This window comes from Curtobacterium sp. MCSS17_006, from assembly GCF_003234215.1.
Lineage (GTDB): Bacteria > Actinomycetota > Actinomycetes > Actinomycetales > Microbacteriaceae > Curtobacterium > Curtobacterium flaccumfaciens.
The window spans coordinates 229,811-286,689 of the sequence record NZ_QKSO01000003.1 but is presented as its reverse complement, the minus strand read 5'-3'; the positions used below and the strand labels follow the sequence as shown (position 1 = coordinate 286,689).

53 protein-coding genes (2 of these 53 running past the window's edge) are annotated in these 56,879 nt (G+C 71.9%); 35 read left to right on the top strand and 18 right to left on the bottom strand.

All coding sequences use genetic code 11. The annotated features are described in order from the left end of the window. The 4 genes in view from DEJ21_RS05175 to DEJ21_RS05160 are tightly spaced (at most 32 nt apart) and all read right to left on the bottom strand, a layout consistent with a single transcriptional unit that may run on beyond the window. Positions 1 to 467, bottom strand: the 5' portion of a protein-coding gene (locus DEJ21_RS05175) for a ThuA domain-containing protein (protein ID WP_111223907.1). The gene continues 379 nt to the left of window position 1, outside the view; only the first 467 of its 846 coding nucleotides appear in the window; it begins with the start codon at positions 465 to 467; its stop codon lies off the left edge, out of view. Between the two features lie 32 nt (positions 468 to 499). Beyond that, a complete protein-coding gene (locus DEJ21_RS05170) occupies positions 500 to 1,387 on the bottom strand; it encodes a carbohydrate ABC transporter permease (RefSeq protein WP_084740987.1) in 888 nt (295 codons plus the stop codon). After that, positions 1,380 to 2,345 carry a carbohydrate ABC transporter permease gene (locus DEJ21_RS05165; RefSeq protein ID WP_111039975.1) on the bottom strand — a complete coding sequence of 322 codons (966 nt, stop codon included), beginning with the start codon at positions 2,343 to 2,345 and terminating at the stop codon, positions 1,380 to 1,382. The genes DEJ21_RS05170 and DEJ21_RS05165 overlap by 8 nt, the downstream gene beginning before the upstream one ends. Positions 2,346 to 2,347: 2 nt before the next feature. Then, positions 2,348 to 3,583: an ABC transporter substrate-binding protein gene (locus DEJ21_RS05160; RefSeq protein ID WP_111223906.1), complete on the bottom strand. Its 1,236-nt coding sequence runs from the start codon at positions 3,581 to 3,583 to the stop codon at positions 2,348 to 2,350. Between the two features lie 201 nt (positions 3,584 to 3,784). On the opposite strand from DEJ21_RS05160, the gene DEJ21_RS05155 reads away from it, so the two are divergent. From DEJ21_RS05155 to DEJ21_RS05120, 8 genes are all read left to right on the top strand, one after another. Then, positions 3,785 to 4,801: a LacI family DNA-binding transcriptional regulator gene (locus DEJ21_RS05155; RefSeq protein ID WP_258374881.1), complete on the top strand. Its 1,017-nt coding sequence runs from the start codon at positions 3,785 to 3,787 to the stop codon at positions 4,799 to 4,801. A 228-nt stretch (positions 4,802 to 5,029) separates the two neighbouring features. Beyond that, on the top strand, positions 5,030 to 6,349 hold the full coding sequence (locus DEJ21_RS05150; protein WP_111223905.1) for an ABC transporter substrate-binding protein: 1,320 nt from the start codon (positions 5,030 to 5,032) through the stop codon (positions 6,347 to 6,349). Next, on the top strand, positions 6,346 to 7,314 hold the full coding sequence (locus DEJ21_RS05145) for a carbohydrate ABC transporter permease (RefSeq protein ID WP_175330840.1): 969 nt from the start codon (positions 6,346 to 6,348) through the stop codon (positions 7,312 to 7,314). The genes DEJ21_RS05150 and DEJ21_RS05145 overlap by 4 nt, the downstream gene beginning before the upstream one ends. Beyond that, entirely contained in the window at positions 7,314 to 8,162 is an 849-nt protein-coding gene (locus tag DEJ21_RS05140) for a carbohydrate ABC transporter permease (RefSeq protein WP_027464448.1), read from the top strand. Before DEJ21_RS05145 ends, DEJ21_RS05140 begins: the two co-directional genes overlap by 1 nt. A 121-nt stretch (positions 8,163 to 8,283) precedes the next feature. Continuing rightward, positions 8,284 to 8,976, top strand: coding sequence for an acyl-CoA dehydrogenase (locus tag DEJ21_RS05135; RefSeq protein WP_111223904.1), 693 nt, complete (start codon positions 8,284 to 8,286; stop codon positions 8,974 to 8,976). Positions 8,977 to 8,984: 8 nt separating this feature from the next. Further along, a complete protein-coding gene (locus DEJ21_RS05130; RefSeq protein WP_181435784.1) occupies positions 8,985 to 9,542 on the top strand; it encodes a signal peptidase I in 558 nt (185 codons plus the stop codon). Beyond that, complete coding sequence (locus tag DEJ21_RS18125; RefSeq protein ID WP_111223902.1) at positions 9,539 to 10,294, top strand: hypothetical protein; 756 nt, start codon at positions 9,539 to 9,541, stop codon at positions 10,292 to 10,294. Before DEJ21_RS05130 ends, DEJ21_RS18125 begins: the two co-directional genes overlap by 4 nt. Continuing rightward, positions 10,291 to 12,153 (top strand): choice-of-anchor G family protein, encoded by a 1,863-nt coding sequence (locus DEJ21_RS05120; RefSeq protein WP_111223901.1) that lies wholly within the window; start codon positions 10,291 to 10,293, stop codon positions 12,151 to 12,153. Before DEJ21_RS18125 ends, DEJ21_RS05120 begins: the two co-directional genes overlap by 4 nt. Positions 12,154 to 12,220: 67 nt before the next feature. Here DEJ21_RS05120 and DEJ21_RS05115 read toward each other — a convergent pair whose 3' ends face one another. Next, positions 12,221 to 12,667, bottom strand: coding sequence for a MarR family winged helix-turn-helix transcriptional regulator (locus DEJ21_RS05115; RefSeq protein ID WP_111029629.1), 447 nt, complete (start codon positions 12,665 to 12,667; stop codon positions 12,221 to 12,223). Positions 12,668 to 12,788: 121 nt separating this feature from the next. Here DEJ21_RS05115 and DEJ21_RS05110 point away from each other — a divergent pair, with 121 nt between their 5' ends. Then, the gene (locus DEJ21_RS05110; protein ID WP_111223899.1) at positions 12,789 to 13,772 is read left to right on the top strand and encodes a helix-turn-helix domain-containing protein; all 984 of its coding nucleotides are present in this window, start codon (positions 12,789 to 12,791) and stop codon (positions 13,770 to 13,772) included. Between the two features lie 13 nt (positions 13,773 to 13,785). On the opposite strand, the gene DEJ21_RS05105 is transcribed toward DEJ21_RS05110, so the two are convergent. Beyond that, a complete protein-coding gene (locus tag DEJ21_RS05105; protein WP_181435783.1) occupies positions 13,786 to 14,829 on the bottom strand; it encodes a LacI family DNA-binding transcriptional regulator in 1,044 nt (347 codons plus the stop codon). Positions 14,830 to 14,975: 146 nt separating this feature from the next. Between DEJ21_RS05105 and DEJ21_RS05100 the strand changes: the two genes are divergently transcribed. From DEJ21_RS05100 to DEJ21_RS05085, 4 genes are read left to right on the top strand one after another with little or no spacing between them, the layout of a single operon-like run. Next, the gene (locus DEJ21_RS05100; RefSeq protein ID WP_071405208.1) at positions 14,976 to 16,271 is read left to right on the top strand and encodes an ABC transporter substrate-binding protein; all 1,296 of its coding nucleotides are present in this window, start codon (positions 14,976 to 14,978) and stop codon (positions 16,269 to 16,271) included. A 2-nt stretch (positions 16,272 to 16,273) separates the two neighbouring features. Next, positions 16,274 to 17,296, top strand: a complete 1,023-nt coding sequence (locus DEJ21_RS05095; protein WP_027464452.1) for a carbohydrate ABC transporter permease — start codon at positions 16,274 to 16,276, stop codon at positions 17,294 to 17,296. Further along, entirely contained in the window at positions 17,296 to 18,177 is an 882-nt protein-coding gene (locus DEJ21_RS05090) for a carbohydrate ABC transporter permease (RefSeq protein WP_017886791.1), read from the top strand. The genes DEJ21_RS05095 and DEJ21_RS05090 overlap by 1 nt, the downstream gene beginning before the upstream one ends. Then, positions 18,174 to 20,702 carry a glycoside hydrolase family 3 N-terminal domain-containing protein gene (locus DEJ21_RS05085; RefSeq protein ID WP_220036555.1) on the top strand — a complete coding sequence of 843 codons (2,529 nt, stop codon included), beginning with the start codon at positions 18,174 to 18,176 and terminating at the stop codon, positions 20,700 to 20,702. Before DEJ21_RS05090 ends, DEJ21_RS05085 begins: the two co-directional genes overlap by 4 nt. A 40-nt stretch (positions 20,703 to 20,742) precedes the next feature. Here the strand turns inward: DEJ21_RS05085 and DEJ21_RS05080 are convergent, their stop codons facing one another. Next, the gene (locus tag DEJ21_RS05080; protein ID WP_111223898.1) at positions 20,743 to 22,032 is read right to left on the bottom strand and encodes an MFS transporter; all 1,290 of its coding nucleotides are present in this window, start codon (positions 22,030 to 22,032) and stop codon (positions 20,743 to 20,745) included. A 64-nt stretch (positions 22,033 to 22,096) separates the two neighbouring features. Between DEJ21_RS05080 and DEJ21_RS05075 the strand changes: the two genes are divergently transcribed. Beyond that, positions 22,097 to 22,720 carry a CGNR zinc finger domain-containing protein gene (locus tag DEJ21_RS05075; protein ID WP_111223897.1) on the top strand — a complete coding sequence of 208 codons (624 nt, stop codon included), beginning with the start codon at positions 22,097 to 22,099 and terminating at the stop codon, positions 22,718 to 22,720. A 94-nt stretch (positions 22,721 to 22,814) separates the two neighbouring features. Here the strand turns inward: DEJ21_RS05075 and DEJ21_RS05070 are convergent, their stop codons facing one another. The 3 genes from DEJ21_RS05070 to DEJ21_RS05060 all read right to left on the bottom strand — a co-directional run bounded on the left by DEJ21_RS05070 (position 22,815) and on the right by DEJ21_RS05060 (position 25,138). Then, positions 22,815 to 23,840: a glycosyl hydrolase family 18 protein gene (locus DEJ21_RS05070; protein WP_181435782.1), complete on the bottom strand. Its 1,026-nt coding sequence runs from the start codon at positions 23,838 to 23,840 to the stop codon at positions 22,815 to 22,817. A gap of 55 nt (positions 23,841 to 23,895) precedes the next feature. Then, entirely contained in the window at positions 23,896 to 24,273 is a 378-nt protein-coding gene (locus DEJ21_RS05065) for an ATP-dependent DNA ligase (RefSeq protein WP_111223895.1), read from the bottom strand. Between the two features lie 106 nt (positions 24,274 to 24,379). Next, entirely contained in the window at positions 24,380 to 25,138 is a 759-nt protein-coding gene (locus DEJ21_RS05060) for an AraC family transcriptional regulator (protein WP_111223894.1), read from the bottom strand. A 196-nt stretch (positions 25,139 to 25,334) separates the two neighbouring features. Here DEJ21_RS05060 and DEJ21_RS18120 point away from each other — a divergent pair, with 196 nt between their 5' ends. From DEJ21_RS18120 to DEJ21_RS05050, 3 genes are read left to right on the top strand one after another with little or no spacing between them, the layout of a single operon-like run. Continuing rightward, positions 25,335 to 25,502 carry a hypothetical protein gene (locus DEJ21_RS18120; RefSeq protein WP_163343324.1) on the top strand — a complete coding sequence of 56 codons (168 nt, stop codon included), beginning with the start codon at positions 25,335 to 25,337 and terminating at the stop codon, positions 25,500 to 25,502. Further along, positions 25,499 to 26,461: a helix-turn-helix transcriptional regulator gene (locus DEJ21_RS05055; RefSeq protein ID WP_111223893.1), complete on the top strand. Its 963-nt coding sequence runs from the start codon at positions 25,499 to 25,501 to the stop codon at positions 26,459 to 26,461. Before DEJ21_RS18120 ends, DEJ21_RS05055 begins: the two co-directional genes overlap by 4 nt. A gap of 10 nt (positions 26,462 to 26,471) precedes the next feature. Next, on the top strand, positions 26,472 to 26,663 hold the full coding sequence (locus tag DEJ21_RS05050) for a hypothetical protein (RefSeq protein ID WP_111223892.1): 192 nt from the start codon (positions 26,472 to 26,474) through the stop codon (positions 26,661 to 26,663). Here DEJ21_RS05050 and DEJ21_RS05045 read toward each other — a convergent pair. The 3 genes from DEJ21_RS05045 to xylA form a co-directional block, all read right to left on the bottom strand. Then, entirely contained in the window at positions 26,656 to 27,657 is a 1,002-nt protein-coding gene (locus DEJ21_RS05045; protein ID WP_111223891.1) for an acetylxylan esterase, read from the bottom strand. The two genes, DEJ21_RS05050 and DEJ21_RS05045, sit on opposite strands and share 8 nt — an antisense overlap. Positions 27,658 to 27,739: 82 nt before the next feature. Next, complete coding sequence (xylB, locus tag DEJ21_RS05040; protein ID WP_111223890.1) at positions 27,740 to 29,218, bottom strand: xylulokinase; 1,479 nt, start codon at positions 29,216 to 29,218, stop codon at positions 27,740 to 27,742. Continuing rightward, positions 29,211 to 30,404, bottom strand: coding sequence for a xylose isomerase (xylA, locus tag DEJ21_RS05035; protein WP_111223934.1), 1,194 nt, complete (start codon positions 30,402 to 30,404; stop codon positions 29,211 to 29,213). Before xylA ends, xylB begins: the two co-directional genes overlap by 8 nt. A 97-nt stretch (positions 30,405 to 30,501) precedes the next feature. On the opposite strand from xylA, the gene DEJ21_RS05030 reads away from it, so the two are divergent. The 10 genes from DEJ21_RS05030 to DEJ21_RS04985 all read left to right on the top strand — a co-directional run bounded on the left by DEJ21_RS05030 (position 30,502) and on the right by DEJ21_RS04985 (position 42,209). Beyond that, complete coding sequence (locus DEJ21_RS05030; RefSeq protein ID WP_253183721.1) at positions 30,502 to 31,698, top strand: Gfo/Idh/MocA family protein; 1,197 nt, start codon at positions 30,502 to 30,504, stop codon at positions 31,696 to 31,698. Next, on the top strand, positions 31,695 to 32,402 hold the full coding sequence (locus DEJ21_RS05025; protein WP_110865025.1) for a ThuA domain-containing protein: 708 nt from the start codon (positions 31,695 to 31,697) through the stop codon (positions 32,400 to 32,402). Before DEJ21_RS05030 ends, DEJ21_RS05025 begins: the two co-directional genes overlap by 4 nt. Then, positions 32,387 to 33,499: a Gfo/Idh/MocA family protein gene (locus DEJ21_RS05020; protein ID WP_111223889.1), complete on the top strand. Its 1,113-nt coding sequence runs from the start codon at positions 32,387 to 32,389 to the stop codon at positions 33,497 to 33,499. The genes DEJ21_RS05025 and DEJ21_RS05020 overlap by 16 nt, the downstream gene beginning before the upstream one ends. Before the next feature lie 34 nt (positions 33,500 to 33,533). Further along, on the top strand, positions 33,534 to 34,583 hold the full coding sequence (locus DEJ21_RS05015; RefSeq protein ID WP_110865026.1) for a sugar phosphate isomerase/epimerase: 1,050 nt from the start codon (positions 33,534 to 33,536) through the stop codon (positions 34,581 to 34,583). Between the two features lie 118 nt (positions 34,584 to 34,701). Then, the gene (locus tag DEJ21_RS05010) at positions 34,702 to 35,964 is read left to right on the top strand and encodes an ROK family transcriptional regulator (RefSeq protein WP_111223888.1); all 1,263 of its coding nucleotides are present in this window, start codon (positions 34,702 to 34,704) and stop codon (positions 35,962 to 35,964) included. Then, positions 35,961 to 36,992 (top strand): NAD(P)-dependent alcohol dehydrogenase, encoded by a 1,032-nt coding sequence (locus DEJ21_RS05005; protein ID WP_111223887.1) that lies wholly within the window; start codon positions 35,961 to 35,963, stop codon positions 36,990 to 36,992. The genes DEJ21_RS05010 and DEJ21_RS05005 overlap by 4 nt, the downstream gene beginning before the upstream one ends. Positions 36,993 to 37,355: 363 nt before the next feature. Then, positions 37,356 to 38,738 carry an MFS transporter gene (locus DEJ21_RS05000; protein WP_111223886.1) on the top strand — a complete coding sequence of 461 codons (1,383 nt, stop codon included), beginning with the start codon at positions 37,356 to 37,358 and terminating at the stop codon, positions 38,736 to 38,738. Between the two features lie 150 nt (positions 38,739 to 38,888). Further along, entirely contained in the window at positions 38,889 to 40,316 is a 1,428-nt protein-coding gene (gene glmU, locus DEJ21_RS04995; protein ID WP_111223885.1) for a bifunctional UDP-N-acetylglucosamine diphosphorylase/glucosamine-1-phosphate N-acetyltransferase GlmU, read from the top strand. A gap of 61 nt (positions 40,317 to 40,377) precedes the next feature. Continuing rightward, a complete protein-coding gene (locus DEJ21_RS04990; protein ID WP_027464468.1) occupies positions 40,378 to 41,355 on the top strand; it encodes a ribose-phosphate diphosphokinase in 978 nt (325 codons plus the stop codon). A gap of 74 nt (positions 41,356 to 41,429) precedes the next feature. Further along, positions 41,430 to 42,209, top strand: a complete 780-nt coding sequence (locus tag DEJ21_RS04985; RefSeq protein ID WP_309146978.1) for a putative protein N(5)-glutamine methyltransferase — start codon at positions 41,430 to 41,432, stop codon at positions 42,207 to 42,209. A gap of 359 nt (positions 42,210 to 42,568) precedes the next feature. Here the strand turns inward: DEJ21_RS04985 and DEJ21_RS04980 are convergent, their stop codons facing one another. Then, complete coding sequence (locus DEJ21_RS04980) at positions 42,569 to 44,203, bottom strand: molybdopterin-dependent oxidoreductase (protein ID WP_111223883.1); 1,635 nt, start codon at positions 44,201 to 44,203, stop codon at positions 42,569 to 42,571. 172 nt (positions 44,204 to 44,375) lie between these two features. Between DEJ21_RS04980 and DEJ21_RS04975 the strand changes: the two genes are divergently transcribed. Continuing rightward, a complete protein-coding gene (locus DEJ21_RS04975; RefSeq protein WP_146247698.1) occupies positions 44,376 to 45,068 on the top strand; it encodes a hypothetical protein in 693 nt (230 codons plus the stop codon). 98 nt (positions 45,069 to 45,166) lie between these two features. Here the strand turns inward: DEJ21_RS04975 and gndA are convergent, their stop codons facing one another. Next, positions 45,167 to 46,624 carry an NADP-dependent phosphogluconate dehydrogenase gene (gndA, locus tag DEJ21_RS04970; protein ID WP_111223881.1) on the bottom strand — a complete coding sequence of 486 codons (1,458 nt, stop codon included), beginning with the start codon at positions 46,622 to 46,624 and terminating at the stop codon, positions 45,167 to 45,169. Positions 46,625 to 46,736: 112 nt separating this feature from the next. Between gndA and DEJ21_RS04965 the strand changes: the two genes are divergently transcribed. Beyond that, on the top strand, positions 46,737 to 47,276 hold the full coding sequence (locus DEJ21_RS04965) for a gluconokinase (protein WP_111054909.1): 540 nt from the start codon (positions 46,737 to 46,739) through the stop codon (positions 47,274 to 47,276). A 128-nt stretch (positions 47,277 to 47,404) separates the two neighbouring features. Here DEJ21_RS04965 and DEJ21_RS04960 read toward each other — a convergent pair whose 3' ends face one another. The 3 genes from DEJ21_RS04960 to DEJ21_RS04950 form a co-directional block, all read right to left on the bottom strand. Further along, positions 47,405 to 48,013, bottom strand: coding sequence for a class I SAM-dependent methyltransferase (locus DEJ21_RS04960; protein ID WP_111223880.1), 609 nt, complete (start codon positions 48,011 to 48,013; stop codon positions 47,405 to 47,407). 145 nt (positions 48,014 to 48,158) lie between these two features. Beyond that, complete coding sequence (gene uxaC, locus DEJ21_RS04955; RefSeq protein WP_111223879.1) at positions 48,159 to 49,655, bottom strand: glucuronate isomerase; 1,497 nt, start codon at positions 49,653 to 49,655, stop codon at positions 48,159 to 48,161. A gap of 46 nt (positions 49,656 to 49,701) precedes the next feature. Beyond that, positions 49,702 to 50,787 carry a LacI family DNA-binding transcriptional regulator gene (locus DEJ21_RS04950; protein WP_181433143.1) on the bottom strand — a complete coding sequence of 362 codons (1,086 nt, stop codon included), beginning with the start codon at positions 50,785 to 50,787 and terminating at the stop codon, positions 49,702 to 49,704. Between the two features lie 120 nt (positions 50,788 to 50,907). Between DEJ21_RS04950 and DEJ21_RS04945 the strand changes: the two genes are divergently transcribed. The 6 genes from DEJ21_RS04945 to DEJ21_RS04920 form a co-directional block, all read left to right on the top strand. After that, positions 50,908 to 52,263 (top strand): ABC transporter substrate-binding protein, encoded by a 1,356-nt coding sequence (locus DEJ21_RS04945; RefSeq protein ID WP_181435781.1) that lies wholly within the window; start codon positions 50,908 to 50,910, stop codon positions 52,261 to 52,263. Then, a complete protein-coding gene (locus DEJ21_RS04940; RefSeq protein ID WP_027464479.1) occupies positions 52,263 to 53,285 on the top strand; it encodes a carbohydrate ABC transporter permease in 1,023 nt (340 codons plus the stop codon). The genes DEJ21_RS04945 and DEJ21_RS04940 overlap by 1 nt, the downstream gene beginning before the upstream one ends. Then, entirely contained in the window at positions 53,282 to 54,241 is a 960-nt protein-coding gene (locus DEJ21_RS04935) for a carbohydrate ABC transporter permease (protein ID WP_220035326.1), read from the top strand. Before DEJ21_RS04940 ends, DEJ21_RS04935 begins: the two co-directional genes overlap by 4 nt. 93 nt (positions 54,242 to 54,334) lie before the next feature. Continuing rightward, the gene (locus tag DEJ21_RS04930) at positions 54,335 to 55,171 is read left to right on the top strand and encodes a sugar phosphate isomerase/epimerase (RefSeq protein WP_111223878.1); all 837 of its coding nucleotides are present in this window, start codon (positions 54,335 to 54,337) and stop codon (positions 55,169 to 55,171) included. Next, the gene (locus DEJ21_RS04925) at positions 55,168 to 56,373 is read left to right on the top strand and encodes a Gfo/Idh/MocA family protein (RefSeq protein ID WP_111223877.1); all 1,206 of its coding nucleotides are present in this window, start codon (positions 55,168 to 55,170) and stop codon (positions 56,371 to 56,373) included. The genes DEJ21_RS04930 and DEJ21_RS04925 overlap by 4 nt, the downstream gene beginning before the upstream one ends. Next, on the top strand, positions 56,370 to 56,879 hold the 5' portion of the coding sequence (locus tag DEJ21_RS04920; RefSeq protein ID WP_111223876.1) for a sugar phosphate isomerase/epimerase. The gene runs 378 nt beyond the window's last position; the window shows 510 of its 888 coding nt (coding positions 1-510); the start codon lies at positions 56,370 to 56,372; the stop codon falls past the right edge of the window. Before DEJ21_RS04925 ends, DEJ21_RS04920 begins: the two co-directional genes overlap by 4 nt.

The following is a 56,879-nucleotide window of genomic DNA, read 5'->3' as shown; positions in this document are numbered from 1 at the left end:
TCCTGCTCGGGGATGACGATCGGGTTCGGCACCCCGCGGGTGATCGGGTGCTGCGGGTTGACGGTCCAGACGAGTTCCTGGTCGTGCTCGCTGCGCCAGCGGAGGGTGCAGGTGGTGCCCATCAGCTTGCCGAAGATCTTCGACCAGTGACCGGAGTGCAGGACGAGCAGCCCCATGCCGGAGAGCACGTGCTTGTGCACCCGGTCGACCACGGCGTCGTCGACGTCCTGGTGTGCGGCGTGCCCCCACCAGGTGAGGACGTCGGTGTTCGCGAGGACCTCGTCGGTGAGGCCGTGCTCGGGCTCCTGCATGGTGGCGGTCCGGACGACGGCCTCGGGCAGGTGCTCGCGGATGCCGTCCGCGATCGCGCCGTGCATGCCGTCGGGGTACCGCTCGGCGACGTGCTGCTCGACCTGTTCGTGGACGTTCTCGCCCCAGACGGTGATGCGGAGCGGGGTGGTGGTCATGGTGTGTGCCTTTCGGGGGTGGTGGGACCCGGTCACTTGACTGCGCCGCCGGTGGCCCCGGCGGCGATGAACTTCTGCGCCACGAGCAGCAGCACGATGGCGGGGATCGAGGCCATCACCGCGGCGGCCATGACGGTCGACCAGTCGGCGGTGAAGGTGCCGATGTAGTTGTAGATGCCGAGGGTGATCGGCCGGACGTCCTCGGTGGTGGTGAGGGTCAGGGCGAACAGGAAGTCGCTCCAGGTGAACAGGAACGTGAACAGCCCGGCGGTGATCAGGGCGTTGGCACTGATCGGCACGACGACCGAGCGGAAGGCCCGGAAATTGCCGGCACCGTCGACCTTGGCGGCCTCGATGATCGACGGCGGGATGTTCTGCATGAACGCCCGCATGATCAGGATCGCGAAGGGCACGCCCGCGGTGCTGTCGGCCAGGATCAGCCCCGGCACGGTGTTGAGCAGCCCGAGGTCGTTGTACGCGGCGTACAGGGCGTTCGCGACGACGATGCCCGGGATCATCTGCGAGATGAGGATGCCGAACAGCACCGCGTTGATGCCCTTGACCTTGAACTGGGCGAGCGCGTACGACGCCGGCGTCGCGATGAGCAGGCTGACGACGACGCTGCCCAGGGCGATCACCAGGCTCGTGACCAGGGCGCCGCCCTGGTCGGCGATGGCCTGCGCGTAGCCGCCGAGCTGGGCGTTGATCGGGAACCAGGCGGCCTCGATCGCGGAGCCGGCCGGCTGCAGCGAGATGTTGATCATCCAGTAGACGGGGAACAGCATCACGGCGAGGATCAGGATCCCGACGCCGGACAGCACCCACTGCTTCGCGCTCGTGGGACGGACGGGCCGCCGGGCACCGCGGGTGACCACCGCGCGGGTCCGGAGGGCGTCGGTGGTGGACGCTGCGTCAGTCATCGACGGCCTTCCTGTTGAGGCGGAGGTACACGATCGCGAACAGGGCGGAGATCACGATGAGGATGTTGCTCAGCGCGGCGCCCTGCCCGAAGTCGAACTGCTTGAACGACAGGTCGTAGGACTGGGTCGCGATGGTCTGGGTGGCGTTCGCCGGCCCGCCGTTCGTCAACCCGAGGATGATGTCGAGCACCTTGATCGTGTAGACGACGCCGAGCACGAGCGTGACGCTCACGACGGGTCGCAGCATCGGCCAGGTGATCGCCCAGAAGGCCTTCCACCCGGTCGCGCCGTCGAGTGCCGCTGCCTCGTACAGCTCGGTGGGGATGTCCTGCAGACCGCCGTACAGGATCGTGGTGTTGAACGGGATCCCGATCCAGATGTTCACCGCGATGACGGTGATGAGCGCCACGGCGGGACTCGTCAGCCACGGGACCGACGGGACGCCGAAGGTGCCGAGGAACTGGTTGACGACGCCCGAGTCCTGGTCGAGCATCCACTTCCAGACCGCGCTCGAGACGATGAGCGGCAGCAGCCAGGGCAGCAGGAGCAGCGAGCGCAGGAGGCCGGACAGCGGGAAGTTCCGTCGGAAGAACAGGGCGAGCAGCAGGCCGAGGACGAACTGGCCGACGATCGACCCGATCGTGAACAGCGCCGTGTTGAGCATCGCCGTGCCGAACAGCTGGGACGACACGACCGAGGCGTAGTTCGCCAGGCCGACCCACGGTGCCTCGCCCGTGTAGAACGTCGACGTCGTGTACGCCTGGAAGCTCATGACGATGTTCTTGACCACCGGGTAGCCGAAGAACAGCAGCAGGAACAGGACGGCCGGCAGCAGGAACAGCAGCTGCGCGATCCGTTCGAAGCGCAGCGAGCGGCCCGGGCGGGGCCGCCGGGACGGAGCGGGCGCTCCGTCTCCGGCGGCCCGCCGTGGGGCGACGGGGGTCGCGGTGCTCGTCATGCTCAGTTGCTCGACTGCGCGTTCTGCAGGGCGTCGGCCGGGGAGTCCTGCCCGGTCAGCGCCGACTGCACAGCCGTGTAGATCTTCGTCGCGGCCTTGGGCCAGTCGGCACCGAGCTCGCCGGTGCGGGCACGGGCGTCGGCGACGAGGTCGACGAACACCTGCTCCTCGGGGACGTCCTTGCCGAACTGCTGCGCGACGTCGGTCTTCGAGGGGATCGTGTACCGCAGCTTCGCCATCGCGAGCTGGTTCGCGTCGCTGTTCATGCAGTCGACGATCTTCGCCGCGACGGCCTGCTTCGCCTTGTCACCGGTGTTCGGGACGGTCCAGACCTCGCCACCGAGCGGGGCCACGGCCTTGTCGCTGGCGGACTGCACGGGGATCTGAGCGATCCCGTAGTCGACCTTCGACTCCTTCAGCCCGGGGATCTGCCACGGGCCGTTGATCATCATCGCGGCCTTGCCGGCCATGAACTGGTCGTTCACGTCGGCCTGGGTCCAGTTCACGACGCTCTTCGACATCGAGCCGTCGTCGACCAGGCCCTTCCAGAGCGACAGGGCCTCTTCGGTCTCCGGGGTCGCGATGTCCTTCTCGTCGCCGCCGTTCGACCACATGAACGGCAGGAACTGCCAGGTGCCCTCGTAGGTGGCGTTGGCGTCGACGGCGAACCCGTACTGGTCGCCCTTGGTCAGCTTCGCCGCGGCGGACTGCAGCTCGTCCCACGTCTTCGGCGGGGTGACACCGGCCTCGGACAGCACCTTCTTGTTGTAGAAGAGCGCGATGGTGTTGACGGTGGGGGCGAGGCCGTAGACCTTGTCCTCGTAGGTCCCGGCCTGCAGCACGCCCTTGGCGTAGCCGTCGGTCGAGATGTCGTAGTCGGACAGCGGCGACAGCGCACCGGTCTCGGCGATCTGCTGCAGATCCGGGTTGTCGAGCATCAGGACGTCCGGCAGGGTCTTCGACGACGCCTGCTGCAGGACCTTCTGGATGAGCGACGAGCCGGGCACCAGGCTGCGCTTGATGGTGACGTCGTTCTCGGCCCCGCACTTGTCGAGGTACTCGCCGATGACCTTCTTGTCGTTGCCCTGGTTGTAGTAGTCGAGCACGGTGATGGAGTCCACCCTGCCGCCGGAGCTCGCGGACGAGCCGCCGGAACAGCCGGCGAGGACGAGGGGGACGGTCGCCAGCATGGCGACCGCGCTGAGGACCGGGGCGATCCTGCGGTGTCGAGGCTTCATTGCTTCGCTCTTCTCTGGATGGTTGCCGGACACGAGTCGAACGTGTCGCTCGTGGATCGGGGACGACCGGACCAGAACCGCTCCGTCGCGTCCCGAGTGGGGTCGAAGCTAGCATCGAAGCGGTTAGATGGTAAAGCGCTTAGACGAACTTTTTCGGGCACCGCCCCCGCTACAGTGAGCGCAACAGGGTGAGGGAGCGGCATGGCGACGATGCAGCAGGTCGCCGACCGGGCGGGCGTCTCGATCGCGACGGTGTCCTTCGTCGTGAACGGCAACAAGCGCGTGTCCGCGGACACCCGGGCCCGGGTCACGGCGGCGATGCGCGAGCTCGGCTACCGGAACAACGTGGTCGCCCGAGCGCTGGCGTCGCGCCGCACCCGGATCCTCGCGCTCGTGTTCCCGGTGCTCGAGCACCGGCTCGGTCAGACCGCGCTGCAGTTCTTCACGAGTGCCGCGAGCCGCGCCTCCGAGCTCGGGTACCACCTGGTGCTCTGGCCGGCGGTGACGACGGCGGACGACGTGCAGGAGCTCATCTCGGGCGGTCTCGCCGACGGGGTCGTGGTGATGGAGGTCACGATGCACGACCCCCGGATCGCCCGTCTGACCGAGCTCGAGGTCCCGTTCGTCGCGATCGGTCGCACCGCCGACCCCTCGGGCATCTCGTACGTCGACATCGACTTCGAGCGCACCGTCGAGGACGCCCTGGACCACCTCACCGGGCTCGGGCACCGGCGGATCGGCCTCGTGGTCGAGGACCTCGACGGCACCACAATGGCCGACTACGGCCCGAAGGTCCGCTCCGAGGCGGCGTTCCACGCCGGCATCGAGCGCCGGGGCCTCACGGGCACCGTGGTCGCCGCCGGCGCCTCGGCCGAGGGCGGTCGTCGTGCGGCGGCGGAACTGCTGGCGCGGGACCCCGACGTCACGGCCGCGATCATCATGAAGGACGACTCGAACTTCGGGCTCGTCAGCGGGTTGCAGGCCGGCGGGCGCCGGGTCCCCGAGGACGTCTCGGTCATCGCGATCGTGTCCTCCGACGGCGCCGGTGCCGCGACCGAACCGGTGCTCACGACGCTGAACGCCCCCGGCCCGGCGCTCGGCCGTCTGGCGGTCGAGTCGCTGGTCGACCGCCTCGAGGGCGGCAGCACCGGGCGCACGCACACGCTCATCCCGTGCGCCCTGCACCTGGCCGAGTCGACGGCCCCCGCCCCGGCCTGACCCCTGCCGGCCTGGAGGCGCGGGGCGGCCCCGCCACGCGCCTCCAGGCCGCCGTCGGCCCCGTTTTCGGGCTGCGCGACAGTCCACGGATCCCCGAGCGCGTGAGGTGTCGTCCACCCCGAAAGGTGCGCGGCGCGACCGCGCCGCCGGCACCCCTGGCGGACAGCCCAGGCTCCGCCTGGTTGTGTGGATGCACAGGTTCGCAGCACCACACGTCGAGGAGGACGGATGGCAATCGACCGGAGGACGTTCATGCTCGGGGGAGCGGGGGTGCTGCTGCTCGCCGGCTGCTCCACCCGACCCGAGCGCACGCGGGTCGAGGACTGGCCCACCGAACCGCCCGAGGGCGAGGCGACGATCAGCTGGTGGGCCGGCCAGGTCGCCTCGAAGGACGGCGGTGACCTGCGGCGAAGGCTCATCGCGGAGTTCCAGAAGGAGCACCCGAACATCCGCGTCCGGATCGTCAGTGCCCCGAGCGACACCGACACGAACCGCACCAGCCTGACGACCCAGATCGCGGCCGGCAGCAGCACGCCGGACGTCTACCTCGGTGACGTCGCCTGGCCCGGGCAGTTCGCGAAGAACAAGCTCGCGACCCCCGTGAACCAGCTCGTCGGCGAGGACTTCTTCGACCAGTTCCCCGAGGGGCTCCGGCTCGCGGCGAGTGTCGACGGCACGTACTACATGTTCCCGCTCTACATCGACGAGTCGTTCTTCCTGTACCGGAAGGACCTGCTCGCGAAGCACTCCCTGCAGGTGCCGGGGTCGTGGGAGGAAGTGCGCGAGACCGCCGCGAAGCTCGTGGACACCGGCGACGTGTCGTACGGGTTCGCGTTCCAGGGCGACGTGTACGAGGGGCTGACCTGCAACGTCACCGAGTTCGTCGCGGACGCGGGCGGGTCGTTGCTCAACGACGACCTGACCAAGCCCGAGACGACGAGCTCCGAGACGAAGCGCGCCTTCGAGTTCATGCGCTCGCTGATCACCGAGGGAGCGTCGCCACGGGCCACCCTGACGTACCAGGAGCAGGACACCAACGACGCCTTCTCCGGCGGCCGCGCGGCGTTCCTCCGCAACTGGTCGTACGCGTGGGGGATCGCGAACGGCCCGGACAGCCAGGTCGCCGGCAAGGTGGGGCTCGCCGCCCGGCCGACGTTCGACGGCATGGACGAGCACCACTCGACGATCGGCGGGTGGGGGAACTACATCAACCCGCACACCCAGGAACCCGCGGCGGCACTGACCTTCGCGCGCTGGATGTCGAGCGAGACCGCGCAGCAGTTCCTGACCCGCGAGGGCGGGGTCCTGCCGGCGCGGAGCGCCTCGCTCGTCAGCGAGGACGCGAAGCGCCAGGAGCGTCCCACCTACGACACGGCGGCGGGCATCACGCTCGTGCCCCGTCCGACCTCGACGGCCTACTACCCGAAGGTCTCGCAGGGCGTCTACCAGAACGGCAACAGCATCCTCGGCGGGCAGGCTTCCGTCGACGGCGGCACCAGCGCGATGGCCTCCGCCATCTCGCTCGCACTGCAGGGAGCAGCGCTGTGAGCGCCGGCACCGCGACACGTCCGGCACGGCCTGGAGGCACGGGTCGCGTCGATCCGCCGCCCCGGCCTTCGGGGCGGTCACGTCTCGACCGCATCCGCTCGCGGGGCGCGTGGGGCTTCGCGGCACCGGCGCTCCTGGTGGTCGCGGCGGTGACGATCTTCCCGGTCGTGTACTCGGTGGTCCTGAGCTTCGCGGACGTCGAGGTCGGCTACGAGGGCTTCACGATCCAGTCGTTCGGGTTCGACAACTACGCGGCCCTGCTGCAGAGCGCCGACTGGTACCGGGCGCTGGGCTTCACCGTGCTCTACACGGTGGTGACGGTGTCGGTCGAGCTCGTGCTCGGCATGCTCGTCGCACTGGTGCTCGAGCGGCTCGGGGCCACCCGCGGCTGGATGCTCGCGCTCATGCTCATCCCGTGGTCGCTCGTGACCATCGTCAACGCGCAGCTGTGGAAGTACATCTACGACAGCACCTACGGCGTCGCGACGTGGTTCTTCGGGTTGTTCGGGGACGCTCCGGTGATCCTCGGTGAACCGGTGCCCGCGATCACGGGGCTGATGGTCGCGGACATCTGGAAGACGACGCCGTTCGTCGCGATCATCCTGCTCGCCGGGCTCGTGCAGATCTCGGAGGACCACTACGAGGCCGCCGAGCTCGACGGTGCGAGCACCTGGCAGACGTTCTGGCGCGTGGTGCTGCCGCAGCTCACCCCGACCCTGACGATCGCGGTGCTGTTCCGCATCCTGCAGGCGTTCGGCGTCTTCGACCTGCCGTTCGTGCTGACGAACGGCGGACCGGGCACCGCCACCCAGTCGCTCGCGATCATGGGCTACAAGGTGCTCTTCCAGGACATCAACATCGGACCGGGCGCGGCGATCGCGACCTCCACCGCGGTCATCGTCGCGGCCGGGTGTCTGCTGTTCCTCCGGGCGTTCCGGAACCAGGCGAAGGGAGGGGACGACTGATGCCCCGTCAACGTGTGCGCAAGGGCTGGCGCAAGTGGGTCAACACCGTCAACGTCAGCGGTGTCGTCATCGCGGTGCTCACCGCGCTGCCGCTCTACTGGCTCGTCACGACGTCGCTCAAGCCGGCGTCCGAGATCGGGCAGTCGCCGCCCACCGTCTGGCCGCAGTCGTTCACCTTCGACAACTTCGTGGTGGCCTTCCGCGACAACGCGCTCGGCCAGTACATGGTGAACAGCGTCATCGTGTCGGTGTCGACCACGGTGATCGTGCTCGCGCTGGCGTTCCTCGCCGGGTACGCCCTGGCCGGCCGGTTCATCCGGGGACGGACGGCGATCATGACCTCGCTGCTCATGCTGTCGGTGTTCCCGGCGATCGCGGTGCTGACGCCGCTGTACCTGCTCGAGCGCAACCTGGGGCTGCTCAACTCGTACCCGGGCCTGATCGTGCCGTACGTGGCGTTCAACCTGCCGTTCGCCATCTGGATCATGCGGAACTACCTGCAGGGGATCCCGTCGACGATCGAGGAGGCGTCCGAGATCGACGGCGCCGGGGCCTGGCGGACCGTGCTGTCGGTGATCCTGCCGATGGCGAAGCCGGGCCTGTTCACGGTCGGCGTCTTCACCTTCACGGCGTCGTGGAGCGAGTTCCTGATGGCACTGACCTTCAACAGCGAGAACTCGTTCCGGACGATCCCGGTCGGCATCGCGCTCTTCGGGACGCAGTTCACGGTGCCGTTCGCGCAGATCTTCGCCGCGAGTGTGGCGGCGACGGTGCCGATCGTCATCCTGGTGCTGGTGTTCCGCCGCTCGATCGTGTCCGGACTGACCTCCGGCGCAGTCAAGGGGTGACCACGTGTTGATTCCGCACGGGTAGTCCACGAAGATCGAGCTGACGCCGACGACGACGGCCGGGCCCAACCGCCCCGGCCGTCGTCACAACCGACCGGCGTCCGGATCAGGAGACACGTCAATGGCCGACACAACAGCACATCCGCGCGCCCGCCGACGGAACCGCGCACTCGCCCTCGCCGCCGGAGGGGTCCTCGTCGTCGGAGGCGCCGGCTACACCCTCGCATCGTGGACGGACACCGAGTGGGTGTTCGGTGGCAACGGTTCGGGAGGACCGGGTGTCGGGACCTCGGGGTTCGAGGTCGAGCAGAACGTGACGGCGCCGTTCACCGCCGCGGGCTTCACGTCGAACGAGACGGCCCCTGGCCAGGCGCTCCGGTTCACCGTCGAGGCGCTCGCGCTCTCGCCGGGCACCGCGACCTACGCCGGCGTCGCGCTCCGCACCGCCACGGACTCGATCGGGGGTGACGTCGCCCTCCGCGCTGCGGTGCCGGCGTCGACCGTCGCGGTGTCGGACGCCGACGACACCCTGTGGAACGCCCTGCACGTCCGGGTCGCCACGACGACGAGCACCAGCGATGCGTGCGACGCGGACGCCTTCCGTGACCCGTCCACCGTGATCGCGGACGGGCCGCTCGCCACGACGGCCGCCTCTGCCGCGCAGCCGCTCGGGGCCGCTGCCGCGACGACGCAGGTCTACTGCTTCGAGGTGTCGTTGCCGGAGGCGCCGACGCTGCCAGCGGGGACGCCGATCGACGCGCTCCAGGGCCGGACTGCGGCCCCCGCGTGGCAGTTCGCCGCCGAGTCCGACTGACGCGGCCCGTGCTCGCCGCAACCGTGCCGCAGCCGTCCTCCGAGGACGCCGCGGCGCCCGGCCGTGCCGTCGGTCGCGCCCGTTCCGTCGTCCTGGTGATCGCGGGGACGGTCGGCGCCGCCTGCCTGCTCGCCTGGGTGGCGTTCGTCCTGACGGGACTCTCGCTCGTCGTCGTCACCACCGGGTCGATGGCTCCGACGATCCCCGCGGGCGGACTCGCCGTCACGCACGACGTCGCCGCCGCCGACCTGCACGTCGGCGACGTCGTCACCGTGCCACGACCGGGTTCGAGCCTGCCCGTCACGCACCGCGTGGTGGACGTCGCCCCGGTGCCCGGGGACACGACCGCCCGGTCGCTGACCCTGCGCGGCGACGACAACGCCACCGAGGACCGCGACCCGTACGTGGTGCGTGATGCCGGGCTCGTCGTCGCGCACGCGGCTCGGCTCGGCTCGGTCCTGGTAGCGGTGTCGAGTCCGCCCGCCCGCGGCCTCGCGGTCGCCGTGGTCGGAGTGCTCGTCGTCTGGGCGTTCTGGCCGGAGCGACCACGACGGGAGGCCTCGTGACCCGGGCGCTCGCGGTGCTCGCCGCCGCCGGCGCCGTGCTCGTCGGAGCGGCCGGCGTCGGCGCGACGGCGGTCGCGGTCGCGGCGACGGACTGGAGGCCCGTGGCAGAGACCGGCACACCGGGTCGCCTGGTGCTCGGCACCGGTCCGGCCCCGCTCACCCTGCCGCACCCGACGCGCGGCGACGACGTCACCTGGCAGGTCCGGACCCGGGTCACGGAGCCCGCCCCGGTCACGCTCGATCTGCACCTGAACGGTGCGCGAGCGGCGGCGCCGGGTGCGCCGTCCGCGCTGGTCGACCCCGCCGAGGGCGTCGTCGTCACGGTGTCGACGTGCGATCGTGCCTGGGCCGATCCGACGGGGCACCCCGACTGCACCGGGCAGGGCGCTCCGGTCGTCGGACCGGTGCGGGTGTCGGACTGGGTCGGCGTGCGTTCGGTCCGGATCCCGGATCCGGGTCGCGACGGCACCGTGTACCTACTCGTCCGGTTGTCCCTCGCCGACCCGTCCGCCGCGCCGCCGCCAGCCGCCGCCGTCGGCCTCGGGATCACCGCGCGGGGTGGCACGTCCGGTGGACCGGTGGGCTCGGACCCGCACGGCGCCCCCGACGCTGGCGGCGCCCCGACCGTCCTCGCGCTGACGGGTGGCGGCTTCGCCGGGCCGGTGCTGGTCGCGCTCGCCGCGGTCCTCTCCGGGGTGGCGCTCCGACTGCGCACGCGGACACCGCCGGCTCGACGCCGAGGCCGACCGTGAGGGGGCGTCGTGCGGCACACCTCCGTCGTCGGGCAGCGGTCGTCACCACGGGCATCGTCGTCGTCGCCGCGCTGGTGGTCCCCGTCGCCGTCCCGAGCACCGCGTCGTGGATCGACCGTGAGTGGGCGCACGGGGCGCTCGGGACGTCGTCGTTCGACTGTGGCACCGACCGGGACTACACCGCGGCGGCGTCGAGCAGGTTCCTCAGCGGGACCCTCGCCGGCACCGACCTCGACGAGGTGGCCGAGGTCAGCGGGGTCACGGTCGCGAAGCGCGGAACCGACTCCGCGACGGTGGACCCGGTGACCGCCCCGGAGCTCGACACCGACGGCCCGTACACCCAGGGCTTCGGCAACCCACTCGACGTGGGGCTGCTCGGTGACGTCGCCGGCATCGATCTGACCGGTCTCGGGGTCGGTCTGCCCGGAGGCTCTGCGGGAGCCGTCAACCAGGTTGCGACCGTTGCCGGTACCGGCGAGGCGGTCGCGGCCTCCGGGCTCGTCGCGGACTCGGGAGGCGTCCTCGTCACCGACAGCACGGCGTCGGGCGACCTGCCCGACCCGGCGTCACTGACGATCAGCCAGGCACTCCCGGGTGTCGAGGACGTCACCGACGTGGGACTCGATGTCGGGGCGGTCGGCGCGAGCGCGCAGCTGGCCGGGTGCGACACGATCGAGCAGGACCTGTGGGGCGGCGTGGTGCAGCGGACGCTCGCAGGCAACCTGCGCGCCGCCGTGCAGGACCTCGCCGACGACACGGAGGGCATCGGCCTCGAGCGCGACTACGGCATCGCGAGCCTCGACCTGACGGTGGACAGCCCGCTCGTCGGTGCCCTCGTCACCGCGGTCGACGACACCGTCACCGAACTCGACTCGGCCGTCGACACGCTCAGCGGGCGGGACGGTGCGCTCGCGCAGACGATCAACCGGGGTGTGCTCGGCGTGCTCGGCGGACTGACCGGCAGCCTGGGACTCGGCACGATGGGCGGGACGGTCGAGATCACCGGACCCGACCTCGCCGGGGCCGTCGCGCCGCTGCTCGCCGAACCCGTGCAGGACCCCGGTGGCACGCTGGCGCTCGACCTGTCCGCCGGGACGGTGCGGGTCGACCTCGCGCACCTGCTCGGCGACGACGTGAACGGACTGAACGACCTGCCGCCGAACCACGAGATCGTGCTCGACGCGGAAACGCTCGGTGCGCTCGCCGACCGCCTCGGCGGGGTGGTCGACGCCTGGGCGGCGAAGGTCACCGCTGCGCTCACGACCGCGCTGGGGTCGCTCCACGTGCGCATCGCGCTGACTGCCGACCTCAGTGCGCCGCTCGTCCTCGGCGCCCGTGTCAAGATCGCCACGCTGTCGGTGGGCTTCGACAGCGGCGTCGCCGCGCTCACGTCCGGTCAGACGAAGCTGACCGTCGGGGTGGCGCTCCTCGGGCTCGATCTCGGCGGGTTGCTGGGCGTCGTGACCGGGCTCGCGACCTCGCTCGTGAACCCGTTGACGCAGGCGGTGGTCGGCACGCTCGCGACGCAGCTCTTCGGCCTGGTGGGTGCCCTGGGGACGACCCTCACCACCACGATCGGTGGTCCGGTCGTCCGTGCTCTGGGGGCGGTCCTCGCTCGTCTGCCCGGGGTGCTCTCGCTGCGCGTGAACGTGCAGGAGGACCGCCCGCAGGCCGATGCGCCACCGGGTCGCGCGAGCACCGGAACGTACACGCAGACGGCGCTCCGCCTGACCCTCGCCGAGGCCCTGGCGCCGGGCGGGCTCGCACGCGTGGACCTGGCGAGCGCGACGGTCGGCCCGGTCTCCGTGCCGCTCGGCGACCGTCGGGGCACGGTCGTGGCAGGAACCGCAGATAGGTAGAGAACTTACCTAGCTGCGCATGCTGGACATTCGTCCGAGCGCCGTCCTGACCGCCCGTACCCTGCCGTCAGGGGCTCGGTGCGCCGAGATCGACGGCTGCGACGATGCGGTCGATGATCCGCACGAACCTGGCCCGCTCCCGTTCCGAGAAGGAGGCCATCAGGTCGTGCAGGTGCTTGTTCGTGCCGTCCATCGCGCGCGCGTAGTCGCGGCGGGCAGCATCGGTCAGCTCGATGTACCGGCTGCGGCCGTCGTCGGGGTTCGGGACACGGCTGAGGTGTCCGCTGTGCTCGAGGCGGTCCACCATGCCGGTGACCGCCGGGCCGGTGAGCCCCAGGTGCTTCGACAGGTCCTTCACACGCACCGTCCGACCCGCCTCCTCGGCGCGCGAGACGAACTGCAGCAGCGTCAGGTCGCCGCCGGAGACGCCGAGCTCGTCGCGCAGTCGACCGCGCAGTTCGGAGACCGCGGCCTCGAGCCGGGTCAGCGCCGCGTTCAGGTCGACATCGCTCACGACAATGCCCCCTTCGCACGGGTCTCGTCCGGGTCACGATACGCCGCAGTCACCGCACCAGCGTATCCACATAACGCGGAGCGTGGAACGGTGCGGGTGACGGCATCGGGAGCGAGGCGTCGTGGCTGACCCCGTCCCGACTCCACAGTCCGCTGCACCCGCCGGGGAACCGGTGCGTTTCGAGGTCTCCGGCGGGGACCCCGACGCGGCCGAGCGCGACCTCGCCGCCGTCCACGGCGCCGATCGGTGGTCCGTCCGGCGCATCGACGAGGACTTCTCGTACCGGTACACGGCCGTCGGCGACTCCGACGTGAGCATCCGGCGCTCGCAGCTCCGCGGTGCCGTGCGCGGCTCGGTCCCCGTGGGCGCCGACTACGTGGTGACGTGGATCACCAGCGGGACCGCGCACCTGGACTCCGGGCGCGTCCGGATGGAGCTGCGCCGGGACGTCCCCGTGCTCCTGCCGCCCGAGGACGACTTCGTGTTCACGGCCGAGGACCACGACCAGCGGCTGGTGCACTTCGGACGCGAGTACGTGCACCGCGTCGCGTTCGAACACCTGGAGGTCGAAGCGGCACCACTGCGGTTCGACCCGACCCGCATGCCGGAACCGGAGACCGCCGAGCGCTGGCAGGGGGCGCTCGTGGCGCTGTCCCGGGCCCTCCGCGCCGAGGGGCCCGACTCCGACGCGTGGCACGCGGCCAAGCGGTCGGCGGCCACCGCGTTCCTGGACACCTTCCCGCCGCAGGCCGACGACCTGCCCGCGGTGCTCGGCCTGCCCCGGAACGCCCGGCTGCGGGCAGCGGTGGAGTACATCCACGCCCACGCTGCCGAGCCGGTCACGGTCCAGGAGCTGTCCGAGGTCGCCGGTCTGAGCGTGCGGTCGGTGCAGGAGTCGTTCCGCCGGGTCTTCGACGTGTCGCCGCTGACGTACCTGCGCGAGGTCCGGCTCGACCGGGTGCGCGGCGAACTGCTCGAGCTCGACCCGCAGGCCGGGGTCGTCGGCGACGTCGCCCGACGATGGGGGTTCGCCCACCTCGGCCGGTTCTCGGCGGCCTACGCGGCCCGGTTCGGCGAGTACCCGAAGCAGACCCTGCGCCGCTGACGGCGGCGGGTGCTCAGCGGCCGGGCTTCGGCCTCGGCGCGGGGCCCGTGCTCGCCCGGACCCGCAGGGTCGTGGGGAGCCGGACGTGGTCCGTGGTCGGTTCGCCACGGAGCATCGTCAGGAGCATCTGCACGGCGTGCGACCCGAGCTCGGCGAGCGGCTGCGACACCGTGGTGAGCGGCGGGGTCGTGGTGGACGCCTGCGGCACGTCGTCGAAGCCCACGACGGACAGGTCCTGGGGGACGCGGAGCCCGACCTCGGCCGCGGCGCGGAGCACACCGATCGCCGACGAGTCGTTCGCGGCGAACACCGCGGTGGGGCGGTCGGCGAGGGTCAGGAGCTCGTGGGCGACGGCTGCGGACTGGTCCTCCTGGTAGCCGCCGTCACGCAGCAGACACTCGTCGACCGTGATGCCCGCGGCGGTCAGGGCCGAGCGGTACCCGGCGGCGCGCAGCTGGGCGGAGGCCAGGTCGGCGCGTCCCTGCAGGTGCGCGATGCGGGTGTGTCCGAGTGCGAGCAGGTGTTCGACGGCCTGTACCGCGCCGGCCTCGTTGTCGGCGTCGACCGTGGCGTGCCCCTCCGGCCCGGTGTGCGGGTCGATCGCCACGACGGGGATCGACGAGCTCGACAGTGCCGTGGTCGGGGTGACGACGATCGCGCCGTCGATCAGGGTGCCGGACAGGCGGGACAGCGACCGGCGCTCCCACCCGGGTCGGTCGGCGCCGGTCATCAGGCCGGCGTAGGCGAGGAGCTCGTAGCCGGTGCCGGTGGCCGCCCGCGAGATGCCGCGGAGCAGCTCGGTGGAGAACGGCTCGAACTCGGGCACCAGGATGCCGACGACCCCGGTCCGCGAACTCCGCAGGCTCCGGGCGACCAGCGAGGTCTCGTACCCCAGGTCGTCGACCACCTGCTGCACGCGGAGCATCGTGGCGGGTGCGACCCCGTCCCGCTGGTTGATCACCTTGGACACCGTCGGGATCGAGACCCCGGCCACCCGCGCCACGTCGCCGATCGTCACCCGGCCGGCACCGGGACGCGCGCCGAGTGCCGAGTCCATGTGCACACCGTACCGCTGCGGCACCATGCGAACGATAAAGAAAACGTTATCGATATCGATTGACATGGGCCAGGAGCAGCAGGCATGCTCTCCGCAGCGGCAGTCGATGTCGCGCATGTCAACGACGACACTTCAGGAGTTCCACGATGACGAGGAAGATCCGTGCCGCGGCAGCCATCGCGCTGATCGGGGCCACAGCACTGGTGGCCAGTGGGTGCTCGGCGGGCAGCGATGCCTCCGAGGACGGCGGGAAGGTCACGATGACCTTCTGGCACAACTCGACCACCGGACCGGGCAAGGCCTACTGGGCCTCGACGGTCAAGGCGTTCGAGGAGAAGTACCCGAACGTCACCATCAAGACCCAGGCGATCCAGAACGAGGACCTGGACGGCAAGCTCCAGACCGCCCTCAACTCCGGCGACGCCCCCGACGTGTTCCTGCAGCGCGGCGGCGGCAAGATGGACGCGATGATCGCTGCCGGGCAGCTCATGGACATCTCCGACTCCATCAGCGCCGACGCGAAGAAGTCCATCAGCGCGGGCACGTTCGCCGGGTACGAGAAGGACGGCAAGACCTACGCCATGCCGGGCGCGGTGCTCCCCGAGGGCATCTGGTACTCGAAGGACCTGTTCAAGGAAGCCGGCATCGAGGGCACGCCCACGACCATGGACGAGCTGAACGACGCGATCACGAAGCTCAAGGCCAAGGACATCGACCCGGTCGCCGTCGGCGCGAAGGACGCCTGGCCGGCCGCCCACTGGTACTACAACTTCGCGCTCCGCGAGTGCAGCCAGAAGACCCTCGAGGACACGGCGAAGTCGCTGAAGTTCGACAACGCCTGCTGGACGAAGGCCGGCGAGCAGCTCGAGGACTTCAACGCCACCAAGCCCTTCAACAACGGCTTCCTGACCACCGCAGCACAGCAGGGCGCCGGCAGCTCCGCCGGTCTCCTCGCCAACCACAAGGCGGCCATGGAGCTCATGGGCGCGTGGGACCCGGGCGTGATCGCGTCGCTGACGCCGGACGCCAAGCCGCTGCCCGACCTCGGCTGGTTCCCGTTCCCCGCGATCGACGGTGGCAAGGGTGACCCGAAGTCGATGATGGGTGGTGTCGACGGCAACTCCTGCTCGGCACAGGCCCCGAAGAAGGCGTGCACCGACTTCCTGAACTTCATCGTGCAGAAGGACAACCAGGAGGCCTACTACAAGGCCTTCAACGCCATCCCGGTCAACAAGGAGGCCCAGTCGGTCGTCGACTCGGACTACCTGAAGTCGGCCCTGGCCGCCTACCAGGAGGCGCCGTTCGTCTCGCAGTACCTCGACACCCTGTACGGCCAGAACGTCGGCAACGCGCTGAACACCAGCGTCGTCGACCTGCTCGCCGACAAGGGCAGCGCGAAGGACATCGTCGAGACCACCAACCAGGCTGCGGCCAAGGGCTGAGCATGACCCTCGACACCTCGCTCGGTACGACTCCGACCACCGGGTCGGACACGGCCGCGGGGACGTCCCCGGCGGGGAGCGGTTCGCCGCTCCCCGCCGGTCGGCGGACCAAGCGCCGCATCGCGGACTGGCGGAAGCGCGTCGAGATCGCGGTCCTCGCCGGACCCGCGGTCATCGTCTTCGTCACGTTCGTGATCCTGCCCGTGGCGCTCGCCGCCTACTACGGGTTCTTCAAGTGGCAGGGCTACGGCCCGCCCACCGACTTCGTCGGACTGCAGAACTACCTGATCATCTTCCAGGACAAGGCGTTCCACGCGGTCCTGATGCACAACGGCTTCATCGTAGTGCTCTCCCTGGTGCTGCAGGGGCCGATCGCGATCGTGCTCGCGCTGCTGCTCAACCAGAAGATGCACGGCCGCGGGCTCGTCCGCGTGCTCGTCTTCGTGCCGTACGTCATCTCCGAGGTGATCGTCGGCACCGGGTGGAGCCTGATGCTCCAGTCGAACGGCGCCGTGAACGACCTGTTCCAGAGCATCGGCCTGGGCGGACTCCGTGCGGACTGGCTGTCGAACCCCGACATCGCCATCTGGACGCTGCTCGTGATCATCTCGTGGAAGTACATCGGCTTCGCGGTGATCCTGTTCCTCGCCGGCCTGCAGAGCATCCCCGAGGAACTGTTCGAGGCCGCCGCCATCGACGGCGCCGGCTACTGGCAGATCCAGCGGCGCATCACGCTGCCGCTGCTCGGTCCGACCATCCGCATCTGGGCGTTCCTGTCGATCATCGGCTCGCTGCAGCTGTTCGACCTCGTCTACATCATCTGGGGGCAGTACATCGCGTCGACCGCGGGCACCTCGACGATGGCGACGTACATGGTCGCCAACGGCCGGACCTCGGGCAACTTCGGCTTCGGCAGCGCCGTCGCGGTCGTGATGTTCGTGATCTCGCTCGTGGTCGCCCTGATCTACCAGCGCTTCGTGCTCCGCCGCGACACCGCGGGTGCACTCACCGAGAGGAAGAACTGATGGCCACCACGAGCATCGTCGCCCCCGGGCGCCGGGCCGTGCGGGAGCGCCGGTCCAGTGCCGCGATCGGACGCGCGAACCCGCTGACCTACGTCGTCGCGATCCTGTTCGTCGCCGCCAACCTGGCACCCGTGCTCTACATCGTGCTGGGCGGCTTCCGGACCAACTCGCAGATCACCACGAGCCCCGCCGGGCTGCCGGCACCGTTCGAGTTCGGCAACTACGGGTCCGTGCTGTCCAGCGGTATCTTCTGGCAGCAGCTCGGCAACTCCACGATCAGCGCCGTCACGACCACCCTCGGGGTCGTCGTGCTCGGGCTGATGGTGAGCTTCGTGCTCGCCCGCTACCGGTTCGCCGGCCGCGGGGCGCTCTACGCCCTGTTCGCCGCGGGTCTGATGTTCCCGATCACCGTCGCGATCACCCCGCTGTACCTGCTCGTCAAGGACCTCGGTCTGACGAACAGCCTGGCCGGCGTGATCCTGCCGCAGATCGCGTTCGCGCTGCCGACCACCGTCATCATCCTGGTGCCGTTCCTGCGGGCGATCCCCGACGAGCTCGAGGAGGCCGCGTCGATCGACGGAGCGAGCCGTCTCGGGTTCTTCTTCCGGATGGTCGTGCCGCTGTCGCTGCCCGGCGTCGTCACGGTCGGCATCCTGGCGTTCATCGCCAGCTGGAACAGCTACATCCTGCCGCTGTTCATCCTGAACAACGAGGCCGCGTACACGCTGCCGCTCGGGGTCCAGTCCTTCTCGTCGCAGTACTCCGTCGACACCGCCAAGGTGCTCGCGTTCACCTCGATGTCGATGATCCCGGCGCTCGTGTTCTTCACGATCTTCCAGCGTCGCATCGTCGGCGGCCTGACCGGGGCGGTGAAGGGGTGACCGCGACCGACGCGACGCGGACCGCCGGACGCGACCCGCGCCTCCAGGCCGACAGCACGACGGACGCGACGACCGCGACGGACGCGCCCGCGACGACCGCGACCGCGACCGCCGCCGGACCCCGCGCCGACGCCCTGCTCGCCGTGATGACCCTCGACGAGAAGGTCGCGCAGCTCGTCGGGTACTGGCTCGACCAGAACGGCGTCGTCGCCCCCATGCAGGGCGAGATGGCGGCCGTGCAGCAGGGCAGCACCCTGGCGGACATCACCCGCGACGGCATCGGGCAGTTCACCCGCGTCTACGGCACCCGCCCCGTCGAACCCGACGAGCGTGCTGCCTGGCTCTGGGCCGAACAGCGCCGCCTGCAGCGCGAGACCCGGCTCGGGATCCCGGCGCTCGTCCACGAGGAGTGCCTGACCGGGCTCGCCGCGTGGAAGGCCGCGACGTTCCCGACCCCGCTGGCGTGGGGCGCGTCGTTCGACCCGGAGCTCGTCGAGCAGGTCGGCGCCGCGATCGGTGCGTCCATGCGCCAGCTCGGCGTCCACCAGGGGCTCGCACCGGTGCTCGACGTGATCCGCGACCCGCGTTGGGGGCGGGTCGACGAGTGCATCGCCGAGGACCCGTACCTGGTCGGCACGGTCGGCACCGCGTACGTGCGCGGGCTGCAGTCGGCCGGGGTCGACGCGACCCTGAAGCACTTCCTCGGGTACTCGGCGTCGCAGGCGGGGCGGAACCACGCCCCCGTGCACGCCGGGGCCCGCGAGGTCGCCGACGTCTACCTGCCGCCGTTCGAGATGGCGCTGCGCGACGGCCGCGCCCGGAGCGTGATGAACTCGTACGCCGAGATCGACGGCGTGCCCGTCGCGGCGAACGGCGAGCTGCTCACCGACCTGCTCCGCGACCGGCTCGGCTTCGACGGCACCGTCGTCGCGGACTACTTCTCGGTGGCGTTCCTCGAGGTCATGCACGGCATCGCCGCCGACCGTGGCGAGGCCGCGGCGCTGGCGCTCGAGGCCGGCATCGACGTCGAGCTCCCGACCGGTGACGCGTACCTCGCGCCGCTCGTCGAGCGGGTCCGCAGCGGGCAGGTGGACGAGGCGCTCGTCGACCGCGCCGTGCTCCGGGTGCTGCGGCAGAAGGAGCGGCTCGGACTGCTCGAGCCGGACGCCTTCGCCGAGGACGCCCCCACCGGGATCGACCTGGACACCCCGCTGCACCAGGCGCTCGCACGCCAGCTGGCGGCGAAGTCGCTCGTGCTGCTGTCGAACGACAGCGGCAGCGCCACCGTCGTCAGCGGGACCGCCGACAGTGGGACCGCCGACGGCACCACCCCCGTCCTCCCGCTCGCACAGGGGGCTTCCGTCGCGGTCATCGGCCCGAACGCCGACCGAGCCGAGGCCCTGCAGGGCTGCTACTCGTTCGCCAACCACGTGCTCGCCTCGCACCCCGACCTGCCGCTCGGCTTCGCGATCCCGACCGTCCGCGAAGCCGTCGCCCGGGCCCTCGGCCCGGCGGCGGTCCGCTTCGCCGCGGGCTGCGCCGTCACGGGCGACGACCGGGCCGGCTTCGCCCACGCGGTCGCCGTGGCCTCCGCCTCGGACGTCGCGGTGGTCGTCGTCGGCGACCAGGCCGGACTCTTCGGCCGCGGCACGGTCGGCGAGGGCAACGACACCGAGTCGCTCGACCTGCCCGGCGTGCAGCGCGAGCTGGTCGAGGCCGTCGTCGCGACCGGCACCCCCACCGTGATGGTGCTGCTCACCGGCCGGCCGTACGCGATCGGCTGGGCGCTCGACGGCGACCAGCCGCGTCCGGCCGCGGTCGTGCAGGCGTTCTTCCCGGGCGAGGGCGGCGGGCTGGCGATCGCCGACCTGCTCACCGGCGCGGCCTCGCCCTCGGGCCGGCTGCCACTGTCCCTGCCCCGGTCCGCGGGTGCGCAGCCGTTCACGTACCTGCACCCCCGGCTCGGCGGTCCGTCCGACGTCACGGCCGCCGACTCGACGCCGGTGCGGCCGTTCGGCTTCGGCCTCGGCTACACCGACTTCGCGTACGAGGAGCTCGTCGTCGCCCCGGACGTCCGATCCGACGGCGTCTTCACCGCGTCGGTGACGGTCCGCAACACCGGGTCCCGTGACGGCGAGGACGTCGTGCAGCTCTACGGGCACGACGTGCACGGCAGCGTCACCAGGCCCGAGGTGCAGCTCCTCGGGTACGCGCGGGTCGCGCTCGCCGCGGGGGAGTCCGCGCGGGTCCGCTTCCGCGTCCCGGTGCAGCGCTTCGCGTTCACCGCCCGTCGGATGCGCAAGGTCGTCGAACCCGGCGACGTGCAGGTCTGGGTCGCGTCGCACGCGGCGGCGTCCCGGCCGGGAGGCCCGGTGGCAGCGGGTGGGATCGTCGCCTCGGGCGACGGGCCGGTCCGACACCCCGTCCCCGGCACCGCCACGGAGCGCGCCACCGTCGCGGTCACGGGCGCGGTGCACGAGGTCACCCCGGGCGACCCCCGCCTGGTGGAGTGGTCGCTCGTCTGACGGCAGTGCGGGGAGGCGTCGGCACCACCGATGCCTCCCCTCATCCCGTCCGTCGACCAGCCTCGGGGTCGGTGGCGAGTGCGGCCGGGTCGCGCAGACCACGGAGCGGTGAGGCGACGACCCAGACGACGGTGAGCAAGATCCCCGCGCACCCCAGGGCGAGGCCGATCCGCGTGCCGAGCAGCTCTCCGACCAGGCCGCCGAGCCCGGCCCCGATCGCGATGACGCCGTAGGACAGCCAGCGCATGGTGGCGTTGACGCGACCGAGCACCTGGTCCGGCGAACGCAGCTGCCGGAGCGTGAGTGCGACGATGCTCGACAGTGCGGTCCCCGCGCCGTTCACGGCGAACACCCCGATCAGGACGGTGACCGTGACCGGCGTCGACCACGATGGATCGATCACGGGGAGCACTGCGAGCGCGACGCACTCGGCCGTGGCGCAGGCGACCAGGACTGGCCCGGCACCGAACCGGCGGACACTCGACGGTGCCGCGGAGGCGCCGACCACGGCGCCGATCGCCCCGAGGCTGAAGACGAGGCCGAGCAGCCCCGCGTCCAGTCCGAGCTGCCGCACGGCGTGCACGGTGAAGAGCACCATCACCCACTGCGCGAAGAGGTTGTAGATCCCGGCGAAGCCGACCAGCGAGACCAGGTACCGGTCGCGACCGACGAACCGCAGGCCCTCGGCGAGGTCGCGCAGAGCACTCCGTCCGGTCGGGGTCGGGCGGGCCTCGGGCGCGCGGATGCCGAGCAGTGCCACGGCCGACACGACGTACGTCACGGCGTGGACCGCGAGGGCCCACGGCGCCGAGAGCACCTGGACGAGCAGGCCTCCGAGTCCTGGGCCACCGACCTCGGCCGCCGCCGCCGTCGCCTCCAGCCGCCCGTTCGCGCGTTCGAGCTGCCGGCGTCCGGCGACCGTCGGCAGGAACGACTGGTAGCTCACCTCGAACGCGACGGTGAAGGCGCCGAGCAGCCCGACCAGGACGACGAGCACCGGCAGGGTCAGCGCCCCGCTGAACGCCACCACCACGACGACCACGGTGAGGGCAGCCCGAGCGAGGTCGGACACGACGAGGACCGGTCGACGGCGACGACGGTCGACCAGGACCCCGAGGGGCAGCGCGAGCAGGAGGAACGGGAGCCACCGCGCCGCGTTCAGCACCCCGACCTCGCCGGCGGACGCGTGCAGGACGACGACGGCGAGCAACGGCACCGCCAGTTCGCTCACCTGCCCGCCGACGGCCGAGGCGCCCTGCGCCACCCAGAACCGCGTGAAGTCCGGGCCGAGGCCGGTCCGTGCTGCGCTAACGCGTGGAACGCTCGTCATGCATTAGACCCTGGCACAGGCGATGCACATGGCACAACGGTTGATCACGCATTAGTCTCGGAGCATGGTGGTCCCCGACGCGCAGCCGACGTTCCCGGACGTGGGGGGACACGCGGCGCTCGACCTCGTCGACACCGTGCACTGGCGCCTCGATCCCCGTCGTTCGATCGACACCCTGAGCAGCTTCAGCGCCGTCGTGGCGTGGTGCGAGCAGATGGGCGTCCTGCCCGGCGGTGCGGACGAGATCAGCCGGCTCGCCGCAGCCGCGCCCGACGTCGCAGCGCAGGAGCACACGGCGGTGCTGGCGCTCCGCGAGGCGGTGTACGAAGCGGTGTTCGCGTCGTCACCGCGCGCCGCCGCCCACGTCGCGTCCGAGTACGTCGCTGCGCTCGGGCGCGCGACGCTCGAGCAGGGCACGGACGGGGCGTCGTGGTCGTGGCGGATGCGCGCCGACCTGTCCGGGCCGCGGGGTGCGATCGCACTGCTCGCGCAGGAACTGCTGACGTCCGACCTCAGTGCGGCGCGGCAGTGCGGCGACGACGCGTGCGGCTGGGTCTACCTGGACACGTCGCCCCGGCACAACCGCGTCTGGTGCACGGCCGCGGGGTGCGGCAACCGCAACCGGGTCGCGCGGCACCAGGCGAAGCGTCGCGGAGCCGCGACGCCACAGGGCGGCCGTCAGGACTGACAGCGCGCACCACGCGCCCGGGGCGTGACCGGGTGACGGACGGGAGGCGCGGTGCGGGCTCGCACCGCGCCTCCTGTCCGTCAGCGGGTCGCGGTCACCCGACCGGTTCGATCCGGTCGGACAGGTCCAGCGACCAGACGGCGACGCCCGTCAGGCCGAGCCGCTCCGCCAGGGCGACCCGTTCGCGCAGCGAGCGTGCGTCGGACCACCAGAGCACCTCACCGCTCGGCAGGGTCGCGGTCCACTCGCCGACCGTCGCGTCCCAGTGGGCGGTCGCGCCCGCCTTCCGGACCCGGAGCCGGGCCTGGGCGTCGGAGAGCTGACCGGCCGGACGCTTCCCCTTCCAGTGGTAGCCGTACCCGGCGACACCGAGCACGATCTGGTCGGCGGGAGCGAGGGTCGCGAGTGCACGGGCGGCCTTCGACGACCACGCGAGCGACCCGACGGGGCCGGGTGCGTCCGGTTCCCAGGGGCCGTGCTGGTCGTAGGCCATGAGCGTCAGGTGGTCGAGCGGGGCGCGGAGGCCGCGCACGTCGTAGCCGAGGCGGGCGTACCCGGCGGCGGTGGTCGACGCGGACAGGGCGATGTCGAGCCGGACGTCGTCGCCGACGGCGGCCCGGAGCTCCCGCGCGAAGGCGGTGAGGCCGGGCTTCTCCGCCGCCGTCAACGCCTCGAGGTCGATCATGACCGAGTCCCAGCCGCCCGTGGCCACGTCGGCGGCGAGGGATCGGACGACCCGGGCGCGGTTCGCGGGCGAGGTCAGGAGCTTCCGCGCGAACGGCTCGCTGAAGTCCCCGTCGGCCTCGGAGTAGTTGCTGACGAGCAGCTGCGCGGTGCGGCCGTTGGCGTGTGCCCGGTTGCGCTGGGCCTTGGCGGCGCGTGACGGTGCGGTGGCCTTCGTGCCCGTGTGGTTCACCAGCAGGCCGTCGACGCCGACCACGTCCATCGCGGCGGCGTTCGCGTCCACCAGGGCGGTGTCGGCGTTCTCGGGCTGGAAGCCGGTCACGTCGAACTCATCAGCGTGGGCGGCGGTCGGGGCCGTGCAGCCGGCGAGTGCGAGTCCGGTGGTGAGCGCGGCGGCGAGCAGCGCGGAGCGGCGTCGACGCGGGGTGGTGGTCACGGGGAGGGGCATCCTGTCGTTCGTGCCCGGTCGGGGCGCGTCGTCAGCGCTCCGGTCAGGAGGCGCTGATGGTCGTGGTGGGTCGTGCCGGTGGGGCGCCGGGGACGTCGTCGGCGGAGACCGGGCCCTCGGCGTCCGTCGGTTCCGGGCTCAGGACGAGGCCGGAGCCGCTCGCCGCGCTGGCGTAGAGCTCGTCGAGCCACGAGCGGTTCACGCTCGGGGACTTGCCGCCGGCGAACTTGAAGTGCAGTCCACAGTACGGGTGGATCCAGATGCTGCTGCGGCCCCCGCCGACGGCGGGGTCGTCCTTCCACGAGAACACGAAGCTCTCCCCGCGGCGGATGAGGTTCACGATGACGATCTGCAGGTGCGTGAGCGCACGGTCGTCGAGGCGGAGCTCGAGGGGTTGCGAGTCGTAGATGAGCTGGCCCATGGCGCTGCCTTCCGTTTGCTGGGGCCCGCCGCACGTGCCGGGCCCGCGGGGTCCATCCTGCCGCGGATCCACGAAGCGTGGCGCATTCCGTCCATCGACGGCGTGATCAGTCCCGATCCGGGCCGATACCCGGCGGCGGGACGGCGGGTGCCGACCACGGCGGGAGCTCGGCCGACGGGTACGCGCCGTGCTCGTCCGGCGCCCGCAGCATCGGGTTGACCGCACGCAGCCGGATGCCGGAGGTGTCCCCGGCGGCCCCGCGGACGGCGTTCGCCAGCAGGAACGCGACGACGTCCGCCGTGCTGCCGTCGGGGTCGTAGCCGTGCCAGGGGCGGTCGTCGCCCTGGGCACGGCGCAGGGCATGGGCGAAGGTCGCGTCGGCGTCGTCGACCTCCACCTCGCAGTCGAGCACGATCCGGAAGCGTGATCCCTCGCCCGGGGACCCGGCGAGGTCCGACGTGGCGCGGGGGTCCGGGTCCTCCGGGTCGAACGACCGGAGCGCCACCGACGGTGCGGTGCCGAACGCGGCGCGGTACTCGGCCGCCATCCGACCGGCGTTGCTGAAGTGCCAGTGCTTGGCGACGTCCGCGATGGTGCGACGGTCGGCCGGTGTCATCGACAGCAGGTCGCGGCGGACGCCCTCGAGCCGCACCCCGCGCGGGTACGACGCGGGTGAGGTCTGCAGCTCCCGCCGGAACGCGCTCTGCAGGCCGCGGGTCGACAGGTGTGCGGCGGCGGCGATGTCCGGTACGGAGATCGCTTCGCGGGCGTGGGCGTGCACGAACCGCAGCGCCTCGTGCACGGTGCGCGACAGCCGTGCTCCGCCGTGCTCGGGACCACTCGCCGTGGTCGGTGCCTGGTCCATACGTGGAGGGTACGAGTCGGTCGGGCCGATCGGCCTCCGACGCCACGACGCCGCCGTTATCCGGCGTGCGCGGATGTGGATCGCACCCGTTCGGGGGCCATTGTGGACCCCGGTGAGGGCGCTTATCGTCCAAGAGGTACTCAAACTGTCCCCCTCCGAACAGGGTCGGAGGCACGGGGACAGATCGGAGGATCTGATGAGTGGTTACGAGCGTGCACCGGGGGTCGCCCCGGTCCACATCACCTCCTACCGGGCTCGGGCACGCGCTGCCCGACGCGGGTGGATCGTGCAGTCCGAGGACGACGTCGACCGCGAGCGGTTCACCTTCGCGGACCTCCGCGCCCGGCGAGGGTCGGGCCAGTGAGCAGCGACACCGTCCCGCGGGTCGCCGTCGGCAACGCGCCCCGGACCGCCGAGCGGTGCGGCCGGACCACCGCGGACGCCGTCCGGACGTTGCGTGCCGTGTACGACGGTCGCGACGTCCGGTTCGCGCCCACCGACCGGTTCGCGTTCCGCCACCGGACGGTGCGCCACCACAACGTCGCGCTGCTGTCGTCGGCGGTGTCGACCGCCGCCGCCGCCTCGTTCACGCCGGACGGCACGCCGGTGCTGGCGTGGTCGACCGCGGGGTGCCTGCGGGTCGACGACGACGCGCCCGCCCGGCCCGGTGTGCCGGTGCTCCTGCCGACGGACCGGCCGTTCACGCTGCTCGTGCCGGCGGGGACCGTCCAGGTGCTGCGGGTCGACCGCGGCTTCCTCGACGCCGTGAACGGGGTCGTGTTCGACCACCGCTTCCCCGGCCGACTGCGATCCCGCCCGGCCGAGGCCGAGGTGTCCCACCTGCTCGCCCGCATCGACGCGGTCGCGGTCAACGCGTTGCACCCCGACCGCAACCCGCGCGGGCACCTGTCGGCACAGGTGCTGCTCGCCGAGTCCGTCCTGCGAGCCTTCGGCGGGACGGACGCCGAACCCGACGCGCGGCCGGTGCGCCGGACGGAGAACACCGTGCAGTTCGCGCAGGCCTGGCTCGCGGAGCACTGCGACCGGCCGCTCCAGCTCGCGGACGTCTGCGGGGCCGTCGGGGTCAGCTCCCGCACGCTGCAGGAGAACTTCGTGCAGCACGTCGGCGTGAGCCCCATGACGTACCTGCTGCAGGTCCGCCTCGACCGGGTCCGGATCGCGCTCCAGCTCGCCGACTGCGCGCAGACGACGGTGGCCGAGGTCGCGCACCGGTGGGGCTTCCGCCACATGGGGCGGTTCTCGAGCACGTACTTCCAGCGCTTCGACGAGTACCCGAAGAAGACGCTCCAGACGAGCACCTGAGCGCCGATCCGTGCGTACCCGACAACAGCGGCTGATCGGGCTGGCGGAGCGGGTCCTGCTCCACCAGCCGGACGTCGTGCCGGACAGCATCCTGTTCGAGTGGGGCGATCACCGCGGCGACTGGGAGCAGACCCTCACCGTGCACTACGACGTCGGTGATGGGAGCACCGGGCCCCACCACCGGCACCACTACTTCATCTGACGGAGCGCTGCAGCCGGTCCGCCAGGAACGCCGCCTGACGCTCCCAGTGCCGGAAGCCGCCGCCCTCGTGCCCGTTGTACGGGTACACGACGATCTCGCGGTCGGAGGAGCCGAGGGCGTTGAACGCGGCGAAGGTCGTGCGGGGCGGCACGACGTCGTCCATCAGCGCGACCGAGAACAGGGCCGGGGCGGTGATGCCGGCGGCGTGGTTCACCCCGTCCAGGTACGCGGCGGTCTCCCACACGGTCTCGGCCGCGTCGCGGTGGACGGCGAGGTACTGCGCGAGCTCCAGGTACGGACCGCCGACCGCGACGTCGGTGCCGTTCCGCCAGTCGGCCAGGAACGCCACGTCGGGCAGCACCGCGGCGACCGGTCCGACGTGTGCCTCGACCAGGGCCGCCGCGGCGATCGTGATGCCGCCGCCCTGGCTGCCACCGGTCAGAGCGATGCGCTCGGGGTCGACCCCGGGCAGCGTCCGCACCGCCTCGACGAGCCGCACGGCGTCGGTGTAGACGCGGCGGTAGTAGTGGTCGGCGGGCGAACCGATGCCGCTCGTCATCCAGCCGCTGGCGTGCGGCGCGGAGCCGTGCGGGTCCGGGGTGTCGCCGCCGGCCCACCCGGAGCCCTGGCCGCGGGTGTCCATCACGACGTGCACGTAGCCGGCGAGGGCCCAGTGCACGCGCTCGCCCGGGCGACCCCGGCCACCGCCGTACCCGAGGAACTCGACGACGACCGGCAGCGCGCCGCGGTCGTCGGACACCGGACGGTTGACCCACGCGCGCACCGGGTCTCCGGCGAACCCGGGGAACGTCAGGTCCTCGACGACGAGACCGGTCACCGGCGTCTCGGCGGGCACGAGGGTCACCTCGACCCCCTCGCCAGCGGTCCGGGCGGCGGCGATCGTGTCCGCCCAGAATGCGTCGAAGTCGGCGGGACGACGGACGTCCGAGCGGTGGGCGCGGAGCGCGTCGAGGGGCAGGTCGGTCAGTGGCATGGGGGTCCTCCGGGGACGATGATGCCCCCGGCGCCCTGGTGGAGGGCGCCGGGGGCGGGGAGTGTCGGATCCGGTGCGTCGGTCAGCGCGCCGCGGCGCGGTACTGCTCGAGCACCTCCGGGTGCGGGTCGGACGGCACGGTGGTCGTCGCGGTGTCCCACGTCGGCAGTGCGCCGGTGAGCGCCCACGCGGCCTGCTTCGCAGCACCCGCGGCGACGTACTCGCCGGGCTCCGGCACCAGGACGTCCCGGCCGAACACCTGTGCCGCGACGGTGCGGACCGCCGGGTTCCGCGCAGCGCCGCCGATGAGCAGCAGCCGCTCGACGGTCACCCCGGTGTCCTGCACCGCGGCCAGTCCGTCGGCGAGGGCGCAGAGCATCCCCTCCACGGCCGCCCGGGCCAGGTGCGCCCGGTCGGTGGTCGCCGGCGTCATGCCGAGCAGCGATGCGGTCGCGTCCGGCCGGTTGGGCGTGCGCTCGCCGACGAAGTACGGCACCAGGACGAGGCCGTCGGCCCCGGCCCGCGCCTGCAGCGCCAGCTCGCCGAGTGCGTCGTGGTCGACGCCGAGCAGGCCGCCGATCACCTCGAGCACGCGGGCCGCGTTGAGCGTCGTGACGATCGGGAGGCGCGACCCGGTCCCGTCGGCGAAGCCCGCCACGGTCCCGCTCGGGTCACGCACCTCGGCGTCGCTGACCCCGAAGACCGTGCCGCTCGTGCCCAGGGACACCGCGACGTCACCCGGGCCGAGACCCAGGCCGAGCGCTGCCCCGGCGTTGTCGCCGAGTCCGGCGCCGATGACGAGGCCGGACCGGGCGACCGCGCCGCCGGGCAGCTCGACGTCGGTGGACAGGGTGCCCATCGCCTCGTCGGGAGCGACCACGCGGGGCACGACCACGGCGTCGTCGTCACCCATCGACGCCGGCCGCATCGGCCGCCCGAGCGCGAGCTCGAACAGCTCCGGGTCGTACTCGCGGCGCACCGGGTCCCAGTACCCCGTGCCGCTGGCGTCGGACGCATCCGTCGCCAGGGCGTCGAGGTCGGGGCCGAGCGGGCTCTCGTCCGCCGGTCCGTACCCGCGGAGCCGCCACGACAGCCAATCGTGGGGGAGCGCCACGGCCGCGACGCGGGCGGCGTTCTCGGGCTCCGCGTCGCGGAGCCACCGCAGCTTGGTGCCGGTGAACGACGCGACCGGCACCAGTCCCGTCCGGGCGACCCACGCCTCCTGGCCGAGCTCGTCGACCATCTGCGCGGCCGCGTCCGCACTGCGGACGTCGTTCCAGAGCAGGGCGTCGCGGACCACGCGGCCGTCGGCGTCGAGCGCGACCATGCCGTGCTGCTGCCCGGCGATGGCGACGGCACCGACGTCGTCGAGGCCACCGGCGTCCGCGACGGCGGCACCGAGGGCGTCCCACCAGTGACGGGGGTCGACGGCCGTGCCGTCCGGGTGGGACGCGCGTCCCTCGCGGACGACCGCACCGGTCGCGGCGTCACGGATGGTGACCTTGCAGGACTGGGTCGACGAGTCGACCCCCGCCACGAGTGCGGTCGGACGCTCAACCACGAGCGCCCATGAGGTGCTCCATCGCGAGCTGCTGCAGGCGGACGAAGCCGAAGCCCTTGCCGCCGAAGTACGCGTCGGCGTCGAAGTCCTCGTAGGCGGACCGGTCGGCGAGGAACGTGTCGTACGACTCGCCGTCGTTCAGCGTCGGCGTCGACAGCTCGCCGACCTTGGAGGCCTCGAGCGCCGCCTGCACCTCGGGGTCGGCGCGGAACGCCTGCGCACGCTCCTTGAGGAGCAGGTACATGCGCATGTTGGCCGACGCGGAGTCCCAGACGCCGGTGATGTCCTCGGTGCGGCTCGGCTTGTAGTCGAAGTGGCGCGGGCCGTCGTACGCCGGGCCGCCCTGCGGGGCGCCGTGCTCGAGCAGGTCGACGAGCGAGAACGCGTTCTGCAGGTCGCCGTGTCCGAACACCAGGTCCTGGTCGTACTTGATGCCGCGCTGACCGTTGAGGTCGATGTGGAAGAGCTTGCCCTGGTAGAGCGCCTGGGCGATGCCGGCCGTGAAGTTCAGGCCCGCCATCTGCTCGTGGCCGACCTCGGGGTTGATGCCGAACAGCTCCGGACGCTCGAGCGTCTCGGTGAAGGCGATCGCGTGGCCGAGGGTCGGCAGGAGGATGTCGCCGCGGGGCTCGTTCGGCTTCGGCTCGATGGCGAACCGGATGCCGTAGCCCTTGTCGGTGACGTACTGGGCGAGCAGGTTGACGGCCTCGCGGTACCGCTCGAGCGCGGCCTGCACGTCCTTGGCGCTGTCGTACTCGGAGCCTTCGCGGCCACCCCACATCACGAACGTCGACGCGCCGAGCTCGGCGGCGAGGTCGATGTTGCGGAGCACCTTGCGGAGCGCGAAGCGGCGGACCTGCCGGTCGTTCGAGGTGAAGCCGCCGTCCTTGAAGACCGGGGCCGAGAACAGGTTCGTCGTGACCATCGGCACGACGAGCCCGGTCGACTCGAGCGCACCCTTGAGGCGGTCGATCTGGGTCTGGCGTTCGGCGTCGGTCGAACCGAACGCGAACAGGTCGTCGTCGTGGAAGGTCAGGCCGTAGGCCCCGAGCTCGTCGAGCTTCTCGACCGCCTCGACCACGTCGAGCGCGGGTCGGGTCGGGCCGCCGAAGGGGTCGGAGCCGTTGTAGCCGATGGTCCAGAGACCGAAGGAGAACTTGTCTGCACGGGTGGGCGTCGTTGCCATGGTGGTCACCGTTCGTCGTCGAAACAAAATGTTGCCGCGCCCAACATAAGCGGTAGTGTTGGCTGTGGCAAGCACGTGATCGCAAAGGAGCGAGCGGATGGCAAGTGAGTCGACGGTGCAGCAACGACTGCGGGTCGCGATGGTGGGGCACGGCTTCATGGGAGCCGCACACTCACAGGCGTGGCGGACCGCCCCCAGGTTCTTCGACCTCGGCACCGAGCCGGAGATGGCGGTGATCGTCGGGCGTGATCCCGAACGCACCGAGGCCGCTCGGCAGCAGTACGGCTGGCAGGCGGCGTCCACCGATTGGCGTGCCGTCGTCGCCGATCCGGACATCGACGTCGTCGACGTCGTGTCCCCGGGGTCCTCGCACGTCGAGATCGCGATCGCCGCGCTCCAGGCCGGCAAGCACGTCCTGTGCGAGAAGCCGCTCGCGAACACCGTCGCCGAGGCCGAGGCGATGACCGCCGCCGCCGACGCCGCCCGTGCACAGGGTGTCCGGGCGATGGTCGGGTTCAGCTACCGCCGGGTGCCGGCCATCGCGTTCGCGCGGCAGCTGGTGCAGGACGGACGGATCGGCACCGTGCGCCAGGTCCGCGCGCTCTACCTGCAGGACTGGTTGGCGGACGAGGACGGCCCGATGACCTGGCGCCTCGACAAGTCGCTCGCCGGCTCCGGTGCGCTCGGTGACATCGGCGCGCACGCCATCGACCTGGTCGAGCACGTCACCGGTGCGTCGCTCGCCACCGTCTCCGGCACGCTCGAGACCTTCGTGACCGAGCGTCCGCTGATGGCCGAGGGGGTCGGGCTCTCCGGCACCGCGTCGAGCGAGCGCGGGCAGGTCACCGTCGACGACGCCGCGTTCTTCACCGCGCGGCTCGACGGCGGCGCGGCCGACGGCGCCATCGGCACGTTCGAGGCGACGCGCTACGCGACCGGGCGGAAGAACGGTCTGACGCTCGAGATCAGCGGGTCCGAGGGCGCGATCCAGTTCGACCTCGAGGCGATGAACGAGCTCCGGCTGTACGAGTCGAACGCCCCGGCGGGGGAGCAGGGGTTCCGCCGCATCCTCGTCACCGAGCCCGAGCACCCCTACATGGCCGCGTGGTGGCCGACCGGGCACCTCATCGGGTACGAGCACACCTTCAGCCACCAGGTGAAGGACTTCGTCGACGCGATCGTCGCCGGCACCGACCCGTCGCCCTCGTTCGCCGACGGCCTGCACGTACAGCGGGTCCTCGACGCGGTCGAACGCAGCGCCGCCGCCGGCAGCACCTGGACGGCGACGTCGTGAGCGCCGCCGAGCAGACCCGCCAGGCGCTCGTCGTCCGCGGCGGGTGGGACGGCCACCAGCCCGTCGAGACCACCGACCTGTTCGTCCCGTTCCTGCGCGAGAACGGGTTCGAGGTCCGGGTGTCGGACTCGACGGCCGTCTACGCCGACGCCGCCGTCATGGACGAGGTCGACCTGATCGTGCAGGTCGTCACGATGTCGACCATCGCCGACGACGAGTTCGCCGGGCTGCAGCGCGCGGTCCTGGGCGGCGCCGGACTGGCCGGCTGGCACGGCGGCATCGCGGACGCGTTCCGGAACACCGCCGACTACCTGCACATGGTCGGCGGCCAGTTCGCCCACCACGCCGGCAAGCACCCCGACGAGCGCGTCGGGGAACAGTCGGACAACTACATCCCCTACACGGTGCACCTCACCGACCTCGGGCACGAACACCCGATCACGCAGGGCATCGAGGACTTCGACCTCGTCACCGAGCAGTACTGGGTGCTGTCCGACGAGTACAACGACGTCCTCGCGACCACCACCCAGGACGCGCGCGACTTCGACGCCTGGAACCGACCGGTCACCGCACCGGCGATCTGGACACGGCAGTGGGGCGAGGGCCGCGTGTTCGTCTCAGCACCAGGGCACCGCCTCGAGGTCGTCGAGTCGCAGCCACTCCGCACCATCATCGAACGGGGACTCCTGTGGGCAGCACGGTGAACGAGGGGGTGCTCCGCGTCGGCGTGGTCGGCGTCGGGGTCATCAGCCAGCAGTACTTCGAGCACTTCCCGGCCCTGCCCGGCCTCGAGCTCGCCGCGGTCGCCGACCTCGACGTCGCCCGCGCCCAGCAGGTCGGTGCGGCACAGGGCGTTCGCGGCACCACCGTGGACGACCTGCTCGCCGCCGACGACGTCGACGTGGTGCTCAACCTGACGATCCCGGCCGCGCACGCCGACATCGCCACCCGGGCCCTCGCCGCGGGCAAGCACGTCTACGGCGAGAAGCCGCTCGCGATGTCCACCGCCGAGGCCGCACCGGTGCTCGAGGCCGCCCGCGCCGCTGGCCTGCGCGTCGGCAGCGCCCCGGACACCGTCCTCGGCACGGGCATCCAGACCGCCCGCGCCGCCCTCGACGACGGCGCGATCGGCACCCCGGTCGGTGCCGCCGTCGCCTGGAGCGCACCCGGGCACGAGCTCTGGCACCCCGCGCCGGCGTTCTACTACCAGCCGGGCGGCGGACCGCTCCTCGACATGGGTCCGTACTACCTGACCAGCCTCGTCACGTTCTTCGGGCCCGTCGTCCGGGTCAGCGGCAGCGCGACCCGGTCCACCCGCGAACGGACGATCGCCACCGGGCCGAACGCCGGCACGTCGATCCCGGTCGACATCGACACGCACGTCGTCGCGATCCTCGAACACGAGGGCGGCGTGGTCTCCACCGTGACCGTCTCGTTCGAGGTGTGGGCCACCCGCGCCCCGCTGTTCGAGGTGTACGGCACCGCGGGCACCCTGGGCATCCCGGACCCGAACCGGTTCTCGGACACCGTGTCGATCGCCACCGCCGACGACCGCTCGTGGCGCGACCTGCCGGTCGCCGCAGGGTACGCCGACGCCGGCCGGGGCTACGGCCTCGCTGACATGGCGCACGCGATCGCGACGGACCGGCCGCACCGGGCCTCCGGCGACCTCGCGTTCCACGTGCTCGAGGTCATGGAGGCGGTCTCCGCCGCCGCCCGAGACCACTCGGTCGTCGACGTGCACTCGCGCGTCGAGCGACCCGCCACCGTCCCCGCCGGGTCCGCACCCGGATCCTGGTGACGGAACCCGACCAACGCGAAGAAGGACGACGACGATGACGACCACGGACGCGAGCGACACGACGGAGACGACCCGGGCCTCCCGGCCGGTCACCCTGTTCACCGGACAGTGGGCCGACCTGCCCTTCGAGGAGGTCGCCCGGCTCGCCGGCGAGTGGGGGTACGACGGGCTGGAGATCGCCTGCTGGGGTGACCACCTGGACGTCCGGCGCGCCGCGACGGACCCCTCGTACGTCGCCGAGCGCAAGGCGATCCTGGAACGCAACGGGCTGCAGGTCTGGACGATCGCCAACCACCTGGTCGGCCAGGCCGTGTGCGACGACCCCATCGACCAGCGGCACGAGGACATCGTCCCGCCGCACGTGTGGGGCGACGGCGACCCCGAGGGCGTGCGGCAGCGTGCGGCCGAGGAACTGCAGTGGACCGCCCGTGCCGCCGCGGCGCTCGGTGTCGACACCGTCACGGGTTTCTCCGGCTCGTCGATCTGGAAGACCGTCGCCGGGTTCCCGCCCGTGCCCCCGGGGATGATCGATGCCGGGTACCAGGACTTCCACGACCGCTGGTCACCGATCCTCGACGTCTTCGAGGAGGTCGGGGTGCGGTTCGCGCTCGAGGTCCACCCGTCCGAGATCGCCTACGACTACTGGACCGCTGCACGGACCCTCGAGGTGTTCCGCGACCGGCCGGCGTTCGGGTTCAACTTCGACCCGTCGCACTTCGTCTGGCAGGACCTCGACCCCGCGGCGTTCCTGCTCGACTTCGCCGACCGGGTGTACCACGTGCACTGCAAGGAGTCGGTGAAGCAGCTCGACGGTCGCAACGGGCGGCTGTCCTCGCACCTGCCGTGGGGCGACCCCCGGCGCGGGTGGGACTTCGTCACCGCCGGCCACGGGGACGTGCCGTGGGAGCGGGTGTTCCGCGTGCTGAACCACATCGGGTACGCCGGACCGACCAGCGTCGAGTGGGAGGACGCCGGCATGGACCGGCTCGTCGGCGGGCCCGAGGCGCTGGCGTTCGTCCGGCAGCTCGGTACCATCGCGCCGCCGGACGCTTCGTTCGACGCCGCGTTCTCGCAGTCGCGCTGACCGGGGCCGTCGCGGTCGCCGAGGTTTCGGGCTGCGCGACAGTTCACGGGCCCGCCGGTGCGAAACTCGTCGCTCAGCCCGAAACCCCGCCCACGACCGCACCCACCGAGGAGGACCCATGGCACGGCAGCCCACGACGACGCCGGGCAACGCCGCGCGCGTCCTCCGGCTCGTCCACGAGGACGGCCCCGTCACCCGCGCCGAGCTCACCCGGCGCACCGGCCTGAACCGCTCGACGATCCTCGCGCTCGTCGGGGAACTCGTCGACGTCGGTCTCGTACACGAGGAGACCCCCGCCGCGGGGACCCCCGGTGCCGGTGTCGGACGGCCGAGCGGGGTCGTCCGGGCGTCCGCCGACGTCCTCGCCGCCGCGGTCACGGTCGAGATCGACGCCGTCGGGGTCGCCCTCGTCGGCCTCGACGGCACCGTCCGCGACCGACTGGTCGAGCCGCAGACCACCGTGCCGACCGCGGCGCAGGCGATCGACGCCGTCGCCCGGGTCCTCGCAGCACTCCTCGCCCGCACCGGACCGGCGGCCCGGATCGTCGGGGTCGGCGTCGCCGTGCCCGGCATCGTCCGGGTCGAGGACGGCACCGTGCGCGACGCCCCGCACCTCGGCTGGCGTGACGAACCCCTCGCCGCGCCGCTCGCGGAACGCCTGGGACTGCCGGTCCGGGCCGCGAACGACGCCAACCTCGGCGCCTGGGCGGAACGGCTGTACGGCAGCGCCCGCGGCGTCGACGACCTCGTCTACCTGAACGGCGGCGCGAGCGGCATCGGCGGCGGGATCGTCAGCGCCGGCCGGCCCTTCAGCGGCGCCGACGGGTACGCGGGCGAGCTCGGGCACACCTTCGTCGCGGCGAACGGGATCCGCTGCCACTGCGGTGCGGTCGGCTGCCTGGAGACCGAGGCCTCACGCTCCGCCCTCACCGCGGTGACCGGGACCCCGCCGGACGACCTCGACGCGCTCGCCGCGGCGCTCGCCGAGGGCCGGCCCGAGGTCGAGCGGGTCGTCGACCGACAGGTCACCGCACTCGCGACCGCGCTGCGGAACGCCATCCACACCGTCGACCCCGAGGTCGTCGTGCTCGGCGGGTTCCTCGGTGCGCTGCTCGGACACGTCGGCGACCGGGTCGAGACCGACGTCCGCGCGCAGACGATGGCCGCGATGACCGATCGGCTCCGGATCGTCCCGGCGGCACTCGGTCGCGACGTCCTGGTCCGTGGCGCCGCCGAGATCGGCTTCGCGGAGCTGCTGCGCGACGCCACGATGCCAGCGGCGACGGCGACGGCGACGGCGACCACGCCGACCGCCGCCGCCCCCTCCACCACCCACACGTCCGGCCGCGACGACGCGGCCGAGGAAGCGAGAACCGCATGACCTCCACCCAGCGCACCAGCGTCCTGCTCGGCACCCAGGACCTCACCGTCGAGGACCGCCCCGTGCCCGCCGTCGACCCCGGCGACGTGCTCGTCCGGGTCGCCGCCGTGGGCGTCTGCGGCTCCGACGTGCACTACTACCGCCACGGCCGCATCGGCGACTTCGTCGTCGAGGAGCCCCTCGTCCTCGGGCACGAGCTCTCCGGCACGATCGAGGCCGTCGGCGCCGGCGTCGACCCGTCCCGCCTGGGGGAGCGCGTGGCCATCGAGCCGCAGCGCCCCTGCCACCGCTGCGCGCAGTGCCTGGCCGGCCGCTACAACCTCTGCCCGCACATGCGCTTCTACGCGACGCCGCCGGTCGACGGGGCCTTCACCGAGTTCGTCACCATCGAGGCCGAGTTCGCGCACGTCCTGCCCGATGCCGTCTCGTTCGAGGCCGGCGCGCTCCTCGAGCCCCTGTCCGTGGGCATCGCCGCTGTCCGCAAGGCGGGCATCGTGCCCGGTTCGTCGGTGCTCATCGCCGGCGCCGGTCCCATCGGCATCATCTGTGCCCAGGTCGCGAAGGCCTTCGGTGCGTCGCGCATCGTCGTCAGCGACCTCGTGCCGGAGCGCCGTGCGCGGGCCCTGGAGTACGGCGCCACCGAGGTCGTCGACCCCACCGCCGTGTCCGTCGCGTCCGACATCGTCCCCGTCGACGCGTTCATCGACGCCAGCGGTGCACCCCGAGCGGTGTCGGACGGCATCAAGGCGGTCGGTCCGGCGGGTGCCGCGGTGCTGGTCGGGCTCGGCAACTCCGAGATGACGCTGCCGGTCGAGCACATCCAGAACCTCGAGGTCACGGTCACCGGGATCTTCCGGTACACGAACACGTGGCCGGTCGCCATCCAGCTGGTCGCGTCCGGGCAGGTCGACCTCGACTCGCTCGTCACCGGTCGCTTCGGGCTCGACGACGTCCGCGAGGCCCTCGAGAGCGACACCGACCCGGAGTCGCTCAAGTCCGTCGTCTACCCCGGCGGCGTCCCCGCCTGAGCGGGCACGGTGCGGGTTTCGCCGGCCCGGGCCGCGTTGCGCGCCTTGTGCGGCGTTGCAGCCGGGCACGGTGCGTGGAAGCTCGCACCGGGTGGCGACGCACGCACGGTGCGGACGGGAGGCGCGGGGCCAGGCCGCCTCGCGCCTCCCGTCCGGCACGGTGCGCGGCCCGTCGGACGGTGCGGTGTCGGCCGTCTGGTGCGGCGTTGCAGCCGGGCACGGTGCGTGGAAGCTCGCACCGGGTGGCGACGCGCGCACGGTGCGGACGGGAGGCGCGGGGCCAGGCCGCCGCGCGCCTCCCGTCCGGCACGTGACCCGGAACGGGGCCACCGCCGCGTCACCGGGACGCGCTACGGTTCGCGCATGACCGCTTCACCGGCCGCCGTCGTGCCGCAGCGCACCGACCGGCGCGCGCTCGTCTCCTGGGCGCTCTGGGACTGGGGTTCCGCCGCGTTCAACGCGGTCGTCACCACCTTCGTGTTCAGCACGTACCTGGCCAGCCGGGCGTTCGTGGACCCGGCGCTCGTCGGCGACACATCCGCGGCCGGCAAGGCGATCGTCGAACGCGAGCTCGCGCACAACGCGGCCGTCGTGTCCACCGCACTGACCATCGCGGGCATCGTCGTGGCCCTGGTGGCGCCGGCCATGGGGCGGCTCGCGGACTCGTCCGGACACCGTCGTCGCTCCGTCCTCATCGCCACGATCGGCGTCGCGCTGTCGATCGGCGGCATGGTCTTCGTCGCGCCGAGCCAGCCGTACCTGCTGCTCGGTGCAGCCCTGCTCGGCATCGGGACCGTCGCCTACGAGATCGCGAGCGTCGGCTACAACGCCATGATCGGGCAGGTCGCCCCCGGGGAACGCACCGGCCGGGTCTCCGCCATCGGGTGGGCCGCCGGGTACTTCGGCGGGATCGTGCTGCTCGTCCTGCTGCTCGTGCTCTGCATCCAGGACTTCCGGGGCGACGGGGTCGTCGGCGGGCTCCTGCAGCTGCCGGCCACCGTCGCCACCGGGCAGTGGGACGTCCGCGTCGCGATCGGCATCGCCGCCGTCTGGCTGGCCGTCAGCTCGATCCCGCTGTTCCTCACCGTGCCCGAGGCGGTGCCCGACCGCACCCGCGGCGGCGGCGTGTTCAGTGCCTACGCGGACCTCGGCCGGGACATCGCACGGCTGTGGCGCGAGCGCCGCAACGTCCTCGCCTTCCTGCTCGCCAGCGCGGTGTTCCGCGACGGCGTCGGGGCCGTCTTCACGTTCGGCGGGATCGTCGCCGCGCAGGTGTTCGGGTTCACGCCGTCGCAGGTCATCCTGTTCGCCATCGCCGCGAACGTCGTGGCCGGCATCGCGACGTTCGTCTCCGGACGCCTCGACGACCGGTTCGGGTCGCGTGCGCTCATCATGGTCTCGCTCGTCGGCCTCGCCGTGTGCGGGGTCGGGGTCTTCGCCGCCGGCAACGAGGCGCAGTGGTTCTGGGTGCTCGGGCTGACCCTCGCCGTGTTCGTCGGCCCGGTGCAGTCCTCGTCCCGCGCGTACCTGGCGCGGCTGACGACCCCCGGCCGCGAGGGCGAGCTCTTCGGCCTCTACGCGACCACCGGCCGGGCCGCGTCGTTCCTCGCGCCGGCGCTGTTCGGCGTCGCGGTGACCGTCGGTGGGTCGACCCGGTTCGGGATCCTCGGCGTGGTCGTCGTGCTCATCGCCGGGCTGGTGCTGATGGCGTTCGTCAAGCGGGAACCGCAGGGCGCGCGGGCCTGATCCTCGGCGTGCGGGGCCTGCCAGAGCTCCCCGTCAGGCGGCCTGGAGGCGCGGTTCCCGTCCGTCCACAGGCTGCGGTTGTGCGCACGGTTCCGCACAGGGCCGTGGTCGCGTCGGGCGGCCCGGGTCGCGGTGCGCCAGGATGGGTGCATGACCGACCAGCGCATCGCCGTCGTCGTCCTCGCCGCCGGGCAGGGCACGCGCATGAAGTCGTCCACGCCCAAGGTGCTGCACCGGCTCGCCGGACTGCCGCTCATCGGGCACGTCCTGCGCACGGCGTCGTCGCTCAGCCCCGAGCACGTCGCCGTCGTCGTGCGGCACGAGCGTGACCTCGTCGCGGCCGAGGTCGTCGAGCGCGCCCCCGACGCGATCGTCGTCGACCAGGACGACGTCCCCGGCACCGGCCGTGCGGTCGAGGTGGCGGTCGAAGCACTGCCCGCCGACTTCGACGGCGCCGTCGTGGTGCTGTCCGGCGACGTCCCGTTGCTCGACGCCGCATCGCTCCGCCTCCTCGTCGACGCCCACGTCGGCGGCGGCAACGGCGCGACCTTCGTGAGCGCCATCGCCCCGGACCCGACCGGCCTCGGACGGATCGTGCGCGACGCTTCCGGCGCCTTCGTCAGCGTCGTCGAGCACAAGGACGCGACAGCCGAGCAGCTGACCATCACCGAGGCGAACGCGGGCATCTACGCGTTCGACGTGGCACGCCTCCGGGCGGCCCTGCCGTCGCTCACCACGGCGAACGCCCAGGGCGAGAAGTACATCACCGACGCTCCCGCGCTGATCAGCGAGCGCGGCGGGCGCATCGACGTGGTCACCCTGACCGACCCGTGGCTCGTCGCCGGCATCAACGACCGTGCCCAGCTCGCCGACGCCGCGCGGGAACTCAACGCCCGCACCGTCCGCCGCCACCAGCTCGCCGGCGTCACCGTGCAGGACCCGGCGTCCACCTGGATCGACCTCGACGTCACCATCGAGCCCGACGCCGAGGTCCTGCCCGGCACCCAGCTCATCGGTGCCACCGCGATCGCCGCCGGTGCCGTCGTCGGACCCGACACCACGCTCCGCGACACCGAGGTCGGGGCCCGCGCCACCGTGAACCGCGTCGACGCCACCCTCGCCGTGATCGGGGACGGCGCCTCGGTCGGCCCGTTCGCCTACCTGCGGCCGGGCACGATCCTCGGTGACGACGGCAAGATCGGCACCTTCGTCGAGACGAAGAACGCCCGGATCGGCCGCGGCAGCAAGGTCCCGCACCTGTCCTACATCGGCGACGCCGAGGTGGGCGAGGACTCGAACATCGGCGCGAACACCATCACCGCGAACTACGACGGCGTGCACAAGCACCGCACCGAGGTCGGCTCGAACGTCCGTACAGGCTCGCACAACGTGTTCGTCGCCCCCGTTAGGATTGGTGACGGTGCGTACACCGGTGCCGGGACCACCGTCCGCAAGGACGTTCCGGCAGGATCGCTCGCGATCAGCTACGCCCCACAGCGCAACACCGACGGATGGGTCGAGGAACACCGACCCGGCACACCGGCGGCCGAGGCTGCTCGGCTCGCGAACGGCGAATAGATCCCGGCGACCACCCGTCGCCGACATCGACCCCTCGTGGGTCAGGGAGTGAGCACCGCACTTGTCCGGAATCAAGACAACCGGCCAGAAACGACTCGTCCTCGTCTCGGGGCGAGCACACCCGGCGCTCTCTGCCGAGATCGCGGAGGAGCTCGGGGTCGACCTCGTGCCGACCGATGCCCGGACCTTCGCGAACGGTGAGCTCTACGCCCGCTTCGACGAGTCGGTCCGTGGCTGCGACGCCTTCGTCATCCAGTCGCACACCGCGCCGATCAACGAGTGGCTCATGGAGCAGCTCATCATGGTCGACGCGCTGAAGCGTGCGTCGGCGAAGCGCATCACGGTCGTGGCGCCGTTCTACCCCTACGCGCGCCAGGACAAGAAGGGCCGCGGCCGCGAGCCGATCTCGGCCCGCCTCGTCGCCGACCTGTTCAAGGCCGCCGGCGCGCACCGCATCATGAGCGTCGACCTGCACGCCGCGCAGATCCAGGGCTTCTTCGACGGCCCCGTCGACCACCTGTTCGCCATGCCGGTGCTGCTCGAGCGCTTCCGCCAGATCCTCGACCCGAAGACGCTCACCGTCGTGTCGCCCGACATGGGCCGCGTCCGTGTCGCCGACATCTGGTCCGAGAAGCTCGGGGCCCCGCTCGCCATCATCCACAAGCGCCGCGACCCGCTCGTGCCGAACCAGGTCTCGGTGCACGAGATCGTCGGTGACGTCAGCGGCCGCGTGTGCCTGCTCGTCGACGACCTCATCGACACCGGCCGCACGATCGCCAAGGCTGCCGAGGCGCTCAAGAACGCCGGCGCCACGGGAGTCGTCGTCGCCGCGACCCACGCCGTCTTCTCCGACCCCGCCACCGAGCTGCTGCAGAGCGAGTTCATCGACCGCGTGGTCGTGACGGACACCCTGCCGCTGCCGATGGACAAGCGCTGGGACCGCCTCGAGGTCCTGCCGATCGCCCCGCTCATCGCCCGTGCCATCCACGAGGTCTTCGACGACGGTTCCGTGACGTCGATGTTCGACGGCGCAGCGTAGCGGAGCCGTCGAACCATGGGCACAGCCGACGGCGCAGGACCATCTCCGCGACGTGACGTGTCCCGTTGCCCGTGGTGACCCACCCCGCGCGTGACGCCCTCGCGGCCCGGCTCCGGGCCGCGGGGAGCGTCTTCGCCGAGGACGAAGCCGACCTGTTGCTCGAGGCCGGTGACGGTGAGCCGGTGCGACTCCGCACCCTCGTGCAGCGTCGGCTGGCCGGTGAGCCGCTCGAGTACGTGCTCGGCTGGGCCGCCTTCGACGGGCACCGCATCCGGGTGACCCCCGGGGTCTTCGTGCCGCGAGCCCGCACCACCGTCGTCGTTGAGCAGGCTGCACGTCGGCTGCAGCGCTACGACCGCGTGGTCGACCTGTGCTGCGGCGCCGGTGCGATCTCGGTGGCCCTGTTCGGTCGGGTCGGCGCGCTCGACCTCGTCGCCACTGACATCGACCCGGATGCCGTCGACGTCGCAGCCGAGAACATCGGCGACCGCGGCATCGTCGTCGCCGGTGACCTGTTCGCGCCGCTGCCCGACCGGTTCCGCGGGGCCGTGACGGTCATCGCGGTGAACGCCCCCTACGTGCCGACGGCCTCGATCGAACTCATGCCGAGCGAAGCCCGCGAGCACGAACACCGCGTTGCCCTCGACGGTGGTGCGGACGGCCTCGACCTGCACCGCCGCATCGCAGCGGGTGCGGGGGAGTGGCTCCGTCCCGGTGGCGCCGTCGTCATCGAGGTGTCCGAGGCCCAGGCCGAGGCGTCCGCCGCTGCGTTCACGGCCGCCGGCTTCTCCACCGTGGTCGAGCGGGACGCCGAGGTCGACGGCACCTGCGTCGTCGCGACCCTGCCCGCCTGACCACGGTCTGCCTGCCTGGCCCTGGTCTGCCTGCCTGGCCGTGGTGCCGAGTGGTCACGACATGCCGCTCAGGTTCGCCGAGGAGGCACGAAGTGTCGCCTGCGCGTCCGCGAACCGACGCTTTCTGCACCCTCGGCGAGACGCACGTGGCGTGTCGCGCGGCCGGGGCGAGGGGCGGGGCGGGCCGGCACCGGGCCTCCAGGCCGTCGGGTGACCGGAGCGCGCCGGCGCCGAGCGGTCACGACATGCCGCTCAGGTTCGCCGAGGTGGCACGAAGTGTCGCCTGCGCGCCCGCGAACCGACGCTTCCTGCGACCTCGACGACAGTCAGCGGGCGTGTCGCAGACCGCTCCCGGAGCGTCAGCGCGCGTCGACCGTCACCGTGTGCCAGCCCGTCGCACCGTTGGGAGCCGGCGGCCGGTCCACGCTCGTCTGCACCTCGCCGTCCGCACTGGTCGCGCGCACCTCGATGCGGTGCGAGCCGGCGGTCGGCGTCCACCGCACCACCCACTGTCGCCAGGTGTCCGCGGAGACCGAGTCGGCGAGTTCGGCGCGCTGCCAGTCGCCGCCTCCGACGCGGACCTCGACGGCCTTCACACCCTTGTGCGGCTGCCACGCGACCCCGGCGATCGCGACCGGCTTGCCCGCGGTCACGGTCGACCCGTTCCGCGGGGTGTCGATGCGGGACTCGAGCTTGACCGGGCCACGCTCCGACCAGCCGCGCGGTGTCCAGTAGCCCTGCGCGTCGGCGAACCGGGTGACCTCGAGCTCGGTGACCCACTTCGTCGCCGAGACGTACCCGAACAGGCCCGGCACGACCATCCGCACCGGGAACCCGTGCTCGGTCGGCAGGGGTTCGCCGTTCATCCCGACCGCGAGCAGCGCCGCGGTGCCGTCGTCCTGCAGCACGTCGAGCGGGGTGCCGGCGGAGAACCCGTCGATGCTCCGTGAGAGCACCATGTCGGCGTCGCCCGTCGGACGTGCCCGGGCGAGGAGCTCCCGGATGGGGTAGCCCAGCCAGCGGGCCGTGCCGATGAGGTCACCGCCGACCTCGTTCGACACGCAGCTCAGGGTGGCCACGTGCTCCTCGAGGGGCAGCGCGAGCAGCTCGTCCCACGTCAGGGTGATCTCGTTCTCGACCGCGCCGTGGATGCGGAGCGACCAGTCGGCGGGGTCGACCTGCGGCACGCGGAGGGCCGTGTCGATCCGGTAGAAGTCGGCGTTCGGCGTGATGTACGGCGTGATGCCGTCGATGTCGAGCGACGCACCCGCGGGGACCGCCGGTGCAGGGGTCGCCGCGGCGGGCAGCCGGATGGCCCGCCGGGCAGCAGCGGCCGCCTGCATCGCGGACGACCCCAGCCGGGAGGCGGTGCCCACCACGACCGCGACGGTCGCCGTCGCGACGCCCCAGACCAGGAACGTGCGGCGCTCCGCCGAGGCGGGTCGCGGTGCCGCCGTCGGCACGGTCGCCGCGGCCTCCCACCGGCGCAGCCGCTGGAGCAGCAGGCGCAGGACGACCACCGCTGCCGCGATGCCGAGGACCGTCGGGGCACCGTCGAGCGTCCCGCTGCCCGAGCGGGTGCTGACGGCAAGCAGAGCCAGCACACCACCGGCGGCGAACACGAGGGCACCGAAGGGTGGGCGCACACGTTCGAGGACCCCGGCACCGGCACTGATCGCGATGACGATCACCGTCATGAGCACGAACAGGGCGACCTTGTCCCCGGTGCCGAACACGGCGACCATGAAGTCCTTCGCACCCGGGGGAGCGAGGTCGATGACGGCGGACCCGACGGCGACCAGGGGGCTGCCCGCTCCGCCGAGCAGCAGCGCGCCGAACTCGGCGACACCGAGGAACGCGGCGGCGGCCACGACGCCGACGATCGCGGCGATCAGCGTCCAACGTCGGGTCGAAGGGGCATCGGGCCCGCCCGGGGCGTCCGACGGACCCGCCGTCGGTTGGCCGATGGGTTCGTCCGTCGTCTCGGTGGTCACCGCCCGAGCGTAGGTCGCCCGGCCGCTCGTGGGCTGTGTGTGCGCGCTTCCCCGCGCGTTCATCGGGTTCGGCCAGCAGGTGGCGCGCGGCTCGTGGGAGGATCGGATCGTGCTGCAGCGTCCGGATGGTGTCCCGCGGTCCGGTCGTGCCCGCGGTGCACGGCGGACACCGATGTCTCCGGCACGTCGACTCGCCACCCTGCGCTGGGTCATCGTCGCCGTCTGGCTGGTCCTCCTGATCACCCGGATCGTCGTCGTCTCGACGGCGCCGGGCGTCGACCTCTCCTGGTACGGGATCGTCGAGTTCGGCGCGATCGCGCTCGGCGTCGTGGTCATCGTGGTCGCCGTCGTGCGGACCGCGACGGCTCGGCGGCGGCAGGCGGACGAGGCCCTCGCGCTCGCCATCCGGCGGATCGACCCGACGGTGTGGCTCGTCCCGGCGGCGCCGACACCGGAACTCCGTGGCGTCGTCGACGAAGTCCGTCCGGACACCCACCTCGGTTCGCGCGTGACCTGGGCCTTCGGCGCCACCGAGGCCTCCCTGTGGGAACTCGACGAACGGCGGGCGACCCGGCTGCTCGTGATCCGGTGGAGTCGTGTCGTGCACGTCGGACTCGAAGACGTGGCGGACGGCGTCGACGGCTCGGACGGCTCGGGGCGAGACGGTGGCTCGGAGCGACCTGGCGGTCCCGGTGGTGCTCGCCGCGCGTGTGCGGTGGCGATCCACCACGTACGACCGGACGACACCCCCGCCGTGGCGACCTTCTTCGTCCGGACCGCCCCGGGTTCGCGTCGGCTGCTCGGACGCGGTCCGCGGCTGGACCGACTCGTCGCCGACCTGGCACGGGAACGCATCGTCGCCTGACGCGACGGAGGGCCCCGCGGTCAGCGAGGCCCTCCTGGCCGAACCCGCACCGGCCTCCGTGGCCGGCAACGGGGCAGCAGCGGCAGCGGGCGCGGTCGTCAGTGCGTGGACGGCTCCTGCTCGACCTCGCGACGGTCGTCGTCGGACCACAGCGTGTGGAAGGTGCCGTCCTTGTCGATGCGCTGGTAGGTGTGCGCGCCGAAGAAGTCGCGCTGGCCCTGGATCAGCGACGCGGGCAGACGGTCGGACGCGAGCGAGTCGAAGTACGACAGCGCGGACGAGAAGCCCGGCGCGGGAACGCCCGACGCGGCCGCGATGCCGACGATGCGGCGCCAGGCGGCTTCGCCCTCGGCGACCGCGTTCGCGAAGTACGGGTCGACCAGCAGCGACTCGAGCTTCGGGTTCTCGGCGTACGCCTCGACGATGCGGTTCAGGAACTGGGCCCGGATGATGCAGCCACCCCGCCAGATCTTCGCGACGTTGCCGAGGTCGATGTCCCAGCCGTACTCCTTCGCCCCGGCGATGATGAGGTCGAAGCCCTGTGCGTACGCGACGACCTTCGAGGCGTAGAGCGCCGCACGGACGTCGTCGGCGAAGGTGTCCGGCACCTCGGCGATCTGCGGACGGTTCTTGACCGACTGCTGCACGGCGGCACGCTGCGTCGGCTTCGACGACACGGCGCGGGCGAACACGGCTTCGCCGATGCCCGAGACGGGGATGCCCAGGCTCACGGCGTTCTGCACGGTCCAGACGCCGGTGCCCTTCGAGCCGGCCGCGTCACGGATGACGTCGACGAGCGGCTTGCCGGTGTCGGCGTCGCGCTGCTTGAGGACCTCGCCGGTGATCTCGATCAGGTAGGACTCGAGGTCGCCCTTGTTCCACTCGTCGAAGACCTGCACCAGGTCCTCCACCGAGAGCCCGCCGACGCGACGGAGCAGGTCGTACGACTCGGCGATGAGCTGCATGTCGGCGTACTCGATGCCGTTGTGCACCATCTTGACGAAGTGCCCGGCGCCGTCGGTGCCGATGTGGGTCACGCACGGTTCACCTTCGGCGACCGCGGCGATCGACTTCAGGATCGGCCCGAGCGTCTCCCAGGCCTCCTTCGAGCCACCGGGCATGATCGACGGGCCCTTGAGTGCGCCCTCTTCTCCACCGGAGATGCCGGTGCCGACGAAGTTCAGGCCCTTCTCGCGCAGGTCGTGCTCACGTCGGATGGTGTCGTGGAAGTTCGCGTTGCCGCCGTCGACGATGATGTCGCCCGGTTCGAAGCGTTCGGCGAGCTGTCCGATCACGGCGTCGGTGCCCTTGCCGGCCTGCACCATGATGATGGCGGTCCGGGGCTTCGACAGCGAGGCGACGAACCCGTCGATGTCCTCGGACGCGATGAACCCGGCGTCGCCGTGCTCCTGGAGCAGCTCCTCGGTGCGGGCGTACGTGCGGTTGTAGACCGCCACCGTGTTGCCTTCGCGCGATGCGAGGTTGCGGGCGAGGTTCGAGCCCATCACTGCGAGTCCGACGACTCCGATGTTCGCCTGACCGTTGTTGTCTGCCACGAGGGCCTCCTTTGTCCTGACGTTGGCGCCCAACCTACGACCGGCGGTCTGGGATCGCACAGGTGTTGCGGGAACTGGGGACCAGAGTTCACCGGATCAATACTGTGGAGGGATGAGCGAGCTCGCTGTCCACCCGCCCGTCCTCGTGATGGGGGTCTCCGGCTCCGGCAAGTCCACCATCGGCCAGGCGCTCACCGACGCCCTGGTCGCGCAGGGCGAACCGTGCGTCTTCGTCGACGCCGACGACCTGCACCCGGTCGCCAACAAGGAGAAGATGCGGCAGGGGATCCCGCTCACCGACGAGGACCGCTGGCCGTGGCTCGACGCCTGCGCCGAGCGGATCGCCGCGGTCGAATCGGACGGCTCCCGTTGCGTGATGGCGAACTCGGCGCTCAAGCGCGCCTACCGGGACCGTCTGCGCGAGTCGGCGCCGGGTCTCGTCATCGCCTTCCTCGACGGGTCGCGCGACCTGATCGCCGAACGGCAGTCCCACCGCCAGCACGAGTACATGCCGACGACGCTGCTCGACTCGCAGTTCGCGACCCTCGAGCGGCCGCAGCCCGACGAGGCCGCCGTCGCGGTGTCGATCGACGGATCGGTCGACGACACCGTGCGGGAGATCCTCGCCGCGCTCGCGGTCACCACCGCCTGACGAGCGTCGACGACCCGCAAGGGACACCGCGTCGGGAGCGCCTCGATGCCGTGCCGGAGATCGCTGCTGCTCTGACCTCGATGGTCTCGGACGCCTGACCGGCCGCTGGAACGGACAGCGGTCAGCGATCAGCGGCGCGCCGCACTGATCGCCCCGTGCGGCCGGGCCCCCGGGTCCGTGCGGGTGTGGACGTCCACGACGTCGAAGCCCGCTTCGTCCAGCAGCGCCGCCAGGGACGCGACCGGCCAGCGGTAGGCGGTGACGACCGCGTGGTCGAAGGCCTCGACCGCGGCGCCCTGGAAGAACCCGAGCAGCAGCCCACCGCCGGGCGCGAGCACCCGATGGAACTCGGCGAGTGCCCCACCGATCTGCGACGGTTCGTGGTGGATCACCGAGTACCAGGCCAGGACCCCGTCGACGCTGCCGTCCGCGAGCGGGAGCGCGTCGAGCGACGCGACCCGGAAGTCGATGTCCGCGTCCACGGCGCCGTGCGTCCGTCGTGCGTGCTCGACGAACTCAGGCGCCGCGTCGATGCCGCTGACACGGTGCCCCTGCCGTGCGAGGTGCGCCGTCCAGTGACCGGGGCCGCACCCGGCGTCGACCAGGGGACCGCTGCGACCGGCCGCCCAGGCCTCGACGAGGGCTCGGTCGTCGGGATGGACGGCGTCCATCGACCCGAGCAGCGCCGCGTACTCGTCGGCTCGAGCGCTGTACGCCGCCGTCACCCGCTCCGTCATGCGCCCGACCGTACCGCCGCAGCGCCGAACCGTGCGAGGTTCCGTGTTCCGTGCGACCCGGCAACCCTCGCACCAGGCACGGAACCTCGCACCGCGCGGCAGCGCGGCGCCGCACCGCGCCGCACCACCCGCCCGCCCGCCAGCGTCAGAGCTTGAACGTCGCCTTCGGGATGTCGGACACGATGCGGCGGGCGGTGCGGACGGCGTCCTCCTCGGAGACCTGGTGCGTGACCACGAGCGACGCCAGGTACGCCGCGTCTGCCCGCCGCGCCATGTCGTGCCGCGCGGGGATGGAGCAGTACGCGCGGGTGTCGTCGATGAACCCGGAGGTCTTGGTGAACGACGCGGAGTCGGTGACGGCCGACCGGTAGCGCCCGATGGCCGCCGGGGTGTCGATGAACCACCACGGCGCGCCCGCGTACACGGCGGGGTAGAAGCCCGCGAGCGGCCCGATCTCGCGCGAGAAGACGGTCTCGTCGACGGTGAAGAGCACGAGGTGGAACCCGGGAGCGGTGCCGAAGGACTCGAGCAGCGGCCGGAGCGGCTCGGTGAAGGACCCGACGGCCGGCAGGTCGTGCCCGGTGTCCGGCCCGAAGCGCTCGAGCGTCGGGGTGTGGTGGTTCCGGATCACCCCGGGGTGCAGCTGCATGACGAGGCCGTCCTCGACGCTCATCTCCGCCCAGCGGTAGAGCATGTCGTGCCGGTACGCCGTCGCCTCGGCCTCGGTGACCGAGGACGCGTCGCGCAGCGCCGCGGCGTGGATGCGTTCCCGCTCGCTCGACGGCAGGGGAGCGGAGCCCGCGTCGAGCACCCCGGTGTCCGTGGCGGTCGCACCGTGCTCGATGAAGTAGTGGCGACGTGCGCGGAGAGCCGCCAACAGCCCTGCGTGGGTGCCCGTGTCGATGCCGGCGGCCTCGCCGATCGACGCGACCACGGGCCTCCAGTCCGACCGCGTCGGGTCGAACACGGCGTCCGCGCGGAACGTGGGGAGCACCCGGCCGGTGAAGCCGGGGTCCGCCGCGAGCTGCGCGTGCGCAGCGAGGTCGTCCGCCGGGCCGTCCGTGGTGGCGAGGACCTCGATGCCGAAGGCGTCGAAGAGCGCGCGTGGTCGGAAGGCGGGGGACGCCAGCAGGCCGGCGATGTGGTCGTACTGGTCGTCCGCGTTCGCCGCGGACGGCGCCTGGTCGAGCCCGAACACGTCGTGCAGCTCCGTCTCGAACCAGTAGCGCACGGGGGTTCCGAGGAAGTCGTCCCAGTGCTCCGCCAGCTGCCGCCAGATGGCACGGCCTGGCGGCGTCGGCTCAGCGGCATCGCGCCAGCGATGCGCCGACGCCGCCGGGCGAGCCTGCGAGCCCGGGCGGGGCCCCGACCGGTCCGCGCGTCCCAGCGCGGCCAGGTCCACCCCGTTCGCGTGCAGCAGGCGGAGCACGTAGTGGTCGGGCGTGATGAGCAGCGACGCGGGGTCGCTGAACGGCTGGTCCGAGGCGATCAGCGCCGCGTCGACGTGCCCGTGCGGCGAGATGATCGGGGCGTCCTTGACCGCCTCGTACACGGTGCGTGCCACGGCTCGCGCTCCGGGGTCGGCGGGGAACAGCCGGTCGGGGTGCGGTGCGAGCCGGGTGGGGGTGCTGGTGCGGGTCATCATCGACTCCTTCGAGGGCGGCGGGTTCGCCGGTGGCGAGTGCGGATCAGTCGTTGTGGGCGCGCGGCGCCGGCCCGGTCGACTCGCGCACGGTCAGGTGGGTGGGCAGGGCGACGGCGCCGGACATGTGCTCCCCGGGCAGTTCGTCGGCGGGCAGCGCGCCGAGCCGTCCGAGCAGCATCCGGATCGCGACCCGGCCGGCCCGTTCGATCGGCGAGGTCATCGTGGTGAGCGGCGGGTTGCAGAAGTCGGCGCCGAAGATGTCGTCGCACCCGACGATGCTCATGTCCTCGGGGACGCGGACCCCGCGCTCCCGCAGCCGGGCGAGCATCCCGATGGCGATCAGGTCGTTGAAGGCGATGCACGCGGTCGCACCGGCGTGCACGGCGGCGTCGGCGGCCGCGGCGCCGGAGTCGACGAAGGGTGCGTGCGGCCCGACCCGGGCGACGCGGATCCCCAGGCGCTTGGCGACCTGCACGAGCGCGCGCCAGCGACGCTCGTTCGACCACGAGCTGTCCGGCCCGGCGACGTACAGGATCTCCCGGTGTCCCAGTGACACCAGGTGCTGCACTGCCTGCTCGACGCCGCCGGGGGTGTCGATGAGCACCGAGGGCACGCCGGTGGGCCGACGGTTCACGACGACCAGGGGGATCCGTTCGGCGAACCGTGCGATCTGCGCGTCGGACAGGCGTGACGCCGTGAGCACGACCCCGTCGGCCTTCGCCCCGACGGCGGTGAGTGCGGCCATCTCGGCGTCGGCGGACTCCTCGGTGTCGACGAGCAGCTGCGTCCAGCCGGCCCCGGCGAGCTGGTGCTGGGTGCCCCGGATGACGTCGAAGTAGAACGGGTTCGTGATGTCGGACACGAGCACGGCGACGGCTCGGGTGCGCCCGGACGTCAGCGCCCGTGCCTGCGAGTTGGCGACGTAGCCGAGCTCGCGAGCTGCCCGCTGGATGCGCTCCTGGGTGACGGGGTTGACCCGGTCGGGCAGGGACAGGGCGCGGGAGACGGTGGACGCGGCGACCCCGGTGGCGTCGGCGATGTCGCGGATGGTGACGCGACGCGCGGCACCAGCGGCAGTGCCTGCGGCACCGCCCGTGCGCCCGCCGCCGTCCGTCGAGAGGTCCTTCACGAGGCCGAACGTATTCGCGTCTGGCAACAAGTGGCAACCGGTTGCCGCATGTTGCCAACGGCGGAACAGTGGTGCCACCGAGCAGCGCCGCTCGGAGGAGGTCTCGAGGAGGAAACCCCCGTGAAGACGCGAAGACTGCAAGTCCGCACCATCGTCGGTGCCGTCGCCGTGGTCGCCCTCGCCGCACTGTCCCTGCAGGGATGTGCCGTGGTGAACGGCAGCGGCGACGACCCGAACACCCTCCGCGTGATGATGGGCGCGGACACCACCTACCCCAAGGAACGCAAGCAGTGGCAGCGGGAGACCGCCGCCGAGTTCAAGCGCACGACCGGTGCGGACATCCAGTGGGAGACCTACTCGTCCGCGCAGGAGGAACTGACCGCGATCCAGACGAGCGTCATCTCCGGGCAGGGTCCGGACGTCTACGCGATCGGCACCACCTTCACCCCGACCGCGTACGCCACCGGTGCCTTCGTCGAGATGGGCACGAAGGAGTGGGACGCGATCGGCGGCAAGGACCAGTTCGACCCCGCGTCGTTCGGCATCTCCGGTCCGAGTGCGTCGAAGCAGATCGGGATCCCGTTCGCCAGCCGTCCGTTCGTGATGGCGGTGAACAAGGACCTGCTCGCGAAGGCCGGCATCACCGACATGCCCACGACGTGGGACGAGCTCACCGCCGACGCGAAGGCCACCACGGGTGACGGGCGCCACGGCATGGCGATCGCCTACGCCGACGGCTTCGACCCCTGGAAGTTCGTGTGGGGGATGGCCCAGAACGCCGGCAACACGATCGTCGACGGCTCGAAGGCCGAGATCGACAGCACGGCCGTCGAGAACGCCTACCGCACCTACTTCGACTGGGTCACGAAGGACGGCGTCGTCGACCCGGCCGCGATCGGTTGGAACAACGCCCAGGCCCTCGCGCAGTTCACCGAGGGCAAGGCCGCGTTCTTCCCGATGACGACCACCACCGCCATCAACTCCTTCACGGACACCAAGGTCGACGGCAAGTACGAGTTCGCCCTGCTGCCCACCGTCCCGCCGGGGGCGTCCGAGCGGCCGTCCGACGGGATCGAGGCCGCCAGCATCCTGTCCGGCGACAACTGGGTCGTCGCCGACTACGGCACCAAGCAGGAGCTGTCGTTCGCGTTCGTCAAGCAGCTCAGCGCCCCGAAGGCCCAGCTCGAGTACTACGACCTGTTCGGCAACCTACCGACCAACGCGTCGGCCGCCGCCGACCTGGCAGCCGACAACCCGCAGCTCAAGCCGATCATCGACGCCGGCCGCCTGTCCAAGCCGACCGCGTTCACCGGCGCCTGGTCCGACATCCAGCTCGCCCTGGTCGACGTGGTCGTGCAGTCGATCCCGTCGCTGAAGTCCGGCGAGGTCACCGACGACCAGCTCCGCAAGCGACTGCAGGACGCCCAGAAGGACGCCCAGGCCACCCTCGACCGTCAGAAGAACGGAGGTCTGTGATGACCAGCACGCAGACCAGGCCCCGCACCGACGCGGCGCCGCCCCGGCCGGTCCGCCCGGCCGGCAAGACGCCCCTCTACAAACGCGAGCGCCCGCTGTGGATGCTCCTGCCCGGCGGCGTCCTCATGCTCGCCGTCATCGTGGTGCCGCTCCTGGTGGGCTTCTGGATCGCGATGCTCGACCTCGACCAGTACACGCTCCGCCAGTGGTTCAGCGCCCCGTTCGTCGGGTTCGCCAACTTCACCGAGGCGTTCACGAACTCGCCGCTGCTGCACTCCATCTGGATCTCGGTGTCGCTGTCGGTGCTCGTCACCGCGGTGACCGTGCCGATCGGGGTCGCCGCCGCGATCTCGACGCAGAACCGGTTCCCCGGTCGCGGGCTCGTCCGATCGATCTACCTGATCCCGTACGTGCTGCCGGCATTCGTGGTCGGCACGTTCTTCCGCACGATGCTCCAGCCGCAGGGGGTCGTGAACTCGATCCTGCACACCGACGTGCTGTGGCTGAACGGCTCGGCGTCGTACTGGGCGCTCGCCGGCGTGATGATCTGGACGAGCTGGCCCTTCGTCTACCTGCTGTCCCTGGCCGGACTGCAGGCCGTGGACAACGAGGTGCACGAGGCCGCCGCGCTCGACGGGGTGACCTGGTGGGCGAAGCTGCGGTACATCATCTTCCCGTACCTGCGCGGACCCCTCAGCCTCGCGGTGATCATCTCGATCCTGCACAACATCAACAACTTCACGCTGCCGTTCGTGCTGTTCGGCATCCCGCTGCCGTCCAGCGTCGAGGTGATGCCCGTCCTGACGTACATCGCGAGCTTCCAGTCGTTCCGCTTCGGCCTGTCCGCAGCGATGGCGATCTGCTCGCTCGTGATCGTCGCGATCCCGCTGTTCGTCTACCTGCGGGCGGTCAAGCTCGACACCGGCGACGACGCCGGCCCCAACCGGAAGCAGCGTCGCGCCGACCGCGCCACGCTCGCCGCCGCCCCGACCGCCGCCGACATCGACGGAGCACGCGCATGACCACCCCGAGCACGTCCTTCAGCACCCGCACCCGCCCCACCGCGACGCTCACCGAGAGCATCACGACCGGCAGCGGCGGCCGACGGAGCAAGCGTCCCTACGACACCGACGTCACCCGGCTGCTGCCGCGCTGGCTGCTCGTCACCGTCATCGCGGTGATCATCGCGTTCATCGCCGTCCCGGTGCTCTACATCCTGTTCGGCTCGGTCAACTCCGACGTCGCGGTCGCCCGCGGCGAGTACTTCCCGTCCGAGTTCACGCTGTCGAACTACGTGGACATCTGGTCAACGGTCGCCCTCGGCGAGGGACTGGTGAACTCGATGCTCACCGCCGGTGCCGTCGCCGTCGCGAGTGCCGCGCTCGCCGTGTCCACGGCCTACGTGCTCGTCCGGTTCCGGTTCCTCGGGCGCCTGACGATCCTGCGTGGGCTCCTCGCCCTGCAGTCGATCCCCGGCACGCTCCTGCTCCTGCCGGTCTTCGTGGTGTTCTCGAACATCGCCAGCGCCACCGGCGTGCAGATCATCGGCACCCGCTGGGGCCTGTTCGTCACCTACCTGACCTTCGCCCTGCCGTTCTCGACGTGGGTGATGGTCACCTACCTGCGCGGCCTGCCGAAGGAACTCGAGGAAGCGGCGCGCATCGACGGCGCCAGCTCGACGAAGATCCTGACGAAGATCGTGCTCCCGCTGTCGTGGCCGGGCATCGTCGTGTCCGCGATCTTCGCTTTCCTGCTCGGCTGGAACGACGTCCTGTTCTCCACGATCATGACGACCCCGAACACCCGGACGGTCGCCGTGGTCCTGCAGGTGCTCGGCACCACCCAAGAGGGCGGCGCCGTCCCGATCTACGGCCAGATGATGGCCGCCTCGATCGTCTGCGCCGTCCCCGTCGTCGCCCTGTACCTGATCTTCCAGCGCTACCTGGTCGGCGGGCTCACCGCCGGCTCCGTCAAGTAGCGCTGTGCAGTCTGCCGACTTGTCCACAGACTGCCTGGAGGCGCGGTGCCAGCCCGCCCCGCGCCTCCAGTCTGGTCGCATGAAGGGAATGCAATGACCCAGCCCAGTTGGGAACTCTCCGGTTTCGGCGACGAGATCGACGCCGATCCGGTCGTCCAGGTCGCGGTCCTCCAGGCGCTCGGCGCGAGCGCCATCGAGGTCCGCAGCGCCTGGGGCGTCAACGTCGTCGACCTCGACGACGACCAGCTCGCCGGACTCCACCGGCTGCTCGACGAGCGTGGGCAGACCGTGTCCGCGATCGCCTCGCCGATCGGCAAGGTGCCCGTCGACGAACCCGTCGAGCACGAGGTGTCACGGCTCGCCCGAGCGATCCGTGCCGCGCACGCCCTCGGCACGACGAACATCCGGATCTTCTCGTTCTACTTCGAGGGCCGCACGCCCGACGACGTCCGCGACGACGTCCTCGTCCGGATGCGGGCGCTGGCCGACCTCGCCGAGCGTGAGGGGGTGACCCTGCTGCACGAGAACGAGAAGGACATCTACGGCGACGTCCCCGCGCGCGTGCTCGACATCGTCGAGAGCGTCGGTTCGTCCGCGCTCCGACTGGCCTGGGACAACGCGAACTACGTGCAGTGCGGCGTCCGGCCCTTCACCGACGGCTGGGAGCAGCTCGCCCCGTACGTCGACTACCTGCAGGTCAAGGACGCCCTCGCCGCCGACTCGTCGGTGGTCCCCGCGGGCGAGGGCGACGGCGAACTGCTCCAGACCCTCACCGCGCTCCGCGACGCCGGGTACTCCGGGTACGCCTCGCTCGAACCGCACCTCAGCGACTTCACCTCCCTCGGCGGGTTCTCCGGCCCCGCGGCCTTCGGTCGTGCCGGCCGGGCCTTCCGCACCCTCACCGACCAGATCGGAGTCACCCTGCGATGACCGAACCCACCAACCCGCTCCGCCTGGCCGTCGTCGGCGCCGGCGTCATCGGCCGCCACCACGCCACCGTCGCCGTGCACCACCCCGACCTGCAGGTCGTCGCCCTCGTCGACGCCGTGCCCGAAGCCGCCACGAGCGCGGCCGACGCGGTCGAGGCGATGGGCGTCGCCCGTCCGATCACGACGTCCACCATCGAAGAGGCGATCGACCAGACCGACATCGACGTCGTCGCGATCTGCTCGCCGTCCGGCATGCACGTGCAGCTCGCCGAGGCCGCCCTGGCCGCCGGCAAGCACGTCGTCATCGAGAAGCCGCTCGACACCACGATGCCCCGGGCACGGCAGATCGCGGCACTCGCCGCAGCCGCGCGCGACCACGGGCTCGTCACGAGCGTCATCAGTCAGCACCGCTTCGACCCGGCGTCGGCGGCCGTCGCCCGGGCCGCGCACGACGGCGGGTTCGGCACCGTGACCTCGGGGCTCGCGAGCGTCGCGTGGTACCGGTCGCAGGGGTACTACGACTCCGGTGACTGGCGCGGCACCTGGGCGCTCGACGGCGGCGGCGCGGTGATGAACCAGGGCGTGCACACCGTCGACCTGCTCGTCTGGGCGCTCGGTCGTCCGGTCGAGATCTCGGCCCAGACGGGGCTCCTCGCCCACGACCGGATCGAGGTCGAGGACACCGCCGTCGCCACCGTCCGGTTCGCCGGCGGGGCGCTCGGGGTCGTCCACTGCACGACCGCGGCGTACCCGGGGCTCTCCGCCCGGTACGCCGTGTACGGCACGCACGGCTCCGCCATCGTCGACGACGACCGGCTCGCGTACTTCCACATCGCCCCGGACACCGCCACGCTCGAATCCGCGTCCACCACGTCGAACGCCACCGCGGTCGCCGGAGCGGTCGACCAGAAGGACCAGGTGGTCCCGCCCGAGCACGTCGTCGGCGGCCCGGCCGAACCCGACCACTTCGCCGCGGGGCACGCTCGGCAGTACACGGACATCGTCGACGCGATCCGGCAGGGACGCGAACCGGGTGTCACCGTCGACGCGGCCCTCGTGTCGCTCGCCACCGTCCGCGGGCTCTACGTCAGCGCGACGCTCGGGCGACCCGTGCGCATCGACGACGTGATCGAGGGAACGTACGACGACGTGGTGCCGGTCGTCGGCACACCCGCCACCGCGACCGAAGGAGCCACCCGATGAAGTTCTCCGTGTTCACCGCCTCGACCCCCGACTGGACCCCGTCCGAAGCCGCCGAGACCCTGGCGGCGCAGGGCTGGGACGGCATCGAGTGGCGCATCGTCGACGACCGCCCGGCCGACGGCGTCGAGGTCCCCGCCGAACGGTCGTTCTGGGCGGGCAACAACTCGACCTGGCAGTACACCGGCATCCGCGACCGGGTCGGCGAGATCGCCCGGGTCACCGACGACGCCGGCCTCGAGTACTCGGGCATCGGCGGCTACCAGCCGGCCGCCGACCACGACGGCGTCGAGACCATGCTGCGCGTGACCAGCGAACTCGGCGCGCGCCAGGTGCGGGTCACGATGCCGCACTACCGTGCCGAGCAGGAACGCACCGGCGAGACCTACCCGCAGCTCTTCGACCGCACCCGCGCCGATCTCGAGTGGGTCGTGTCGCGTGCGTCGGAGCTCGGCGTGAAGGCACTCGTCGAGCTGCACCACATGACGATCACGCCGTCGGCATCCGCG

Coding starts and splice junctions, on each gene's coding strand:
- DEJ21_RS05170 (WP_084740987.1), bottom strand. CDS start 1,387: ATGACTGACGCAGCGTCCACCACCGACGCCCTCCGGACCCGCGCGGTG.
- DEJ21_RS05165 (WP_111039975.1), bottom strand. CDS start 2,345: ATGACGAGCACCGCGACCCCCGTCGCCCCACGGCGGGCCGCCGGAGAC.
- DEJ21_RS05160 (WP_111223906.1), bottom strand. CDS start 3,583: ATGAAGCCTCGACACCGCAGGATCGCCCCGGTCCTCAGCGCGGTCGCC.
- DEJ21_RS05155 (WP_258374881.1), top strand. CDS start 3,785: ATGGCGACGATGCAGCAGGTCGCCGACCGGGCGGGCGTCTCGATCGCG.
- DEJ21_RS05150 (WP_111223905.1), top strand. CDS start 5,030: ATGGCAATCGACCGGAGGACGTTCATGCTCGGGGGAGCGGGGGTGCTG.
- DEJ21_RS05140 (WP_027464448.1), top strand. CDS start 7,314: ATGCCCCGTCAACGTGTGCGCAAGGGCTGGCGCAAGTGGGTCAACACC.
- DEJ21_RS05135 (WP_111223904.1), top strand. CDS start 8,284: ATGGCCGACACAACAGCACATCCGCGCGCCCGCCGACGGAACCGCGCA.
- DEJ21_RS05105 (WP_181435783.1), bottom strand. CDS start 14,829: ATGGACTCGGCACTCGGCGCGCGTCCCGGTGCCGGCCGGGTGACGATC.
- DEJ21_RS05100 (WP_071405208.1), top strand. CDS start 14,976: ATGACGAGGAAGATCCGTGCCGCGGCAGCCATCGCGCTGATCGGGGCC.
- DEJ21_RS05095 (WP_027464452.1), top strand. CDS start 16,274: ATGACCCTCGACACCTCGCTCGGTACGACTCCGACCACCGGGTCGGAC.
- DEJ21_RS05090 (WP_017886791.1), top strand. CDS start 17,296: ATGGCCACCACGAGCATCGTCGCCCCCGGGCGCCGGGCCGTGCGGGAG.
- DEJ21_RS05080 (WP_111223898.1), bottom strand. CDS start 22,032: ATGACGAGCGTTCCACGCGTTAGCGCAGCACGGACCGGCCTCGGCCCG.
- DEJ21_RS05075 (WP_111223897.1), top strand. CDS start 22,097: ATGGTGGTCCCCGACGCGCAGCCGACGTTCCCGGACGTGGGGGGACAC.
- DEJ21_RS05065 (WP_111223895.1), bottom strand. CDS start 24,273: ATGGGCCAGCTCATCTACGACTCGCAACCCCTCGAGCTCCGCCTCGAC.
- DEJ21_RS05060 (WP_111223894.1), bottom strand. CDS start 25,138: ATGGACCAGGCACCGACCACGGCGAGTGGTCCCGAGCACGGCGGAGCA.
- DEJ21_RS18120 (WP_163343324.1), top strand. CDS start 25,335: ATGAGTGGTTACGAGCGTGCACCGGGGGTCGCCCCGGTCCACATCACC.
- DEJ21_RS05045 (WP_111223891.1), bottom strand. CDS start 27,657: ATGCCACTGACCGACCTGCCCCTCGACGCGCTCCGCGCCCACCGCTCG.
- xylA (WP_111223934.1), bottom strand. CDS start 30,404: ATGGCAACGACGCCCACCCGTGCAGACAAGTTCTCCTTCGGTCTCTGG.
- DEJ21_RS05030 (WP_253183721.1), top strand. CDS start 30,502: ATGGCAAGTGAGTCGACGGTGCAGCAACGACTGCGGGTCGCGATGGTG.
- DEJ21_RS05015 (WP_110865026.1), top strand. CDS start 33,534: ATGACGACCACGGACGCGAGCGACACGACGGAGACGACCCGGGCCTCC.
- DEJ21_RS05010 (WP_111223888.1), top strand. CDS start 34,702: ATGGCACGGCAGCCCACGACGACGCCGGGCAACGCCGCGCGCGTCCTC.
- DEJ21_RS05005 (WP_111223887.1), top strand. CDS start 35,961: ATGACCTCCACCCAGCGCACCAGCGTCCTGCTCGGCACCCAGGACCTC.
- DEJ21_RS05000 (WP_111223886.1), top strand. CDS start 37,356: ATGACCGCTTCACCGGCCGCCGTCGTGCCGCAGCGCACCGACCGGCGC.
- glmU (WP_111223885.1), top strand. CDS start 38,889: ATGACCGACCAGCGCATCGCCGTCGTCGTCCTCGCCGCCGGGCAGGGC.
- DEJ21_RS04975 (WP_146247698.1), top strand. CDS start 44,376: ATGTCTCCGGCACGTCGACTCGCCACCCTGCGCTGGGTCATCGTCGCC.
- DEJ21_RS04965 (WP_111054909.1), top strand. CDS start 46,737: ATGAGCGAGCTCGCTGTCCACCCGCCCGTCCTCGTGATGGGGGTCTCC.
- DEJ21_RS04960 (WP_111223880.1), bottom strand. CDS start 48,013: ATGACGGAGCGGGTGACGGCGGCGTACAGCGCTCGAGCCGACGAGTAC.
- uxaC (WP_111223879.1), bottom strand. CDS start 49,655: ATGACCCGCACCAGCACCCCCACCCGGCTCGCACCGCACCCCGACCGG.
- DEJ21_RS04940 (WP_027464479.1), top strand. CDS start 52,263: ATGACCAGCACGCAGACCAGGCCCCGCACCGACGCGGCGCCGCCCCGG.
- DEJ21_RS04935 (WP_220035326.1), top strand. CDS start 53,282: ATGACCACCCCGAGCACGTCCTTCAGCACCCGCACCCGCCCCACCGCG.
- DEJ21_RS04930 (WP_111223878.1), top strand. CDS start 54,335: ATGACCCAGCCCAGTTGGGAACTCTCCGGTTTCGGCGACGAGATCGAC.
- DEJ21_RS04925 (WP_111223877.1), top strand. CDS start 55,168: ATGACCGAACCCACCAACCCGCTCCGCCTGGCCGTCGTCGGCGCCGGC.